Raw genomic sequence first — 40,590 nt, forward strand, 5'->3', positions numbered from 1 at the left:
CTCTTCCCCCCACACCGATGGCAGCCCTACACCCTACACCCTACACCCTACGCCCTAAACAAATTAATTAGCTTTGACGAGTAAGGCTACGGCATACGCGGAAATCCCTTCTTCCCGCCCTTCGGGGCCGAGTTTTTCGTTGGTGGTGGCTTTGACTCCTACTTGGTCAGGGTCGATCCCCAAGACTGTTGAGAGGCGATCGCGCATTTTGCTAATATGCGGTTTTAATTTAGGCCGTTCTGCCACCACCACAGAGTCAATATTGCTCACTTGCCACCCTTTCTCTTTGATTAACTGGTTAACTTGGGCTAATAACACTAAACTATCGGCACCTTTCCAGCGATCGTCCGTGGGCGGAAAGTAGTGACCAATGTCTCCTAAACTGAGGGCACCGAGCATGGCGTCCATGATCGCATGAGTTAACACATCTGCATCGCTATGACCCACTAATCCCAAGGAATGCTCAATTTTGACTCCCCCCAGAATTAGTGCGCGATCGCTTCCTAAGCGGTGGATATCATAACCATTGCCAATTCTAATTTGAACCGTCATCACCAAAAATCCTCAAAAAATCCTCATTCGTCCTACCGGGCAAATTTTATCGGAAATAGGGAACAGGAAACGGGTAACCGCCATCGTGCATAGTAGTGCAGGGGTGCCGATCCTGTAAAGTCGCGATCGCTGTGGGGAACCGCCAACCGTCAACAACTAACCAAGGACTTTCTGACCAATGATCGTAGATACTCGCTTGCGGTTTTATCGACAAGACACTATCGTCATTCTGGATCCCTAATAGGTTTTCTCGTTGGGTCTTGATTAAAAAAATGTGGTTTATGTCACACAAATTTGCAATTTAGGGTATAATAATAATAAGTGAAGGATAAGGGATAAAGATAAGCTTTGAAACAATTGTGTAAAAATGCTGATTCTACCAGAATATTCCTGATTATTAATCAATTCCTAAAATATCGAGGTGAAAACTATGATTAAAAGCGCTGAATTTATTCATCCTCATAGCCATTTCTATGGTGAATTAACTCCAGAAAATGTTGAATTTCATAACCGGATGGAAGATTTTGTTCAAGAAGCGACGTTAATTTCTAATTTAGCGGGCAATGGCAAGATGTCTTTGGAAGAAGCGTATGGCGAAATTGAAAAACTCTGGCAACAACTGGGTCAGAGTAAAGAAGAGTTAAAGATTGGGAAATCTTTGGCTGAGGTTAGATAAATATCTCATAATTTAGAGGCTAGTAAATATGCACTTACTCCCAGATTATTGACTCATCACGGATAAAAAACCCGGTTTCTCTGAAACCGGGTTTTTTATGTGAAAAAATAATTTGCTGGACAATTTGCTGGATAAGTTGTGAGAAGTTGTGGAAAAGCGATGGAGAAGTTAACTTGCGGTGACAATCCAGAAACCAGCAATTTGCTGGGAATTGCTTTGGCTGAAACATAATGGCACTCCAACAGACACTTGACTGAGTTTCATTTTCTGGGATTGTATTAGCGATCGAGTAAACCGGAAAATTTCCAAGTCATATAAACGGCAAAGGCTTTACCTAAATCGTTCATAGCTTGATCGAATTCTTGCGGGTGAAATTCAGTAGAAGTTTTGGGTTGAGGTTGAGGTTGGGTTTGGGTTTGGGTTTGGGTTTGGGCTTGGGTTTCGGTTTCTTTCGAGGTTTGGTTAATCATAAAATGTCTTTGCTTGAAATCGTTAATTACATATTCAGGCTAATTAGGCAGCTTTCAGGATAAATTCATGCCAGTTTTTAAGCTGTCACTGTTGGCGAACATCTCCAGGTAAGGTTTTTTGTACTATCTAAAATCCGAAATAATCACTGGTGGGAATGTAGTAGGGTGGCATTGGGGCAAAAAATTCCGATTCCCGTGGTAAAAGCGATTGGACAAAAGTGATACGATCGCACTGATCTAATCATTTCAGAGGGACTTTATGGCCACAAACAGCAAAACTATTACCCTGAGTCAATTTTTAAAGTTCATGGGTATTGCCGATACCGGAGGACAGGCAAAAATGATGATTCAATCGGGGGAGGTTCTGGTCAATGGTGTGGTTGATACCCGACGAGGCAGACAATTAGTGACAGGCGATCGCGTGACGGTGGGTTCACAAACTTTTGAGGTTGATGTGAATCAATAGTAAGGCGATAGATTGTTTCTTTTCTACCTGCTTAATTTATTATATCACGGCGGACTCTAACATTCGGATGGTGGCGTTATTTGCATCAATTTCCACGGGAACACCAATGGGAATGGTAAATTTATCGGGAATATGTCCGATCGCCGACCCATACCAAGCGGGAATTCCTAACGGTTTGATGATATCCGATAAAACTTGGGGTAAAGTCAGGGAGGGATCGTCGTCTTCACCAGGGGTACAGTTGCGACATTGAGCAAAAATAAACCCAGAAATTTGATCGAGGATGCCCGCGATTTTTAGCTGAGTTAACATTCGGTCGATGCGGTAGATATCTTCGCCAATTTCTTCCACAAATAAAATGGTTTGATTCCAGTCCGGTAAATAAGGAGAACCCACCATTGAAGTCAGGACGGATAAGTTACCACCCACAATCCGTCCGGTGGCTTTTCCAGGGGCGATCGCCTCCCCAGAAATTCTCACCGGATTGACCATTTTCACCGCCCCCCCATTAAATAGAATCCGTTGGAAATATTCTAAAGAAAACTGATTCCATTCAGAAGTGCCCACCGGCCCATGAAAAGTCACCATGCCACTGCGGGCATAAATCGCCAATAATAAGGAAGTAATATCGCTATATCCCATAATAATTTTGGGATTTTGGCGAATTAAATTATAGTCCAACAAGGGCAAAATTCGATGGCAACCCCAACCCCCCCGCAGGGTTAACAAGGCTTTGACGGAATCATCCGCAAACATAGCCTGAATATCCGCAGCGCGATCGCGGTCTTTCCCGGCTAAATAACCGTATTCATCTAAAATATGCGCCCCACGCTTCACCTTTAATCCCAACTTGGCTAAGGCTTTTTCCGTATATTCAACATCTTCTAAATCCACCGGACTCGCGGGATTAATTAAACCAACCGTATCCCCGACTTTTAGTTTTGGCGGTTTCAGGATATGGTCAGGCATATTGTCAGGCATAGTATCAGGCAATGACTGATCTGTGGCAGCAGCAGGCAGTTTAGTTGCCAACAAAGATAGTCCCAAAAAATGAAAAAATTGACGGCGATTATAAATTCCTTGAGACAGTTTAAACATAAAATTAATCCTGTAATTATGAGGAGAGAGAATAGAGGAGAGAGGAGAAGTGAAAAGTAAAAATTTCAATGAAATATCACCATTTCCTCTATTTTCTATGCTCTATCCTTTATGTTTTATCCTCTATCCTCCCATTTGACTATGACAATAACCCCGCAATAAAGATGGCGGAAATAATTAACTGCACTGCCATCATAGGCAAACCGTAGCGCAGAAACTTATGAAAAGAAATCTCCCGACCATGTTGTTCGGAAATACCCGCAGCAACAATATTAGAAGAAGCTCCCACCAAAGTGCCATTTCCCCCTAAAGTTGCCCCAAACATCATGGCATAAAATAAGGGTAAAACTTCGGGAGGAAAATTACCGGAAAAGTTGGGATCGAGAATTTCTGGCCCGACCATGCCAATATTGACGATATATTGTTTCAGCAGGGGAACCATTGCCACTACCAAAGGAATATTGGGAATCACACTAGATAATATCCCGACTATAAACACTAAGATTAATGACCCCAGAGCGATATTATTCCCGATCACAGCCGCTAAAATTTTAGCCAGTTGACTGGTGACTCCGGTTTTTTCTAATCCACCAATTAAGACAAAGGTGGACATGAAAAATATTAGGGTACTCCAGTCTACATCTCGGAGGATATTATGCACTGTGTCAATTTTAGTTTGATGGGCTAATAGTAGGGCTAAACTTGCGCCTAAGAGGGCAACAGATGCGGGGTCAATGGGAATGGGTAAAGATTCTCCAATTACAAAGAAAGTTAAGACGATCCCCACGATCACTCCGCCTAACATTAACACCTTGGGATGATTAATTTTCGGATGGGGTAAGTCCTCTAAGTGTTCAAATTTTGTCTGCCAGATTTTCCGAAATAGAAAAGGAGCGATCGCCAATACGGACAAAACTGCCAGCAGTCCGCCAAAACTTAGTTTAACTAAATATTGATTAAAGCTCATATTAATCGAACTGCCGACAATAAATGTCGCTGGGTCGCCCACCAATGTCAATAAACCGGCACTATTTGCGACAAAGACCATTAATATGAGTAATGGCACAAAATCTACCCCAATTTCCTGAGCCATTGGCGGAATTAAAGGCGCTAACAACATCACCGTTGTGGCATTGGGTAAAACCGCACAAATGGGGGTGGTAATGCCGATGACTGCGAGTAATAAAACCTTGCCACTGCCTTTGGCAATCATTACCATTTGAGTGGCGATATATTCAAATACTTTCGTTGGTTCAAACGCCCGAACTAAGACCATCACCCCAAAAAAAAGCGCCAAAGTTGCATAGCTTTGGGTAATGTAACTCATCGCTTCTTTCAGGGTCATTACATGGGCAAAGACCAAAATTAATGCTCCCAATAAAGCGGCCACTGTCAGATGGATTTTTTCTGAAATAATAATCCCAATGACCCCAAGAAACGTGGCTAGGGATATCACCGCTGGTAAATTCATTTCTATAAAGTTCATAAATTATGCTCCGCTGTGATGAGTGCATGATTGGCTGACTAGAAAAACCCCCAGTCTCAACCTGTTGGCGAAAACGCGAAAATTAGCCATAATTGTTTAATCATCATTTTCTAGGTATTGATTCAATTCAATGATTGGATCCACAAATATTTGTGCATTTTGTTCTAAACAATATGTTGACTTTAAGCCGGTCTGTTTAACTCTAATCTCCTGACCAGATCGCTAATCTTCAGAAATATTGCTAGGCTTTTCATTTTTTGATGTAAAAATCATAAATTGACTCCAATTCAATCCAGTTTAGGTTTACAGCGTCGTCATTATTTACTGAGTCACTGAATGAAGTCAAAACATTTTTTAAAATGCTGATTCACCAGTCCTCTCCCAATGCCGCCGGGGTTAGCTGACGGGCTAGAAATGAGAGTTTTTCTTCTCTAAATACTTGAAATATTAGAGATACGCCCCAAGGTTGGTTCCCCCGTTTCCTCTCCTTGGCGTTCAGATTTTTCAAAGCTAAGGAACTAGGCTGACTTATTCTGTTTACTTAGGGGATAAGTCTAGCATAAAAAAATTTTTTTTTCAACATAACTTCAATCCAATGGTGTTTTGGCTTTTCTTTAAATTTAGAAGCGTGGGCAAGATTTTGCCCATATAGTAAATTGATTAAGAGCAATTCTCAAGTAAGTCAGGATGAATCGCGGCTGGTTTTACTAGATAGACAAGAAAGCTTTCATCCTGGATCGATCCCCCCACGCCCGCTTAAAAAGGGGCTTTTTGGAATGAAAGCAAGAAGTCTAATATTCGACGCCGAATCCCCTCTAGCTTTCTGATTTACCCGGAAATTTGGCTTTTCCTATCAATGATTTCAAGTTTGACTGTAAAGTTGTGTAAAGACCTTGTTTCAATGTTTGAATTTGGAAGTGCATAAAAATGATGAATTTTTGGATCGTCAGCGCCAGTTGGGGTTTCGGTTCGGTTTTGTTCGCGGAACTGGTGCGAGACCTTTATCACTTTGTCAGCCATATTTTTCCCCCTCTGTATCGCTTGCACGTCTGGCATCATCGGGTTTTTCGTCCGGATCTGACGCCGGTTAGCGAGCGAATTTATCGCGACGCCCACTGGCGCAATGATGTGCCAGAAGCTTTGGTGATGCTGAGTTTTGGCCTATTTTTGTGGGTGGTGGCGCATTTTGCTGCCCCAGAACACCAATGGTTTGCCCTGGTGGGTTGTTTGTACACTTTGAGTTTTTTGGCAAGCGCGATCGCCCGGGGAATGGGGTTAGAAGGGGCCGATGAATTGACGGATTTAACCCATACTCCTGGGCCATTTCTTGCCCCACCGTCTCACTGGTTGGTCAATCGAACTTATCACTGGCGACATCATTTTGATAACCAAAATGCTTATTTTTGCGGTACTTTAACTTTGGTGGATCGAATCATGGGCACAGCACTTTCTTTGAAGGGGAAAACGATCGCCGTTACTGGGGCTTCTGGAACTTTGGGGCGATCGCTCTTATTTCAGTTACAAAAAGCGGGGGCAAAAGTCATCGCCCTGACTTCTAGCAATCAAACCCTGACTCTGAATATTAATGGGGAAGAATTGCCGATAAAAACGATTTCTTGGCAAGCGGGTCAAGAATCCGAGTTAGCCAAAGTATTAGAAAAAGTGGATATTTTGGTAATCAATCACGGCATGAATGTTCATGGGGAAAGAACCCCAGAAGCGATCGCGCAATGTTATGAAATTAACGCCTTTTCCGCTTGGCGACTCCTGGAACTATTTCTCACCACGGTGAAAACTAATGAAGATATTGCCCGCAAAGAAATTTGGGTGAATACTTCTGAAGCGGAATCAAATCCTGCGTTTAGTCCCTTATATGAACTCAGCAAACGCACCCTGGGGGACTTAGTAACCCTGCGGCGTTTAGACAGTCCTTGCGTGATTCGCAAACTAATTCTTGGCCCGTTTAAAAGTAACCTCAATCCTATTGGCATTATGTCAGCGGACTGGGTAGCCAAACAAATCGTGAAACAGGCGATCGCGGATACTCGGAATATCATTGTCACCATCAATCCTTTGACCTTTATCACCTTTCCCATCAAAGAATTTTTTGTCAGCACCTACTTTAAACTCTTCACCCGGAAAGCCGCCAAAGTGACAACTGCCGATGAAACTAACCCAGTCAAAATTACTCCGTAGAATTGTAGGTGACAGAGGAACTAAGTTTCTCTTATAGAAATAACCCAGTAGGGGTTTGGATATGCAAACCCCTACATTAGAATTATTGCAAAAGTATCGTTCATCCGGTGGCGGTTTGAAGGGGGTAGTAAAATAAAGGTCTAATCAAAAAAATTAGCCTATTAATAATTAACAAAAAGCTATAAAAAATCAAGATAACATTGTCAAAAAATAAATAATATGTTATAAAATAACAATAATAATGGTAAAAACCAAAACTGGGAACTTAACAAGGAATTAACTGATGAGTAATTTTTGGCAGTTAATAGCAAGCAACACCAACGGGTTCCCAACGATTTTTGTGGGAACTCCCTTAGCGCAAGTTTTGGCGCAAATTTTATCCGATCCCATCAAAGACCCGGTGGCGATTTTCCTGATCATCATGGCGATGATGCTGATCGCTCCCCTGGTATTTGAACGATTAAAATTACCGGGTATTGTGGGCTTAATTTTGGCGGGAATAGTTATCGGGCCTTATGGGTTAGGATTACTCGCAAGAGATAGCACCATCATTTTATTAGGCACCGTAGGATTGCTATTTCTGATGTTTTTAGCCGGTCTAGAAACTAGCTTAGACGATCTGAAATTAAATGCCGATAAAGCCATTATTTTCGGCTTGGCAACTTTCTCAATTCCGATGGTTTTGGGGACAGTGGCGATGCTGTTACTGGGATATGGTTGGTTGGCGGCAATTTTGGTGGCTTCTTGCTTTGCTTCCCATACCCTGCTGGCTTTGCCGGTGGCTAGTCGTTTGGGCATTATGCGGACTCCAGCAGTGACAGCCACTTTAGGCGGAACGCTGATTACGAACGTTTTGGCTTTGTTAGTTTTGGCGGTGATTGTTAAAGCGAAGGCGGGCAATTTAACTCTGAGTTTTTGGTTGTTTCTCATTCCCGCTTTAGCCATTTATACTGTGACAACTTTGTGGGGAGTGCCGAAAATTGGCCGCTGGTTTTTCCGCAGGTTTGGCCATGATGAAGGGGCAGAATTTACGTTTGTTATGGCTACGTTATTTATCGTGTCTTATTTGGCTCAGTTGATTGAAATTGAGGCAATTATTGGGGCTTTTTTGGCGGGAGTTGCCATTACTAAAATTATCCCTAATTTAAGTCCTTTGATGAATCGAATTCAGTTTATCGGCAATACGCTATTTGTGCCGTTTTTCCTGATTTCGGTGGGAATGTTAATTGACCCGATGATTCTGATTAAAGAACCGCGATCGCTCTTAGTGGCAGCGGTAATGATTGGGGCAGAATTGCTGGCAAAATATTTGGCTGCTTGGGGTTCAGGAAAGTTTTTTGGCTGGAAGTTTCCCGAAATAATGGTGATGTTTGGTCTTTCCGGTGCTCAAGCGGCGGCTACTTTGGCCGCAATTACGGTGGCGTATAAAATTGAATTAGTAGATCAATTAACGGTAAATGGAATTATTGGCATGATTCTATTTACTTGCGTCGGTTCTCCTTGGGTGATTGCTCGGTGGGGCAAAGAGGTTAAACCAGAGGAAAAGGTGGTCAGCGACAAACAGCAAAATTTGTCCGACCGGGTTTTAGTTCCAGTGGCTAACCCTAATACGGAAGATAATTTATTGCAGTTGGCAATTTTGCTGACGAAAAAATCTAAAGGTACGTTGCTACCTCTGCACGTTCTTTCTGATAAAAACGACAGGATTTCTCCCCAAGCTAGAATTAAGCAGAGTCAGTTATTGGCGATCGCGGAACAAGCTGCTCATGCAGCCACAGTTAAGGTTGAACCCATTGGTCGCATTGATGCGGCGATCGCTCGCGGAATTGTTCGCAGTGCCACAGAACATAATGCTAGTTTGGTGATTTGTGGGTGGAAAGGCTATTCCACTTATAAGGAAAATTTTTTTGGTAGCACGATCGATAAAATTGTCCGGCGATCGCCTGTCCCGGTTTTAATTACTCGTTGTCCCCAACCGATTAAGAATATTGCCCGAGTCTTTTTAGCGTTAACTCAGACCGAAACTGTATCCTGGGAATTCCAACAAACTTTAGAAATTGCTAAAACCATCGCCGCCGAACTCAAGGCCAAAATTCATTTGTTAATCATCGTTACTGGGGCATCCAATCCAGATTTTTCTTTGGCAACTTTAGGCTTGAGTGAGAATACGCCCATCCAAGAAATCCAGGACAATTTTGTCATGAAAGTTACGAGAATGCTGACCGCTGATGATTTATTAATCTTAACTTCCGGCACCCATCAGTATCATGCGTTTGGATTATCCAATGGATTAGTCGAACCAGAGGCGATCGTCCGCCTTAAACCAGATATTGCCACCATTGTGGTTCATTTTCCTAATCTCAATTAGAAATCAATTTTTGATCCAGGGGAAATCATGCTTTTATTGGCCAAAAAATGCTATATATATAATATTGGCCTAATTCCTGGGAATCCTATCTGGGTGACAAGCCAATTTGCCAAAAACCCAGTTTATTGGGGTATAATCTGTAACTCGCTTTACGATCAATGCAAAAATCTAGATTATCAGCGTTTTTCGGGGATTTATCGGCGCAAAAATCAGGGCATCAATTGACAAAAATTTTACCGAATCAGCCAACAGCAAATTTAGGTAATTTATTGCCTCAATTAGAGATACCTTGGGCAAAACCGGGGTGGTTTGATGCGGCAGAAAGCTGGATTCAAACAGAACTGCAACGTCAAGGGTTGAAGGCGATCGCGCCAATTGAAGTAGTTAAGAATTGGGCATTGGCGATTATTTTACGAGTGCCCACCACTGAGGGGATGATTTATTTTAAAGCTTCATCCCCCCTGTTTGCTCAAGAAGCTGAATTTACTCGTATTTTGGCGCAACGATACCGGCAAAATATTCCCGAAGTTTTGGCCACTTGCCCTGATAAATCTTGGATTTTAATGCGAGAAATAGAGGGGGAAATTCTGGAAAATATGGGCGATATTTTTCACTGGGAAGCAGCGTTACATCAGTGGGCTAAATTTCAGATTTCGGCTATAGAACATCGCTCGGATTTAATTGCCTGCGGTTGGGTAGATTTAGGAGTAGAACATATCGCTAAAACCCTGGAGGGATTATTTGACCCAAGGCTTCGCCTCCCCTGGAATTATGGCAAAAAATTGGCAAATCGAGAATTATTGCAGTTATTACCACTTGTACCGAAACTGCAAAAAGTCCTTGAACAATTCCGGGAACTGAATATCCCTGATACGTTGGTGCATGGGGATTTATCTCCCCGAAATATTTATCTGCGTGACCAAGGTTTTGTCTATTTTGATTGGTCTGATACTTGTATTTCTCATCCGTTTTTTGATTTGATTCGGTTTTTATATGAGATTTCTAAAGATTTGCCCGATGTCACCGATGCCCGATCGCGGATTCGCAATGCCTATTTAGCCCCTTGGACGATTTATGCGCCAATGGAACAATTAGTCTCTACTTTTGAGTTTGCCTCCGCAACTTTGGTGTCTCTTTATGAAGCTATTAGTGATCGCCTATTGCGGGAAAATTGGCGCAACCAGTGGGGCAACCAGTGGGGCAACCACTGGCAGGGGCAAACCGAGTCGGCGGTTTCTTTTTATCTCCAAAGATTACTGATTCAAGTGGCTACTTATTTACACTTTTTTCGCCATTGTCAGTAAATGTTGTTACTGGTTAGTTGTTACTGGTTATTGGTGATTGATTATGAAACTTAAATAACCAATCACCAGTAATCAATCACTACTCGTTAGTTGCTGTTTCTAATTTTTGCCCAATCCGAGGTTCGGTTCCGTCAAGCAGCCTTTGAATATTGCTACGATGCCGCCAAATTACATAAATTCCTCCGGCGATCGCAAATAAGATGAATGGCAAAGGTTGATGGGTCGCATACATGATTCCGGAAACCGCGATCGCCCCAGCAATGGAACTCAAAGAAACAATTCGGGAAATAGCCAAAGATAAGGCAAAAACCCCCAAGGTTGCTAACCCAACCACCCAAGACATAGCTAACAAAACCCCTAAACTGGTGGCGACGGATTTACCCCCGGCAAAACCTAACCAAATGGATCGACTATGACCGACCACCGCTAATAATCCAGCCGCTGTAATCATCCAGGGTAGCCAACTTTCGAGAATGGGCAACGGGGCAAGTTTAGAGGTGATATCCAGGTAATAAGCCCATTTCACTAAGGCGATCGCCCCCACTCCTTTTAACACATCTACCGACAAAACAAAAATTGCAGGCCCTTTGCCCAGGGTTCGCAACACATTAGTTGCCCCCGTGGAACCCGACCCTTCCTGCCGCAAATCGATTCCTTTGAAGATGCGTCCGACCAAATAGCCTGTGGGAATTGACCCCAATAAATAAGCGGCCAAAAACAAAGATAGATTGAAAATTACCCAATTCATCATAAATAAAATTGCCTTTTCTGTTTCTACTGATTAATTGATTTTACCAGGAGATTTTACCAGGATATCCTCTCGTGGCAGCTTTTGGGCTTGTAGCCACAGGTTTTAACCCGTTCCGGTGGACTATTGATTTATGGCTGCTGAAAAATTGGCATGGGGGAAAACTTTCGCCAAGTCCAGGATAGCATCGCCTAAACCGGGTAAAATAACGGTTTCATTGGGGAGAAATATTTGCTTTTGCCGATAGTCAAATTTGTTACTTTGGGATTTTTGATAGGGATGGCGGTAAACTTCTAGTTGATTTTCGATTAAGTTGAAAATCCAATAGTCATTAATTCCCGATTTCGCATAAAGACCGAGTTTAATTTCGCGATCGTATTCCAGAGAAGAATCGGCAATTTCTATGACTAATAAAATATCTTCGGGAGTAGGATGATTGGCCAAATAATTATCATCGCGGTTGCGGGCGATCGCTAAATCTGGTTCTGGTTCGCTATAGTTAGACAGCATTATTGGGTCTTGGCATCGAACTATGGCGTTATTGCCGATTAATTTTAATATTTCTCGATTTAACAGCGAACAACAAACCGCATGAGGTTTACCTTTAGCAACCATTTTGATAATTTCTCCTTCAATTAATTCAGTGCGATCGTCTGTTTGGAGCATTTCCAGGTCAATTAGGCGATGATATTCCTCAATTGTAAACCGTTTAGCAGTGGCTATAGTCATAGTTTTTACTGTTTTTACTGGAGATTTGGTGAATGTTTTTATAATAGCAAAGTTAAACAGGCAACGGCTGGTAGGGGCAATCCGATGGCGGTGGTTGCCCCGAATTTGGCAACGGATGGTTTGACGGATGGGCAGCGGATGAGCGATCGCCCCTTAATATCTGAATTACGCCACAGAAAAATCTGTTAAATGGCGACTTTTTGGGCGAATAAATCCTAAAACAATATCTGATTTAGGGACTTCTAATTCTAATAGTTCTAAAGCAATTCCTCCTTCGGTCCCATCAAACTCAATCCAAATTTTCTCTTCAATTATTCGCAAATGCAATACAACAGAGTGAACTCGTCCCGTTCGATCCCATCCTATGTCCAACAATAAGTAATTATCGGCGATGCGATCGCAAAGTAATAGAGGCTCAATTTCTCCATGACTTGGTTTATGGTGGGCGTGTTTTTGGAGAATCTGGATAATGATATTACGGTAATGTTCTAGTTTAGCCATTGGATAATCACCTCCCGATCTGGATCGAAAATGACTAGGTAGATTTCTTGATCGCTGACAATATCTTGAATGGCAGGCTTTTGAAAAAAATCTTGGTAAACCTCTTCAGAAATTGCTAAATATAATTTTCGGTCTGGGCTAATCCGACGCAATATGCTTCGATACATATTATACTGCCCAATTGCTTTTTGTAGCTCAGTTATTTGTGAAGAACTGTTGAAAACCTTAATTTATATGGCTATTTTCTGTTCTGATTTTTGTGCAGCTAATAGTTTTTCTGCTCCCAAATCTGCGTATAAACGCAGCCCTTTATATTCTAAGGTATAAGGATCATCAGTAATTGTCCAGCCATCTTTGCTTAAAGCATTTTTCACTTCGTCGTGATACAGGTCATGTTGATGCATTTTGGCATTGGGAATTTTTATTTTTTGTTTTTCAGTATATCATTGCTGTGCGATCGCCCATCTGAGGAAAGAGGAAAGAGGAAAGAGGAAAGAGAAGGCTGATGAAAATTCTCTCTTCTATCTTCTCTCTTCTCTTCCCTACACCCTACACCCTACACCCTAAACCCTACACCCTACACCCTAAACAGCGACTCGGTATGATTCGCTATGATGATGATTGTGCTAGGATAAAATCGCCGATCGCATTTACGCGATTTGCACAATACATTGCGCTTGAGAGTTAGCTATGCAGGGGATTTTTTTTAGTGACGAAAATGGGTTAAATCCAAAATTAACGGGGTTGGATTTGTTTACAACTGATTTCACCACAGAAATCAGCCCTGAAATCAGCCCTGAAATCAACGGTGGCAAGATTTCCCGAACTCCGTTAGGAATTGCCCACCAAATTGTCCCAGACACGATTACCGCGATACTGCAACCAACGAGTCAGGAATTGACCGCTATTTCCGGTTTGCCTTCCGTTGACCCGTCAATCGAACCTCTGCCGGAAAATCCGGCAACCGACGCTACAGATCCCGTGACTGGGGAAGGGTTAAACCTCCAAGCGCTACCATTAAGTTTTATTGCTAACCAGGGACAATTCGATCCCACGGTGCATTCGGTGGTCAAAGGAGCAAAACAGGCGATCGCTTTTACTCCCGATAAAATATTATTTAATTCTGCGGATCAATGGCAGTCTGAAAAGCTGCCTAACTTAGTCCAATTAACTTTTCCTGGAGCGAATAAAAATACCCAGATTGACTTTCTAGATTCCCTGCCGGGAGTCAGCAATTTTATCAAAGGCGAAAACCCGGAAAACTGGGTGACGAATGTGCCAAATTATGCCGGATTAATTTATCAAGAACTATACAACGGCATCGATTTAAAATATAGCGGATTAGACAGTGAACTCAAGAGTGACTTTATTGTGCAACCGGGGGCAGACCCCAGTCAAATTCGGCTGCAATATTCTGGCGTAGAAAATATCAGCATACGGGAAGATGGGGCACTGGTATTAATGACCCCCTTTGGGGAATTAGTGGAAAATGCCCCGATTGTTTACCAAGAAATTAATGGGGAAAAAATTTATATTCCCGCCCAATATATTTTAACCGAAAACCATACCGTTAGATTTGAGATTAGCGAATATAATCCCAACTACACCCTAGTAATTGACCCGACAATTCAATATTCTAGTTATATTGGCGGCAGTCTCCGGGATTCTGTGAGCGATATTGTGGTTAATCGAGCGGGCAATATTATCGTTACAGGTTCGACAAATTCTACGGACTTTCCCACCCAATTTAGCTTCCAAAATCGCTTTGGTGGTGGGGCTTTTGATGGGGATGCTTTTGTCACCAAACTATCTGTAGATGGTTCAGCGGTTGTCTTTTCTACTTTCCTCGGTGGCAGTGGGAATGAAACGGCAAAAAGCATTGCGGTGGATAATGCAGGAGATATTTATATTGGTGGAGTCACGACTTCAGGAAATTTCCCGGTTTTGAATGCTTTTCAAAGAAGTTCTGCGGATGGGATTGCCCCTGAGTTTGGGGGCGATGCTTTTGTCACCAAACTATCAGAAGATGGCAGTCGCTTAATTTATTCTACTTATTTAGGCGGAACCGGGGTGGAAAATGTGGGCGGAATTGCCGTGGATAATACCGGCAGTGTCTCGGTAATTGGCACAACCAGATCCGCAGATTTCCCGGGGCAAAATGCCCTTGATAATCAAAGAGATGGGGATGAAGATGCTTTTATTACCAAGTTTTCTGTGGATGGCACCCGGTTAATTTTTTCTACCTATTTAGGGGGTAGCGATCGCGAATTTGGCGAAGCCATTGTGACAGATAATGGCGGCAATATATATGTGACTGGGGCGACAGAATCCGAAAATTTGCCGGTAGTTGCTGCGGTGCAAAGTACCTTGGGCGGACAGTCTGATGCGTTTGTGGGTAAGTTTGACCCCAATGGAAATGCGATTTTTTTGACCTACTTAGGTGGGGGAGATGTGGATCAAGGATTAGCGATCGCCATTGACCAAAGTCGCAGTGTTTATGTCACCGGAAAAACGGGGTTATCAAACATTGGGCAACCCTTTGCTGCTTCCGAACCCCCCAACCCCCAAAGTGCCAGAAATTTTCCCTTGGTAAATCCATTTCAAATTACATTTTTTGGCGGATATGATGATGCGTTTGTCACTAAGTTAAGTGAAAGGGGCGATGCTTTATTATATTCCACTTATTTAGGCGGCAATGGTACGGATTTAGGGCAGGCGATCGCGGTGGATAATCAAAATAATGTTTATCTGACTGGAACGACAAATTCTAGTGATTTTCCCCGATTGAATGCCTTGCAACCCACCTTTGGGGGCAACCGGGATGCGTTTGTCTTGAAGTTAGCCCCGGACGGGAAAACTTTACGCTATTCCAGTTATATTGGTGGCGGAGATATTGACTCTGGACAGGCGATCGCGCTGGATTTAAATAACAATGTTTATCTCGCGGGATTTACCAACTCTACCGACTTCCCCACCCAGCAACCTTTTCAAGGAACTTTACGGGGAGTTGGCGACGGATTTATCGTCAAAATTCCCCCAGAAACCGGCCCAGTTCCCAATCAATTTGAAAGTTACACTCAATTTGTCCTCAAGGAAAACCTAAGTTTATTATCCTTGTTCTACGATGAAAATTATTATCTCACCAATAATCCCGATGTTGCCCAAGCCGTTGCCGCAGGAGTTTATCCCAACGGATTACAACATTATTTATTGCACGGTCAGTCAGAACGCCGCAACCCCAGTAAATTATTTAACGAAAATCTCTATTTAGCCCAAAATCCTGATGTCGCCCAAGTGGTTGCGGCGGGTGGTTTAAGAAGTGGATTTGAGCATTTTAATCGCTTTGGGTTCGCGGAAGGGCGCGATCGCCGTTTAGTGCTCTTCGATCAGGTGTTTTATTTGGCTACCAACCCAGATGTTGCTGCCGCTGTAGCCGGTGGTGCATTCAAAAGTGCTTATGAACATTACATCACTGCGGGACAATTTGAACGGCGCAATCCTAATCGTTTCTTTGATGACCGATTCTATGTGGAATCTAACCCAGATGTAGCCCAAGCTTTAGCTGCTGGTGCGATTAATAGTGGGTTTGAACATTTTGCCTTTGCTGGGGAAACACAACGACGGCAAGTTAGTCCTGGATATGACGAATCTTTCTATTTAGCGGATAACCCAGATGTGGCAGCAGTGGTGGCTGCCGGTGGTTTACGCAGTGGCTTTGAACATTATATTCGCTTTGGCTTCCAAGAAGGTCGTCCGGGAATTGGTTAAATAATTGGTTAAATCAAAAAAAGGGGCAAAGCATCATGCTTTGCCCCGGTAAATCTAGACTCTTTTCATCCTCTCATCTTAGTCTAAGAATCGGCTTCGATTAATTCTTCTTCATCGATATAGGGTTCAATGCGACGACCGGAAAGCACCAGAATCTTGCCAGAAACAAAACCCGCAATTAAGGCGATCGCCAAGGAAACAAAAATCCCGATAATTTGCGCCATCACATTCATGCCTGATACCACAAACATGGCCGACAATCCGCCAAATAAACCGGGCAAACCATGTAAATACATCACCCCACAAGTATCTTTCTTTTGCAACAATTCTTCTAATTTCGGTTGAATCACGGCAAAGCCAACTACAGATAAAATACCGGCGAAAATTCCAATCATCAAAGCAGTTTGATTTGTCGCATGATCGCACACCGAACCGATCGCCACACCGCCAGCTAAAGTAGCATTAGCAATATCAATCACGGAGATTTTATGGCGTAACAAAACGGTGGCAATATAAGTGGATAAAGTTGCCCCACAAAGGGCCATGACCACATTCAAAACCACCATTGGGATTTGTGCTTCGGGGACTAAAGCCGCACAAAAACTCGGCCAAAAAACCCATAACACCATACTGCCTAACAAAGCGAAGATTTCACTCACATTATCTTCCGGCATGGCATGATCGAATTCTTTTTTGGTGGTCATAGTAAACAACACACCCAGGCCAAAAAATGCGCCGAAAGCATGGATCACAATTGAACCGCCCGTATCCACAAAACTGCCTTGAGGAATTAGACCCAAACCCCCACCTAACACGATCCATTCATTCACCATATAGGGAGGGATAAATAGTAAGCCCAATAATAAATATTGTGGCATTTTTAACCGCCCCAACACTGCCCCAGCACAAATCAACAGACTCACCGTAGCAAATTCAGAAAAAATAAACTTATCGATTTCTAGGGTATGCGCTTCCCCAAATATGCCAAACCCATTAATAAACATATAAAGGGGAATGCCAATACTGACTAATAAATAAGTGGCGGTAGCGGCAGATCGTCCGTAGGTTTTAATGAAGTTCATTAAAAAGCCAAACCCGACCAACGCCATAATCAAAATATGCAGCGATCGATAATATTTTTGTACCTCAAGGACGGCGGATAGGTCATTGGTAGCGGCATATCCGACTTGATTAACTAAGAGGACTCCTAAGATCGACAAGAAGAATAAAACTGCCATACGTTTTATATTCTTCATTCTGGTTCTCCTTTGAATTATTTTGACTGATATTGAGTTGTTTGTTGCCGGAAAGCCGCTCAATTCCCTTGGGGGTAAAGCAAAAAACTACTAATTTCTAAGGGTTTTAACCATATAGAGATGAGCGAAACCTAATGTTTTGTCATTTCTTTTGTCATCTCTTTTGTCATCGTTATTGTCATCTCTTTTGTCATTGATTTTTTCTTCACCAAGGGCTTAACCATTACAGGGATGATCGCGATCAAATTTGCTAAGTTTTACCTTTGATTTTGTTGACAAATATTGACAATTTGACAAATTTATGACAAATTATTTAGTATTTTCTGGTGAGTAGCCATTCGGCCAATTGTTAGATTTAATTTGATTACAGTGGCAATCAAACAAATTGCTATTTTTATGCTGACCAGAACCTTATTTTGTGAGGATTTATCCCCGTCTATTTCTGGGGCAACTACTCAGGAATTCCTATGACAGACAGGGCTTATGCTATTTGGCATAAATCCTATTTGTGGGAAATCTATATTTCAGAATGCTTCAAGGCTATTTGGTTCTTCAAGAACTTTTTGATAGTCTGTAGTGTACATCACAATATTTTCTCTTGTCAAGATTTTTTTTGTAAAAAAACATTACTGAATTATTAATTAATTACAAAAACGATCGCCTGATAACATTGGCTGGGAATTCAAGTCAGTTTAAATCTGCGATCTTGGCTGACAGGGTGAGCAGATTATCAGAAAAAGTCAGGTAACTCTCACCGAGTCAACAAACAATCATATTCAATTGGGTGATACCAATTGGGTGATACCAATTGGGTGATACCAATTGGGTGATACCAATTGGGTGATAAATTTAGGTGATAAATTTAGGTGATAAATTTCGGTGATATATTCCTGTTATGGTAAAGCCCCCTTTGCTCAACCAATCAATCAAATAGTCTAATTGTTGATTAATTGATAAAATCGCTAATCGGCGAATCGTCACTTTCCCCAGACTATAAACAAATCGGCGTTGCAAAGCAAAATTAAGGGATGATCTTAGGGATGATCTTGTAGGGGGAATTCCTAAAGGCGGTGGTTACGCCAAAACCCCAAGAGGGGAAGGGCACCGCGATCGCACCCACCGGGGGGACTCACCAAGCCAAACCCACCGCCCCCTGCCGCCAAATCATCCCACTAATGTGCAACCCCCAGCATTGGCTCAATTTTGGCAAATGAAAATAACTATATCTTACCATTAAAAAGTTACCACAATTCTCATTTCTGCTTTGATTGAGATGTAGCCTATTTATTTATAACTATTCAACCGGACATGATATCATGCCTAACATCGAGCAAGTTCAACCGCCGCTAGAATTTATTGCCCCAAAGTTCAATCTGTCGGTCTTCAAAGTTGTAACACCTTTATTGCCTGGATGGCGGAAATTTCAGACCCCGATCGCGAATATCCAAGGGGAAAATCTAGAAACTTTGGCACAGCTTTATCAACAATTTCAACAAGGTAAGATTCGTTTTTTAATCGCCTTTCGGCATCCGAGTACCCATGACCCATTTGCGATCGCCGAACTACTCTGGCACCTTGTCCCCCAAGCCGCCAAACAACAAAACATCTCCTTCAATGCCCCGATTCATTCCCACTTTATCTATGACCGAGGGATTCCCTTGTGGGCTGGATCTCAAGTGGGCTGGCTGTTTTCTCAACTCGGTGGCATTCCCATTCATCGGGGCAAACTGGATCGACAGGGATTAAAAACTGCCAGAGAACTCTTTGCCAATGGAGAATTTCCCATCGCCGCCTCTCCCGAAGGAGGCACCAACGGTCACAATGAAATTATCAGTCCCCTAGAACCGGGAATTGCTCTTATGGGATTTTGGTGTGTAGAAGACTTACTCAAAGCCAACCGCAATGAACAAGTCTGGATTCTGCCCCTGGGGATTAAATATCACTACCTCCAAGACAACTGGTCAGCGGTGGCAGAACTCTTAACGGAAATGGAAGCGGATTGTGGCATTACTGATTTGACTCCGCCCTCACCGCCAACTGCCGCCACCCTATACCCTCGTCTAATTCGCGTGGGCAATCGATTACTCTCGCTAATGGAAAACTTTTACCAACGCTTCTATCATCAAGATTTACCGACCAGTGAAAATGACGAATTGCCCACACGACTGAAAGCCATTTTAGATGTGGCCTTAAATGTGGCAGAAAAATATTTTGATGTCCAGCCCAAAGGGGGCTTAATTGACCGATGCCGTCGCCTGGAACAAGCGGGGTGGGATTGCATCTATCGGGAAGACATTCCTGATGTAGAGAGTCTGTGTCCCATTGAGCGATCGCTTGCCGATCGCATCGCTGAAGAAGCGAATCTGCGGATGTGGCATATGCGCTTAGTGGAAAGTTTTGTGGCGGTGACAGGTCGCTATGTCAAAGAAAACCCTTCATTTGAGCGCTTTGCCGAAACCACTTTACTGGTTTGGGCAACCATGAATCGCATTAAAGGACAAAAAATCAACAAACGTCCCAACCTGGGCAAACAAAAAGTTCAAATGACTGTAGGGGAACCGATTTCGGTTTCCGAACGTTGGGATGTTTATCAAACCAGTCGCCGAGGGGCGGTGGCTAATCTGACCGCTGATTTACAGACGGCCTTGGAACGGATGATTTAAAGGGTTGGGGAGTGTGAACAAGACGGTACAAAAGTCGTTCCGGCCAAGACGGTTTATCCTCAGAACCAGAATTGGTTGAGGAGGCGTTGGTCATTAAATTGGTGGTATAGGAATGCTAACGGTGTCGATGAAAAGGCAACGTCATGACTCATAGGGAGGGGCAGGGGCGATCGCGGTCTTGAAGTAAAAAGTAAAAAGGCGCGACCTGAACTGGTCGTTTTGGTAAGTAGGGTCAGCCCTACCGGGGGAGTCACACCCCCCGCCCTCGCGGAAAGTACCAACAATGGTATAGCCACGCCCAAGTAGGTAACGAAACAGGCGGAGTGCAGGCACCGAAAGCAGCCTAAACTGGCAGACTAAAGTTAGTTAGAAGGAGCAAGAGGGTCAAAGGGGATGCGTCACCAGACGATCCAAACCTCAAGGAATATTCGGAAAAACGCCACCAGAAATACGGTAAGAGCTACTGGGAGAAAAACAACCCGGAACTATGAAATCGCTCAGTACCTAAACTGGAAATGTCCTATTTGTGGCGAACCCATATTCAATGTTGCAGTCGGTCGCATCGGCAGAGCACGTTACGTTTTCGATACAAATGTGATTGTGAGTTCCTTACTTTTCAAGAACGGTAATCCCTCGAAATCATTTCGCTACGCTTTGAAACTGGGGAGGTTCTGTTGTGGCTTGAGTTGTACGAATATGGGTTAGTGGTTTCAGTTTGGTTGTGACCATATTTTGCGGCGGAAAACCGACGGATAAAACCCCGTTTTACGAGTTATGGTCTCATTTTGAAATTATAGACCCCTCAAAATCCGTCAGAAAAGTCCTTGTAAATTTGAAATAGTAAGGGTTTAAGCCGCTTTGTTTCGGTTTTCGGTAGTGGTGCATAGTCAGGAAAATTGGATATAATCATTTAGTAAAATAATAACTTGATCTTCTATGAATTGTCCCCGATGCGGTTCTAAAAATGTTGTGAAAAATGGCTACACTTCCAGCGGGAAGCAAAACTTTAAATGCAAGCACTGTAGTAGGCATTTTGTGCTTGAAACTAGACACCAACCTATATCGCCATAAAAAAAGAAATGATAGATAAACTTTTCTTAGAAAAGATATCTTTGGCTGGCATAGCCCGATCCAACGGGGTGTCTCCGAGATGGTTACAATATTACGTCTAGAAAAAAATTAGCATTAGTTCCTCGATTTGTGAATGTCACATGATCAAAAATAGTTTTATTAAGAAAAAAAATGTGATAATATATGTTTTTTTGTATCAAGATATTGTAATAAATAGTTAATTTTGCTGGGCATACATAGATCCTATAATTTTTTTTTGGGATGTTTATTGGCAGCATATATGAGTTGTGATCTAAATAATCATGGGATTATTTACCCCCTGTTTACCGTCAATTTGCTGTTATTTACACAGATTTTTTGCAAGCATTATCGACCATTTTTAGACCAAAAAACACAATTATGTAGCCAAAAATAGTTATTTAACAAATTTATCTAAGATTTTAATAATACTATTAATAAAGATAATATATAAACAACCCAAAAGTTATTTTATTTTAAATAGGTATAAATTTTTTAAAAAATATATTGTACCACTTATAATAGTAACGCATTTTTTAATTATTAAAGCAACTCATAATATCCTGAGTATGCAGCACTAAACGGTTTTCTAAAGCAAAAGCAGCATTTTGACTCATTGACAATTCCCGCGATGTATTGGAAGATAAGTAGCAATGCTTTTCAGTGTTACGTTTCGGGCAAGAGGTAGGGTTTATGGATAAACAATTGAGGAAAATGAACTCTCAACAAATAGCTCTATACAAACGAATTGAGGCATTTTCGTTCGACCAACCAGATACTCAATTATCTTTCAGCAAACGGTTGGCAAGGTATAACGGCTGGTCGTTGATCTATACTCAGAGAGTGATTGAGGAATACAAAAAATTTACATTTCTAGCTGTTGTAGCAGAACATCCGGTAACGCCATCCGATCAGGTTGATCAAGCTTGGCATTTACATCTGAGTTATACGCGATCATACTGGCAAGAGTTTTGTCCAAAAGTTTTACAAACTCCATTGCATCATAATCCAACTCGCGGAGGCTTATCCGAGCAGTTGAAGTTTGATGACTGGTATAGCAGGACATTAGAAAGCTACAAGCAGTTTTTTGATCAGATCCCTCCAGCCGATATTTGGCCTGACCCCAAACACCGATTTGGGCGAGATTTACACTTTATTCGGGTGAACACCCATCAAAACTGGGTTGTTCCAAAGCTATCTTTGAGTTGCCTACCCAAAGTGCAACTTAGACAAGTCGTAATCCTATCTCTTGTATTGACTTTGGCATCCGCCGTCACTGGCTGCCAAAGAATATCTATTATTCCCAATCCATTAAACTTTACAGGTTCGGAATTTTTGACTTTCTACTTCCAGCTATCAATTGTTGCTGTATTCCTAGCATCTTGCCTCCGAGCTTATCTGCGTTTACCTGATGGCAATCTAGTAAAACGGACTGTATCTCTTGATGCTTACGAAGCTGCCTACCTTGCTAAAGGTAAAAATCATGTTGTGGATACTGCGATTGCTAGCCTCGTCCAAAAGGGGCGTGTAACTGCACAGCAAGAACGACGAATCCTGACTTTGAAGGGATCTGTAGAAGAGCTTTCTCACCCTGTAGAGCAAGCAGTTGCGAATGCTATTGCATCAGACGGACGTATTGATAGAGTTCGGAGTGGGCTTACTCAAGCAATAGCAATAGATGTAATTCGGGATCAATTGCGTCAGCTTGATCTTTTAGTGAGTCGAAACCAATCCTCCAAAGCCCAAACTTACCCAGCACTCTTAATAGCTTGTCTATTAGGATTAGGTATTACCAAGATTTTGGTGGGGATCTCTCGTGGGAAGCCAGTTGGTTACTTGTTGATGATGTGTATCGTTGTGGCTATCATTGGGTTAGGCTTTTGGCTGACTCCCGCACATCGCAGTCGTTATGGTGATCGAGTCCTACAAGATCTCCGTACCCGCGTGCGCTCAACAGTCGTTAGTCATACAGATCCTCACCTTCCCCTGGCATTTGCTCTTTTCGGTATGGCAATTTTACCAAACGATATGTTTGCTGACTTAAAGAAACTATTTATTATTGATGGTGGCGGCGGTGGTGATGGCGGTGGTGGCGGCGGTGGTGATGGCGGTGGTGGTGGCGGTTGCGGTGGTTGTGGTGGCTGTGGTGGTTGACAGCCGTCTAACAATTCTGGTGCAACGGATTGACTAAAGCCGCTTTTGGTGTGGCAAAGGTATTGCTGATGTAGAAATCAAGCCATAGCTATACACCGTCAATCAACTACCACGGGCAAATTGAAATTGCGAAATCTGGTAATGCAATCCGATCTACCTCAGTGGGTTAAAGAAACGCCTTGTCATATTACTATAGTTACAGTCGAAGCATTGTCAATCAATCTGTTTGGGAATGTTCAGCTTAAATGAATCAGCTTCATCATGTCTCAAAAGAACGAAACAGTATGTCTCAAAAGAACAAAGCAGCCATTCTGATTGTCACCTTACTGCTTACGGGAGGATTATTAGCAGTTGGGTATTTTGCCTTTACCCAGTGGCAATCACAAACAGCGGCAGACATTAGACCATCTCCCAGTTCCCCAACAGCTAGGGATGACGCTCGACTCAGGGAGATCAGTGGTGGGCAACAGTTATTGTTTTCTAGCACAACTTCCCCGGCGAAACAGGAGGGAATTGATGCGATCGCGGCGGAAAATTATCCCAGAGCGGTTTCGAAGTTGGAAGCCTCCCTACAACAAAATCGCAATGATCCAGAAGCCCTAATTTATCTCAATAATGCCCGCATTGGCGGTGGACAGTCCTATACAATAGCCGTTTCTGTTCCTATCAGTACGGCGGAAAATACAGCCCAGGAAATCCTGCGGGGAGTGGCTCAGGCTCAAAATGAAATTAACCAAGCGGGGGGTATTAACGGGGTTAACCTGCGGGTGGTGATTGCTGATGATGCTAACAACCCTAGTGTGGCTCAACAAGTGGCTCAGTCTCTAGTGGCTGATGACCAGGTTTTGGGGGTGGTGGGGCATTATTCTAGTGATGTGACTTTGGCCGCATCCCAGGTTTATGAACAGGGTCAGTTGGTGGCGATTTCTCCCACCAGTACGTCGATAGAGTTATCTAAGGCGGGGGATTTCATTTTTCGGACTGTTCCTAGCGATCGCTTTACGGCTAATGCCCTGACAAAATATATGGTAGAGTACCTGGGTCTGAAGCAGGCGGCTATTTTTTATAACAAGAATAGTAGTTATAGTCGTTCTCTCAAAGATGAGTTTACTACGGCTTTATATGGGTATGGCGGCGCTGTGGTGACGGAGATTAATCTGGCTGAGGAGAATTTTAATAGCTTTGATGCGGTAGAATCAGCTATACAACGGGGAGCAGAGGCGATCGTATTATTGGCTGATACGGAAACTGTTCCTCGGGCTTTACAGGTGGTGCGTGTTAATGAGAGAAAGTTGCCTGTGTTGGGGGGAGATAGTCTCTACGGACCTGAAGTTCTAGAGGTGGGAAGCGATAGTGAAGGGATGGTGGTGGCTATTCCCTGGCATATTCTTAGCCACACTAATTCGGAGTTTGCCGGTGCGGCGACTCAGTTATGGGGGGGTGATATTAACTGGCGCACTACTATGGCTTATGATGCCACTAAAGCCTTGATTGCTGGTATTTCTGGAGATTCTAGCCGCCGGGGAGTTCAAAGGACACTATCAGAACCGGGTTTTTCGGCTAAGGGGGGCGGCGGAGATATTCGTTTTTCGTCTAATTCTGGCGATCGCAATCACAACTTACAATTGGTTAAGGTTGAAGCAGGAAGGCGATCGAGGGGATTGGATTATTATTTTAATCCACTTCCTTGATGGTTTAACCCGGTGCGTTTTCGGCTACAATTAGCTATAGGATACTTTCGGGATAATCATCAATAGCAAGCAAGGAGATGAGGGTTGTTTGGTCGCCAACGGATTTCTTTTCTATCATTATTTATGGTTGTGGGTATCGGAGCGGTAATGGCTCTATCTTCGATGGAGTCTACTGTGGCTCAGACCAATTTATTGAGCAGTTCTCTGGGCAATGATTTGGGTAAAACTCCCCAGGATCGCCCAATCCCAGAATCAGAAGAAACTTTGCACTTAGTTCAAGTTAACGAGGCTCAACCAACTAGAGAGGATAACTTTTTGGATCCCAATCCTAACCCGTTACAGTTTCCCACGTTGCCAGCAGAAGTAGAAATTACGGAAACTTATCCGATTACTTTAGCAGAGGCGATCGCCCAAAGCCTGCGGAATAATCGCCAACTGGAAGAAACTCGTTTAACCTTAGAACGTGCCGAAGCCGAATTGCGAGAAGCCAGAGCCGCACTCTATCCTAATTTATCGGTGCGATCGAATTTAGTCAGAACTAATCAGAATGGCACCAGAGAGGTCAACAATGATGAATTTAATCAAGATGTCAACACCACCTCTTTAGATGGCACCGTCGAATTAAATTACAATCTGTTTTCCTCTGGTCGTCGCTCCGCACAAATCAAAGCCGCAGAATCTCAAATCCGCTTAAATCAGCTAGAAGTGGAACGGATCATGTCTGAGCTTAGATTAAATGTCACCGAAGCTTACTACGACCTTCAACAAGCTGATGAAGAGGTTCGCATTGCCAAGTCCTCCGTAGACAGTTCCCAAAAAAGTTTGGCAGATGCCCAAGCCTTAGAACGGGCTGGAGTTGGCACTCGCTTTGATGTCATCCGAGCCGAAGTTCAACTGGCAAATTCCCAGCAAGAATTAAACCAGGCAATTTCTCAGCAACAAATTACTCGGCGACAACTAGCACAGCTTCTCAGCTTACCCCAATCCTTAAATATTGTTGCCGGAGATCCAGTCAAACCTGTAGAAGATTGGTCTTTATCTCTGGAAGAAAGTATTGTATTAGCCTATAAAAATAGAGCCGAACTAGAACAGCAATTAGTCCAAAGAGATATTTCTGAATTCCAACGGCGTGCCGCCCTAGCAAATTTAGGCCCGCAAGTGGATTTATTTGGCAATTATCAATACAGTTGGGTGAATCAAGGTGGCGATGTTTTGTTGTCTACTTCTGGAGATTCTACCACCAGACAAGGGGCATTGGCTTTTGGGGCGAGGATGCAATGGAACCTCTATGATGGGGGGGCTTCCAGTGCCAGAGCCCGGCAACAGAAAAAAAATATGGAAATTGCCGAAACTCGGTTTGCTAACCAGCGTAACCAAGTCCGCTTTGAAGTAGAACAAGCGTTTTTTAATTTGCAATCTAATCGCAGCAATATTGAAACCGCTCAAATCGCTTTAGAGCAAGCGAAGGAAAGTTTACGATTAGCCCGATTGCGATTTCAAGCCGGGGTGGGAACTCAAACTGACGTGCTCGATGCGGATACAGAATTAACCCGTGCTGAAGCAAATTTAGTCCGGGCAATTCTCGGTTACAATCGTTCCCAGGCGGCGATGCAACGAGCGATTACTAATTTTGAGCCGGAGACGACTTTTAGTTTGTAACTTTTATTTCCCAAACCAGAAACCGGGTTTCTGCGAAAATTTTTGGCCAACAACCACAAAATTAATTCAGAAACCCGGTTTTTTGTTCTTTATCTTAATTCAACGGTAAAAGAATATTCATACCCTCGGAAATTAGATTCTAGATCGATCGCATAATCCCCACTGGTGGATATTTGACTACTCCAGCTAATCGGACCGGGAGCACCTCCTTGGTTGCTCAGTTCTCGTTGCCGATTCACATCACTGGCGGCAAAAATAAAGGGAAATGGCCCAGAATTTGCCGTCACAGTGATGGTCTGACCTTGTTGGGCGCTAATGGTGTATTCATGGCTGCCAGTACCGATGAAGCGATCGCGAATCGTCACCGAATTACTATTACTGGGTATCGTAATCCTCTGAGTCTTTTGGTTACAGCCGCTTTCCGTCACATTTTTGGACACCCAACCTTCCAGGGGTTCATTCCCCAGGGTACGCACTTTAAACCAGTTGTTTTGCTCCCCCTCTACGGACAATTGAGTGCGATTTTGCACCTGACCGATAATGTTACCGTCCCTCACCTCCGGGGTAGAACGGACATTCGTGGGCGGATTGGGATCCGAGACGATCGCCATCGTAATTTTACAAGTATCCTTGACCGCATTTGAGGCGGTGGTCGGTCTATTCATCGGCGGATTCGTCGGCACCGTCGCTGGTGCCACCTGCACGGGCGGACTTGACTCAGGAGTGGTTTCTACCGCAGTCGGTTCATTAGTCTCCGTGGCTCCATTAGTTTCCGTTACCTGATTGGCGGTCGGTGGGGGTGTCGTCGGGGCGCAGGCTAAACAGAGCATCCCGGTTAAGCAAATCATTCCGGCCTTTTGCAGCCAAGTAGATGGAAATGTAGTGGTTTGATTGTGATAATTTTTCATAACAGTATCCAAACTCTCTTTAAAGCTTTGACGCTTGATAATTTTATTCGTTGCTGAAGTATCTCAGTCTTATAGTATTTCCCTAAAAAACTATTTTTAGGGGGAAAACGCTAAATTTTTGTCTGATAATTTAGGGCTTTTTTTGAAAGAGAATATATGGCAATAATATCACCTAATTTCAACCATAAAATCATATTTAAATCCTTTAAAATTAGAATTCATATCCAAGTAGTAATCTCCACTAAAAGGCAGTTTTCCAGACCATAAGCTTCGATTGCTATCGGTGTAAGGATCGCCCGCTAAAACTTGTCCTTTGGGAGTAATAATAGTGGGAAATACACTATCGGCATTTAACTTCTCAACCACCATTGTTTGCCCAGCGGCAGCCCTGAGAATGTACTGATGACTCCCCCCACCAATAATTTCTCCTTTGACGATCGCAGAAATTCCATTTTTGGGAAACTGAATCCTTTTACTTACGTCGGAGCAACTGCTTTTTGTCCGGTTTTTAGACACCCATCCTTGCACAGGTTGATCTATCTTAAACCAGCCATTTTCTTCACCAACTACAGAAATAAAAGTACCATTTTTTAACGTAGTAACTTGATTATTATCCGTCACGCGAGGACTAGACCGAACATTCAATGGCGGATTCGGGTCAGCAACTACTGCCTGGGTAATTTTACAGCCCTGGGTGGGTGGGTTGACGACAGTCGGAGGGATGGTTTCGGCGGCTGCGGTTGGTGTAGGTCTCGCCGTAGGTGTGGGTGCTGATGTGGGTGCTGATGTGGGTGCTGATGTGGGTGCTGATGTGGGTGCTGATGTGGGTGTGGTCAAAGTACCTGAAGTCTCTGGATTGCTCTGTGAGGGGGTTTTACTGGTTGAAGACTCAGAGATTTGGGCTTGGGAAGAAGGGAAATTGTCTTCCGGCTGCGATCGCGGCGATTGCAGTGCCACCATTACCCCGCCAACGGTTCCGGCGATCGCCGTAGCCGCAAACATTAAAAATACAGTGTTGTGATGACTCATAGATTGCCCAACCTCAATAGATTGACTTCCTAAACCAGGCGATCGCTCTGACCAACCAGTCTTAATCCCGATCTTAATCCCGATCTTAATCCCGATCTTAATCCCGATCTTAATCCCGATCTTAATCCCGATCCTTATCTCGATCCTAACTCATGGATGCTTATACAATGTTGCTTTATCAGTCCGACCACTCCGGAAAAACCCTGAGAAAGTTTGGAAGGGCGATCGCTTTCGCCACAATTTTGGGTAAGCTCTGAGAAAATAATGAAGTTTAAATCCGGGATTGAAAAAATTTTAGCTGCTAGTCTTTCTACCTTGTGCTAACCAAACAGCGAGCCGCTGTACAGGTCATCGGGCTGCCGATCGCCAGCCTGCGATCAAGTCGTCCTAGGATTTTTGCCAAGGTTTCCGCTATTGTGTTAGACAAAAACTACGGAATCCTCCGGAAAGCTGATGACCAGAGGTGTCCGTGGTTTATTTTTTGATTGTCGTCTCGTGGAGATGTCAAATATGTCGTCAGGTGCATTTCCATATAGGGTTCAATGGCGCTCAGTGTTCTCCCTCGTGTTGGAACCTCCAAGTGATAGATTGGTGCGATCGCCTAGATCAATCAACTTCTCTGGGTAAAAATAACCAACCAGTCAACGGATATTAGCGGCGAGAAAGCTTTCTCGCTCCTACACCATCAATTTCCTAAGCAATGCTGATGGACAAGTAGACAAAAATCTAGAGGAATCTAGCCCGGGCTATTTTCTCAGAGGCGATCGCGCCCCCACAAGCCAATTTGGATATCATTGGCTTCAAGCTTAACCAGTTTTATCAGTTTATAGGTTCAAATCATGGAAGAGAACATAGCAATCAGCCAAGATGAACGTAAGGATTTTTCCGTCGGAGTTTCTTATAGCGCTGGCCTAGGAAAAGATACCGTAATTGGTACATTGTCCGATGATAATCTGCAAGGCAACGAAAACAACGACGAACTATACGGTAACAAAGGCAATGATGTCCTCAATGGCAATCAAGATGATGACATAGTTTACGGCGGTGAGGGAGATGACGCCATCAATGGTGGTGCCGGAAACGACACACTCTACGGCGATGGGAAAAATAACGACACAGACACAGACCCTTTAACCAGTGGGTTCGGTAACGATGTCATCTCCGGGGATCTTGGGGATGACTGGATCTATGGCAACCAAGGAGATGACCAACTCGATGGGGGTGATGGAGAAGATCGCCTCTGGGGTGGGCAAGGCAACGATTTGCTCTCCGGTGGCAATGGCAACGATGACCTCAACGGCGACCTGGGAGACGACATCATCGTCGGTGGCAATGGCAACGATACCGGCAATGGTGGCGATGGCAACGACCAAGTATTTGGTGAAGAAGGCGATGACTTTCTCATCGGTGGCAAAGGCAGCGATCTGATCGATGGGGGTGCTGGCAATGACCAGATCCTAGGGGATGACCCCAGCTTGTCCTTTGGCTTTGGCAACAATAACGACATCATCCTAGCCGGTGATGGCGATGATATTGTCCTCGCAGGTTTTGGCGACGACCAAGTATTTGGCAACGCAGGCAATGACATCATTGATGCCCAGGACGGCAATGATCTCATCTATGGTGGCCAAGGCAACGATACCGCCAGTGGTGGCGGTGGCAATGACCGGATGTTTGGGGACAAAGGCAATGATGTGCTGATCGCCGGATCTGGAGATGACGAAGTTTCTGGCGGAGAAGGAAATGATCAGATCAGCGGCAACGAAGGCAATGACATCATCAATGGTAACGATGGAGACGATACGGTCTATGGGGGGCAAGGCACCGATATTTTGCGGGGGGGTGCTGGCAGGGATTTAGTCTTTGGCGATAAAGGCAACGACACCTTAATTCTTGACCCAGGAGATACCGTCACTGGCGGGGAAGGGGATGATGTTTTCCGCCTGATTCGGGGTAACGGTGCGTTTAACCCCGCTGAAGCAGCGAACATCAGTGATTTTCGGGCTTACGGCACAGATTTGCTTCAGCTAGATGGAGCCATGAAGTTTGAAGACCTGAATATTTTTGATGGCATTGGCGAAAATGCTGGGAAGGCGATCGTTCAAGATAAACTCACCGGCCAAACCCTAGCCGTATTAAATGGCATTACTGCTGCTGACTTAACTCGCGACAAGTTCCTCCCAGTGTCCCAACCCCAAGCCCCCGCCTCCCAGGAGAATCAAGAATTGCAACCCAGCATTCCGGCCACCAGCGGACCTGGCGCAGTCACGCCGCCGCAGCCAGTTCAACAAGAACCAGCAGTGATCTCGTTTAGCTTGGGGGAATTCATCCTCAACGAGAACGGTGAACAGATAGGAGCCCCGATTACCGTGAAACGTACCGGCGGCTTGACTCAAGAAGTAAGCGTTGATGTGGCTCTCACCACCGGAACCGCCACACGAAAAAGCACGGTAGCGGAAGGCGAACAGTTTGATTTCGACGACACCGATTTCCCCTTGAAGGTTACCTTCGCAGCCGATGAAAGCGAACAAAAGGTGGTAATTCCCCTGGAGGACGATGACCTCGATGAACCCGCAGAAACCATTGAGTTAGCATTGACCAATCTTCAGGGAGAAAATGCTGAACTTGGCGACCAAACCACTGCCACGGTAAAAATTCAAGATAATGACGATCCGGGTAACTTAGAGTTTGCGGCTGCGGAATATATCGTAGAAGAAAATAAGGGATCGATTGATGTTCAGGTGAGACGCAACGGTGGCACCAAGGGGAATGTCTCGGTTAATTTGATTTTGGATGCGGCGGCTACCCCCACGCCTGGGACGCAATTGGCTACCCCTGGGACTGATTACACCAATATCTTTGGTAGTAGCGGCTTGCGTGTGGAGTTTGCCAATGGCGAAAGTGTGAAAACCATCAGCATTCCCATTTTGGACGATACTCCCCCCACCCCAGATGGGACGAAAGAGATTAAGTTAGCCTTGGCTAATCCCAATCCCTCCACGGCGCAATTTGATTCCATCAAAAATACGACAGTCAAGATATTAGATGATGATATTCCGACGCTGACCATTAGTAAAATCGACGATCTGGCCGATGAAGCCGACCCCAGTAATACAGCTACTTTTGAAATTAGCAGTAGCTTAGGTGCTCAACAACCGCCTCAACTGGTCAATCTTCAAATTGGTGGCACCGCTAAACTTGGGGCTGACGATCCCGCTAAACCACCTCAGCCCCCAAGTGATTATATTATTTCCGGAATCACAGACCCGACAAAAACTGCCGTCACCATTAGCGGAGGTACGACCCAGTTTACGGTTTCCGTACCCAAGGATCTCAATGATACCGAGACAGAAGGGCCGGAAACTATCATCATTGACCTGCTACCCGGTACGAATCCCACAGCCTACAATATCGGCGCCGATAAAAGTACCACCCTCAACCTGTTGGATGATGATAAACCTACGGTTTCCCTGGAAGCCTCTGGGCGAATTGCGGAAAATAATTTGGCTCAAGCCGTTGATTTGACATTTACCCTCAAGGGGGCAATCAAAGCACCAATTACAGTCAATTACACCGTTGGCGGATCCGCTGAGAATGGATCTGACTATACAATCAGTGCCACTAGCGTGACGTTTAATCCCTCGGATTTTAATTCAGCGACTAACACAGCAACCAAAAAAGTCAAGGTGTCTCCGTTGGACGATCTCACCCGTGAACCCAATGAAGTGATCGATGTCGTCTTACAAGAGCCACCAGGGGGCGAATATGCCCTAGATCCTGAGAAAAATCAGACGACGGTGACGGTTTTAGATAATGAAACATCGGTATTAATTTTTACTCCCAGTGACCCCCTTGCCCTGGAAGCAGGAAATGCCTCGGAAATTGGGGGAGAATTTAAGATTAGCCGTTTTGGCGGTAGCGCTAACGAGGTGGTCGTGAATTACCAGATTGATAACACGGTAAAGGATTCCGCAACTCCTGGTATTGACTATGACACCAGCAAGCTGCCTAATTTTAATGCCGCCTCACTGACCGGAAGCATTACCATTCCTGTGGGTCAAGAAGCAGTCACAATCCCAATTACACCTCTGAATGATCGGGTCGGCGGTGAGACGTTGACTGAATTTATTACCTTTAAGTTGCTTAAGGGCAACGGGTATGAAGATCCCCTCGGGGCTGAAGCCACGATTCAATTGATTAATAATGGTGGCTAATTTTTGCTTCTGGTGGTTATTGGTTATTGGTTATTTGTTATCTGGCATTTAATTCCCAGAACGAATAACCAATAACCAATAACGTTTCTGGTGATGAATCGCGCTTCACTTTTCGTTACGATGGAAAATAACTAAACTAGAAAACTAAATCTGGAAATTTAGCCCAGTTAGCCAAAAGCCAATGAGTTCTCAAATTCTGGTAGAAAAGAAAAAGTTAGATCAGCCCCCGTTAGAGATTCACTATCTGGGCGATCGCGTCTTGCGTCAAAATGCCAAGCGCATTGCCCGGGTTGATAGCGAAATTCGCGAGTTGGTGCGGGAAATGCTGCAATCCATGTATAGTGCTGATGGCATTGGGTTAGCAGCGCCCCAAGTGGCCATTCAAAAACAATTGATTGTGGTGGACTGCGAACCGGATAACCCCGCTACTCCCCCGGTGGTGTTGATTAATCCGACGATTAAGAAATATAGTCGGGAATTGTCGGTTTTCCAAGAAGGTTGCCTAAGCATTCCTGGCGTGTATTTGGAAGTGAAGCGCCCAGAGGCGATCGAGGTGGCTTATAAAGATGAGCATGGCCGACCAAAAACTTTAACCGCGAATGGTTTATTGTCTCGTTGTATTCAACATGAAATGGATCATCTCACGGGGGTTCTGTTTGTTGACCGGGTAGAAAATTCTCTCGCTTTAACCGAAGAACTGACAAAACATGGTTTTTCGCCGAAAGCTGTTCATAAATTGACTTAAGTCTAACGAAAATCTTTCTTGTTTACGGTTGACAGTGAACTGTCAACCATTTTTTAGCTTACCTAATTCTTACCTAATTCTTACCTAAATATTGTCATGCCAATCGATCCAAAAAGTTATCTCTATCTCGGTGGTGCTTGTATCGCCGGAATTGCAGCGGTCGGTTCAGTGTTTGAATTATCTTCTGGAACTCCGCAGCTTGGTACGGCGATCACAAGTGTGATTCTTACTCTAAGTGTGCCATTGGGTGGTTTTTTATTTGTTGCCGCTATTCGTAATGCTCAAGGTAATTAATCTCAGCTAAGATTAATTAGATTAATTATAAAAAAGGGAATAATTTTTCCCTTTTTTCCTTTGGTGATTATTTATGTACAGCGTTTTTATGATTAGGGCACCACAAATATAGTTATTTCAATTGTGCGATTCGTTCACGCGGAAAGTGGACGGGGAAACCCTGAAGCGTGCGCGTGGTAATGATTCCAAAAGGAGTCGTTATAACTGTGGGTTTGTTGACTTAGTGGAAGTCAATCACCCGGATTTCCTAGCACAAACTAGGGGTGGTTAGGCATCAGCCCCACCCGGAGACTCACCATCAAAGGCGTGAAGCGGGCTGAAAAGGTGGTAACTCTCAACCAGTGAGGGAATCCCATCAATCCAATTAGTGAAGGTCAACCGTGAGGTGATTGTCCGACTTGAACCCTCTCAATAACTAAGTAGCGAAAACTGGTTGATACGCTGCGTTCAAAAGGAACAAGGGGAATAGGCAGGAATTTAATTGAATTACCTGCAAAAGAAATCCCATGTATTACCCAGGGGGATAGGGCAGCATCCTAAAACTAATCATCCCAAACCCACGGAACGAAGTAACCCCATACTGGCTCTCAGCAATGAGTAGCAATAAGTGTAAGCGGATACCTATATGGGGAAGGGATGCCTCTGGAAGCCAACGGCTGGGGTAACGCCCAGCAGATGCAGACTAGAGGTGATGCGGCGAAGTTAGTGCGGTTAGTAGTTTCCTAATACGCCATGAGCCAACCTTCAAGGTTAGGTATAGGATAAGTGCAAGTCACCAAGGAGACGAAAAGGCAGTGAGACTATGCCAAAAAGGATGACGTGAGTCGCCTGATTAGGAGCAAGTTAAAAGCAAGCGCCGCCAGGAGCCGGATGCGGTGAAAGTCGCACGTCCGGTTCTGAATGGGAGGTGGGGAGAGCGATTTCCCCATCGACCCCTAACAAGATTAATACAATTATCTAGGGGCGCAAGCCGCCGCGCCCCTACGATATCTGTTGATTTGCTTCTTTGGGCGCGGCGGTTTGCGCCCCTGATGCTTTGTCTCAAGTACAATTGAAATAAATATATAGCGGTTATGATCCCGATGAAGTACAGAGGTCTTCTGGATTCCCGCGCGGGAATGACAGGGTTTTTTTATACTTCATAACTCTGCCAAGTGCTATATTGGTAAGGGCGAAGCATTCCCGGCAAAAATTCACGCTTCTAACCATCTAACTTCTGCCAGTATTGGTAAGGGCGAAGCATTCCCGGAACAAATTCACTCTTCTAACCATCTAACTTCTGCCAGTATTGGTAAGGGCGAAGCATTCCCGGCAAAAATTCACGCTTCTAACCATCTAACTTCTGCCAGTATTGGTAAGGGCGAAGCATTCCCGGCAAAAATTCACGCTTCTAACCATCTAACTTCTGCCAGTATTGGTAAGGGCGAAGCATTCCCGGCAAAAATTCACGCTTCTAACCATCTAACTTCTGCGGGAATGCTTCGCCCCTACAAGCGCCCGTTCAAATCGATGTCAACGAAAATTTGATCATAATTTTCTCCATTTTCTCCGGGATGAACCAGGGCGAAGCATTTTGACCCAAATTTGAGGATTTTTCCAGAAATTTTTGCCAAAATGCTTCGCCCCTACAATGTCCCTCTAGGTTGGGAATGGGATATAATGGATGATCTTGGATTGTCTGCCAAAATTTATTTATCATTAAAATCATTTAAAATTCCATGACCCAGAAAGATCCTGAAGAGGCTTATCTACGACAAATCTTTCATGGAACGGGAAACACAGGTCAGCCAGATATCCCCGGTCAACCACCCCAGCGTTATCCCTTGTCTTCAACGGTTGAGGTGGTGCTAGGACGAGATCCGAGTTGTCAAATTCTGGTACAGCCCCAACAATATGTGATGGTTTCTCGGCACCATGCGGTGATTAGACCTAAGCAAAATCTCCCTAATGGTCAAACCTATTGGGAAATTTGCGATTTGAATAGTTCTAATGGGACTTTTGTTAATGGGAAACGGTTGCGCGGTTCTCAAAAGTTGATGGTGGGCGATCGCATTTCTTTGAGTAAAAATGGCCCAGAATTTATTTTTGAAGATGTTAGCCCACGTCAAACAATAGTCAACAATACTCCGCCAAGCCAAGGCGGTAAACAGTCAGGAATATTACCATCTCAATCGGCAAATAATCTCACTTTTACCCAATTATTCCCGATTCTTTCTACAGGTCGGGATTTAAGGCGGAAAGCTTATTTAATTCCCGGTAGCATTACGGTGTTATTTGTAGTTTTGATGTTTGCTACTTTGGGCAATGCGAGTTTATTTAATCTGTTACTTGCGGCTTATTTGAGCATTAGTGGTTATTATTGTGTTTACCAACTTTGTGGCAAACATAAGCCCTGGTGGTGGCTTTTCGGCTGTGCGATCGCCACTATGGTGGTGCTATTAAGTCCGCTTTTATCTGTGTTTATTTTTATTTTCCGAGACATTTTGCCCGGTTCACTTCCCGATCCGACAAATGTCTCGTTTTTCCATTTACTTACTGCCATGTTTTTTGGCGCCGGTTTAATGGAAGAATTGGTAAAAATTTTGCCCGTTTTGATGGCATTGGTGATAGGCCGATCGCTGCGATCGCCCTGGAGAGAACGCTTAGGAGTTTGGGAACCCCTGGATGGGATTTTATTAGGCAGCGCCTCAGCGGTTGGATTTACCCTGTTAGAGACTTTAGGACAATATGTACCGCAGATTGTTCAAGAAGTCGGAGAACTCCAAGGATTACAGTTATTAATTCCTCGGATATTAGGATCTGTGGCCGGTCATACGGCTTACAGTGGTTATTTGGGCTATTTTGTCGGCTTGAGTGTGTTGCAACCCAAGCAACGTTGGTTGATTTTAGGGGTGGGATATCTTTGTGCCTCTGGTTTGCACGCCCTCTGGAATTCTACAGTAATTTTGGGATATCATGTCCTGGCCATTGTGGGCATTTTATCTTATGCGTTTTTAGGCGCTGCCATTTTGAAAGCGCGATCGCTCTCCCCCACGCGAGCAGAAAATTTTGCCACTCGGTTACGAGGGCAATGATGGCTGAATGAGATGGCTGAATGATTGCCTGAATTATGGGCTAGATCATTTTTTCGGAAACAATTATTGACCCAATTCTTCTATTTGGTTTAATTCGGCTAAAGCATAACGGGCGATCGCAAAACTGACGCGAGCTCTTTCAATCTCTGATAGTTCCGTCCACTGGCAAACACCGGAATTCAACCCATCTGCTCCTACCAGGGTTGATTCCGCAGAGTTGCCCCGCATGGCAAAGGCGAATGGACGCGCTAATACTTGCAAGTCTTCCTTAGCCCAGTCCGGTAACAAGTGATGAACGCATTGCACCAGTTGCTCCGCTAATGGCATCTGGTTCAGTTCTTGACAGCCGGTTTGAATGACTTCGATCGCCGAGGTGGCGATCTCCTCTAACCATGTCACCGGCACAAAATCCGCAAATTTGGCATAAATTGCTTGTTTTAGTTGGGCAATTGCGCGATGTTCTTGATGATGTTCTTGATGATGTTCTTGATGACTTTCTTGATAGTTTTCTTGATAATTTGCTCCATCGACTTCCTGCCAAACTTTTTCTAATTGAGCTACCCAGATTGGGGTTCTCGCGGCCAAAACCTCATCGGTAAGCTCTTCCAACCCACAATCTTGTTCGATCGCTTGAAAATAAACTTCTGACTCTGGGTCTGCGGGATTCCACGGATAGGCAATTTCATCTATTACCAGTGAATCCAATAATTCCAACTCTACCGGAAATGAGTCTGGGAAAAAGCTAGACTTTTTTGATTGATTAAACATTTTGATTCTGCTCCTGATCTTGGGATTGCTCCCATTCTATTCTTACCGCTACCTACAACGGTATTTTTGATAGTTCCGCATATATTATGAAGGAAAATATGAAGGAAAAATTGACTCAGGGTCATTTGTTATTTGTTATTTGTTATTTGTTGTTATTTGTTTGTTGGTTATTTTTTGTTAATTATTTGTTATTGGTTATTTGTTGTTTGTTGTTAAGCATTTGTTATTTGTGATTCGCTGAAATCATAACAAACAACCAACAACCACCAACCAAAGAATCCCTACCCAACAACCAACAACCACCTTGCCCTTCGACTTCGCTACCTTCGACTTCGCTACCTTCGGCTTCGCTACCTTCGACTTCGCTCAGGCCTCAACTTCCGCGAAGCGATGTCCTGACCCCTGACCCCTGACCCCTGACCCCTGACCCCTGACCCCTGAGCCGGTCGGGATGCGAAGGGTCGAAGGGTTGGGATGCGAATGGCCGAAGGGCAACCAACAACCAACAACCACCAACCACCAACCAACAACAAATATTACTGTCCTTCAATTACAAACTTTAAGGTTAAACCCTGGGAACTGCCAAATTTAATCTGATCCCCTGACTTGAGGGGGACTTCTTGATGGTGAATTTTTTGCCATCCTTGCGGGGCTAAAATTAACGTGCCATAACGAGAAAAGTCCCGCAAAAAATAGGCCGGTTCTTGGTTTTCTTGACCAGAAATATCCCGATAAAATATTTCTGCGTGTTGTTGCGATACCCAACGTTCTTGAATCACTAAATCATTTTCCGATCGCCTTCCTACGGTTAAGCGTCCCCCTTGAATGTGCCACACTTGTTCCGGGGAAAATTGTTGGCTGTAATCCTCCACAGGTCGCAACGATGCCACTGGTGCAGAAAAGCTTAAGGCTGTGGTTGAATTGTCCGGCAATTGAGTAATTAATGATTCCAAAGATTGAATCAGTTCCCCGTTAAAGTCTGGGTGCATATATAACACCGGCAATGACCAAGCGGGTTGATTAAATTTGTAAAGCGTTAATAACTTTTGGCGGGCGATCGCCACTGCCCGATCAATCGCCATTCGGTTGGCTAACCCCGCAGCAAAGGCTTGAATAAAGCTTAACGCTTCTTCGTCGGTAATTTCATCCCGCATGGCCAAAACTGCGGGCAATCCGTGATGAATCAGCACTTCCGCTAAACTACTGCGGGGAATCGCTTGTTGATTTTCCCGGATAAATGGTTGCGCCCCCCAGCAAGTGTTAAAAACCGCCAAAACTACGCCATTGGCAACGAGAAGTTGGGCTAATTCTGTACCGCTAAGGGTGGTATTTGGTCGCAGTAAAAGTTGACCCCCATCGGGGGCTTTTACCCCATGACCTGCATAAAAAATAATATTATATTTGCCGGTTTCTAATTGTTGGATTAGTTCAGCTTTGGTCGGTTGAATTAATGTATGCACATAAGAAGGCACCGTGGGCATTGGTAGATGGCGATCGCCTTCCTTTTGGCTGACAATCGGCTGTTGTAAAATTTTTCTTAAAGCATCCGCTTCTTTGGCCAATTGTAGAGGAATGTTAGGTTTTTCCGGTTCGGCATCACTGCCCAAAACCAGCAGGATATTTAAATGATGACTACTGGTGACATTAGATAATGGGTCTACATCACTGGTGGTGCGACTAAATCGCAATTGTGGATTGAGAGAAATCGCCGGTTTCCCTGCCTTTGGTTGGCCGATCTCCCACGGCAAGGCGATTAAATTCGGATCTCTAATATCTAATTGCACTCGTAAGGGTTGTTGCTTGCCGATCGCAATGCCTAGACTTTGGGCGAACGTGCTTTCAATTGCATCTTTAAAGATAAATTCCCAAAGATTTGTGCCCAGTTCCAGCATCAATCTCGAACTATAGCTGATGGATTCACCGATCTGATTCGGGAAAACGGCAATTTCTGAGCCAAAAGCCGGGGGGTTGGGAGAAAACATTTGCTGCCATGCTTGCCACCTTTTGTTGAGGCTGTCTGACCAAAGACAGTCGTGATGGACGTAGCCTCCAGGATAAGGTGCTTTGACGACCCAAATGGCGAAATGACTCCCAGGGTGATTTGTCCCACCCGTTCTGATGGGGATGTCCTGGGTCGGGGTCAACGACCCTTGACCCAGACTTTCTTTTAATGGCGCGATCACAATGCTCAGACACGGCATCTCAGACTGAGACATTCAACTAGGACTCTCTGTTTAAACCGATTTTCTTCCAGTTTATCTGCGATCGGTTCAGGGATTACAGTTTTTGGTGTTGCTACGTTTTGAGGGATGGTTTTCCCGAATGGGGCGATCGGCCGACAGAATGGGGGCAGGTTTCGCGGGGGCAGGCTTCAGGTCAAGTTTCCCAGCTACTTTAGGACTTACGCAAGGGATAACCTTGGCTGATATTGATGCAGAAAGAGTCAAAGCGTTTCGGGAGTGGGCGGCGAGTCACTCAAGCGATCGGGCATCTTTATCCGATAAAGCGATTAGCCGAGAAAGCATTTAAGTAGACGGGCAGAAATAAATGCACCACAGACCCCATTAGAGGAAAGAGGATGCATAGGCAAGAGGATGCATAGGAAAGAGGATGCATAGGAAAGAGGATGCATAGGAAAGAGGATGCATAGGAAAGAGGATGCATAGGAAAATTCTCTATTCTCT

27 protein-coding genes, 2 pseudogenes and 1 riboswitch are annotated in these 40,590 nt (G+C 44.2%); of the genes and pseudogenes, 16 read left to right on the forward strand and 13 right to left on the reverse strand.

All coding sequences use genetic code 11. From position 1 onward, the window contains the following. Positions 1-63: 63 nt before the first annotated feature. Positions 64-552 carry a 2-C-methyl-D-erythritol 2,4-cyclodiphosphate synthase gene (gene ispF / locus AM228_RS11540; RefSeq protein WP_054466265.1) on the reverse strand — a complete coding sequence of 163 codons (489 nt, stop codon included), beginning with the start codon at positions 550-552 and terminating at the stop codon, positions 64-66. Between the two features lie 430 nt (positions 553-982). On the opposite strand from ispF, the gene AM228_RS11545 reads away from it, so the two are divergent. After that, complete coding sequence (locus tag AM228_RS11545) at positions 983-1,228, forward strand: hypothetical protein (protein WP_054466266.1); 246 nt, start codon at positions 983-985, stop codon at positions 1,226-1,228. 278 nt (positions 1,229-1,506) lie between these two features. On the opposite strand, the gene AM228_RS11550 is transcribed toward AM228_RS11545, so the two are convergent. Continuing rightward, positions 1,507-1,698, reverse strand: a complete 192-nt coding sequence (locus AM228_RS11550; protein WP_054466267.1) for a hypothetical protein — start codon at positions 1,696-1,698, stop codon at positions 1,507-1,509. Between the two features lie 259 nt (positions 1,699-1,957). Between AM228_RS11550 and AM228_RS11555 the strand changes: the two genes are divergently transcribed. After that, positions 1,958-2,164 (forward strand): RNA-binding S4 domain-containing protein, encoded by a 207-nt coding sequence (locus tag AM228_RS11555; RefSeq protein WP_054466268.1) that lies wholly within the window; start codon positions 1,958-1,960, stop codon positions 2,162-2,164. Positions 2,165-2,203: 39 nt separating this feature from the next. On the opposite strand, the gene AM228_RS11560 is transcribed toward AM228_RS11555, so the two are convergent. Continuing rightward, positions 2,204-3,262 carry an LD-carboxypeptidase gene (locus tag AM228_RS11560; RefSeq protein WP_054466269.1) on the reverse strand — a complete coding sequence of 353 codons (1,059 nt, stop codon included), beginning with the start codon at positions 3,260-3,262 and terminating at the stop codon, positions 2,204-2,206. Positions 3,263-3,401: 139 nt separating this feature from the next. Then, positions 3,402-4,748 (reverse strand): ArsB/NhaD family transporter, encoded by a 1,347-nt coding sequence (locus tag AM228_RS11565; RefSeq protein ID WP_231636757.1) that lies wholly within the window; start codon positions 4,746-4,748, stop codon positions 3,402-3,404. A gap of 371 nt (positions 4,749-5,119) precedes the next feature. Continuing rightward, a riboswitch (cyclic di-AMP (ydaO/yuaA leader) is annotated at positions 5,120-5,252 on the reverse strand. Between the two features lie 423 nt (positions 5,253-5,675). Here AM228_RS11565 and AM228_RS11570 point away from each other — a divergent pair. From AM228_RS11570 to AM228_RS11580, 3 genes are all read left to right on the forward strand, one after another. Continuing rightward, positions 5,676-6,944, forward strand: coding sequence for a bifunctional sterol desaturase/short chain dehydrogenase (locus AM228_RS11570; RefSeq protein ID WP_054466271.1), 1,269 nt, complete (start codon positions 5,676-5,678; stop codon positions 6,942-6,944). A gap of 283 nt (positions 6,945-7,227) precedes the next feature. Continuing rightward, a complete protein-coding gene (locus AM228_RS11575) occupies positions 7,228-9,312 on the forward strand; it encodes a cation:proton antiporter (protein ID WP_054466272.1) in 2,085 nt (694 codons plus the stop codon). Between the two features lie 158 nt (positions 9,313-9,470). Continuing rightward, positions 9,471-10,616: a phosphotransferase family protein gene (locus AM228_RS11580; protein WP_054466273.1), complete on the forward strand. Its 1,146-nt coding sequence runs from the start codon at positions 9,471-9,473 to the stop codon at positions 10,614-10,616. A gap of 79 nt (positions 10,617-10,695) precedes the next feature. On the opposite strand, the gene plsY is transcribed toward AM228_RS11580, so the two are convergent. From plsY to AM228_RS11600, 4 genes and pseudogenes are all read right to left on the reverse strand, one after another. Further along, positions 10,696-11,367, reverse strand: coding sequence for a glycerol-3-phosphate 1-O-acyltransferase PlsY (gene plsY, locus AM228_RS11585; RefSeq protein WP_054466274.1), 672 nt, complete (start codon positions 11,365-11,367; stop codon positions 10,696-10,698). Between the two features lie 120 nt (positions 11,368-11,487). Then, a complete protein-coding gene (locus AM228_RS11590) occupies positions 11,488-12,093 on the reverse strand; it encodes a Uma2 family endonuclease (protein ID WP_054466275.1) in 606 nt (201 codons plus the stop codon). A 165-nt stretch (positions 12,094-12,258) separates the two neighbouring features. Then, positions 12,259-12,594 carry a XisI protein gene (locus tag AM228_RS11595; RefSeq protein ID WP_054466276.1) on the reverse strand — a complete coding sequence of 112 codons (336 nt, stop codon included), beginning with the start codon at positions 12,592-12,594 and terminating at the stop codon, positions 12,259-12,261. Next, positions 12,582-12,998: pseudogene (locus AM228_RS11600) on the reverse strand (element excision factor XisH family protein). The gene AM228_RS11595 and the pseudogene AM228_RS11600 overlap by 13 nt, the downstream one beginning before the upstream one ends. Positions 12,999-13,284: 286 nt before the next feature. On the opposite strand from AM228_RS11600, the gene AM228_RS11605 reads away from it, so the two are divergent. Then, positions 13,285-16,362, forward strand: coding sequence for an SBBP repeat-containing protein (locus AM228_RS11605; protein ID WP_054466277.1), 3,078 nt, complete (start codon positions 13,285-13,287; stop codon positions 16,360-16,362). 83 nt (positions 16,363-16,445) lie between these two features. On the opposite strand, the gene AM228_RS11610 is transcribed toward AM228_RS11605, so the two are convergent. After that, complete coding sequence (locus AM228_RS11610) at positions 16,446-17,618, reverse strand: ammonium transporter (RefSeq protein ID WP_072160738.1); 1,173 nt, start codon at positions 17,616-17,618, stop codon at positions 16,446-16,448. 1,316 nt (positions 17,619-18,934) lie between these two features. Between AM228_RS11610 and AM228_RS11615 the strand changes: the two genes are divergently transcribed. From AM228_RS11615 to AM228_RS11630, 6 genes and pseudogenes are all read left to right on the forward strand, one after another. Next, positions 18,935-20,281, forward strand: a complete 1,347-nt coding sequence (locus AM228_RS11615) for a 1-acyl-sn-glycerol-3-phosphate acyltransferase (protein WP_054466278.1) — start codon at positions 18,935-18,937, stop codon at positions 20,279-20,281. 936 nt (positions 20,282-21,217) lie between these two features. Continuing rightward, a complete protein-coding gene (locus AM228_RS36745) occupies positions 21,218-21,352 on the forward strand; it encodes an IS1 family transposase (RefSeq protein ID WP_082348846.1) in 135 nt (44 codons plus the stop codon). 711 nt (positions 21,353-22,063) lie between these two features. Further along, positions 22,064-23,524 carry a TIGR04222 domain-containing membrane protein gene (locus AM228_RS11620; protein ID WP_197285281.1) on the forward strand — a complete coding sequence of 487 codons (1,461 nt, stop codon included), beginning with the start codon at positions 22,064-22,066 and terminating at the stop codon, positions 23,522-23,524. A gap of 69 nt (positions 23,525-23,593) precedes the next feature. Further along, positions 23,594-23,713, forward strand: a pseudogene (locus AM228_RS35160) (transposase); the annotation flags it as partial. 95 nt (positions 23,714-23,808) lie between these two features. Then, positions 23,809-25,215, forward strand: coding sequence for an ABC transporter substrate-binding protein (locus tag AM228_RS11625; RefSeq protein ID WP_054466279.1), 1,407 nt, complete (start codon positions 23,809-23,811; stop codon positions 25,213-25,215). Positions 25,216-25,362: 147 nt separating this feature from the next. After that, the gene (locus AM228_RS11630; RefSeq protein ID WP_231636758.1) at positions 25,363-26,874 is read left to right on the forward strand and encodes a TolC family protein; all 1,512 of its coding nucleotides are present in this window, start codon (positions 25,363-25,365) and stop codon (positions 26,872-26,874) included. 89 nt (positions 26,875-26,963) lie between these two features. Here AM228_RS11630 and AM228_RS11635 read toward each other — a convergent pair whose 3' ends face one another. Together AM228_RS11635 and AM228_RS11640 are read right to left on the reverse strand one after the other, a co-directional pair. Then, the gene (locus AM228_RS11635; RefSeq protein WP_054466280.1) at positions 26,964-27,782 is read right to left on the reverse strand and encodes an SH3 domain-containing protein; all 819 of its coding nucleotides are present in this window, start codon (positions 27,780-27,782) and stop codon (positions 26,964-26,966) included. A gap of 168 nt (positions 27,783-27,950) precedes the next feature. Further along, positions 27,951-28,811 carry an SH3 domain-containing protein gene (locus AM228_RS11640; protein WP_072160739.1) on the reverse strand — a complete coding sequence of 287 codons (861 nt, stop codon included), beginning with the start codon at positions 28,809-28,811 and terminating at the stop codon, positions 27,951-27,953. Between the two features lie 839 nt (positions 28,812-29,650). On the opposite strand from AM228_RS11640, the gene AM228_RS35180 reads away from it, so the two are divergent. From AM228_RS35180 to AM228_RS11665, 4 genes are all read left to right on the forward strand, one after another. Beyond that, on the forward strand, positions 29,651-33,025 hold the full coding sequence (locus tag AM228_RS35180; RefSeq protein ID WP_054466281.1) for a Calx-beta domain-containing protein: 3,375 nt from the start codon (positions 29,651-29,653) through the stop codon (positions 33,023-33,025). Positions 33,026-33,206: 181 nt separating this feature from the next. Next, a complete protein-coding gene (gene def, locus AM228_RS11650; protein ID WP_054466282.1) occupies positions 33,207-33,770 on the forward strand; it encodes a peptide deformylase in 564 nt (187 codons plus the stop codon). Positions 33,771-33,866: 96 nt separating this feature from the next. Beyond that, positions 33,867-34,064, forward strand: coding sequence for a hypothetical protein (locus AM228_RS11655; RefSeq protein ID WP_054466283.1), 198 nt, complete (start codon positions 33,867-33,869; stop codon positions 34,062-34,064). Between the two features lie 1,718 nt (positions 34,065-35,782). Next, positions 35,783-37,138 carry a PrsW family glutamic-type intramembrane protease gene (locus tag AM228_RS11665; protein WP_072160740.1) on the forward strand — a complete coding sequence of 452 codons (1,356 nt, stop codon included), beginning with the start codon at positions 35,783-35,785 and terminating at the stop codon, positions 37,136-37,138. Positions 37,139-37,201: 63 nt separating this feature from the next. Here the strand turns inward: AM228_RS11665 and AM228_RS11670 are convergent, their stop codons facing one another. Together AM228_RS11670 and AM228_RS11675 are read right to left on the reverse strand one after the other, a co-directional pair. Beyond that, the gene (locus tag AM228_RS11670) at positions 37,202-37,906 is read right to left on the reverse strand and encodes a hypothetical protein (RefSeq protein ID WP_054466285.1); all 705 of its coding nucleotides are present in this window, start codon (positions 37,904-37,906) and stop codon (positions 37,202-37,204) included. Between the two features lie 536 nt (positions 37,907-38,442). Then, complete coding sequence (locus tag AM228_RS11675; RefSeq protein WP_054466286.1) at positions 38,443-40,122, reverse strand: CHAT domain-containing protein; 1,680 nt, start codon at positions 40,120-40,122, stop codon at positions 38,443-38,445. Positions 40,123-40,590 lie beyond the last annotated feature (468 nt).

It is taken from the genome of Planktothricoides sp. SR001 (assembly GCF_001276715.1).
Classification (GTDB): Bacteria; Cyanobacteriota; Cyanobacteriia; order Cyanobacteriales; family Laspinemataceae; genus Planktothricoides; species Planktothricoides raciborskii.

What these genes read in the sequence shown, in the direction of transcription:
- ispF (WP_054466265.1), bottom strand. Translation starts at nt 552, where the DNA reads ATGACGGTTCAAATTAGAATTGGCAATGGTTATGATATCCACCGCTTA.
- AM228_RS11545 (WP_054466266.1), top strand. Translation starts at nt 983, where the DNA reads ATGATTAAAAGCGCTGAATTTATTCATCCTCATAGCCATTTCTATGGT.
- AM228_RS11550 (WP_054466267.1), bottom strand. Translation starts at nt 1,698, where the DNA reads ATGATTAACCAAACCTCGAAAGAAACCGAAACCCAAGCCCAAACCCAA.
- AM228_RS11555 (WP_054466268.1), top strand. Translation starts at nt 1,958, where the DNA reads ATGGCCACAAACAGCAAAACTATTACCCTGAGTCAATTTTTAAAGTTC.
- AM228_RS11560 (WP_054466269.1), bottom strand. Translation starts at nt 3,262, where the DNA reads ATGTTTAAACTGTCTCAAGGAATTTATAATCGCCGTCAATTTTTTCAT.
- AM228_RS11565 (WP_231636757.1), bottom strand. Translation starts at nt 4,748, where the DNA reads ATGAACTTTATAGAAATGAATTTACCAGCGGTGATATCCCTAGCCACG.
- AM228_RS11570 (WP_054466271.1), top strand. Translation starts at nt 5,676, where the DNA reads ATGATGAATTTTTGGATCGTCAGCGCCAGTTGGGGTTTCGGTTCGGTT.
- AM228_RS11575 (WP_054466272.1), top strand. Translation starts at nt 7,228, where the DNA reads ATGAGTAATTTTTGGCAGTTAATAGCAAGCAACACCAACGGGTTCCCA.
- AM228_RS11580 (WP_054466273.1), top strand. Translation starts at nt 9,471, where the DNA reads ATGCAAAAATCTAGATTATCAGCGTTTTTCGGGGATTTATCGGCGCAA.
- plsY (WP_054466274.1), bottom strand. Translation starts at nt 11,367, where the DNA reads ATGATGAATTGGGTAATTTTCAATCTATCTTTGTTTTTGGCCGCTTAT.
- AM228_RS11590 (WP_054466275.1), bottom strand. Translation starts at nt 12,093, where the DNA reads ATGACTATAGCCACTGCTAAACGGTTTACAATTGAGGAATATCATCGC.
- AM228_RS11595 (WP_054466276.1), bottom strand. Translation starts at nt 12,594, where the DNA reads ATGGCTAAACTAGAACATTACCGTAATATCATTATCCAGATTCTCCAA.
- AM228_RS11605 (WP_054466277.1), top strand. Translation starts at nt 13,285, where the DNA reads ATGCAGGGGATTTTTTTTAGTGACGAAAATGGGTTAAATCCAAAATTA.
- AM228_RS11610 (WP_072160738.1), bottom strand. Translation starts at nt 17,618, where the DNA reads ATGAAGAATATAAAACGTATGGCAGTTTTATTCTTCTTGTCGATCTTA.
- AM228_RS11615 (WP_054466278.1), top strand. Translation starts at nt 18,935, where the DNA reads ATGCCTAACATCGAGCAAGTTCAACCGCCGCTAGAATTTATTGCCCCA.
- AM228_RS36745 (WP_082348846.1), top strand. Translation starts at nt 21,218, where the DNA reads ATGAATTGTCCCCGATGCGGTTCTAAAAATGTTGTGAAAAATGGCTAC.
- AM228_RS11620 (WP_197285281.1), top strand. Translation starts at nt 22,064, where the DNA reads ATGGATAAACAATTGAGGAAAATGAACTCTCAACAAATAGCTCTATAC.
- AM228_RS11625 (WP_054466279.1), top strand. Translation starts at nt 23,809, where the DNA reads ATGTCTCAAAAGAACAAAGCAGCCATTCTGATTGTCACCTTACTGCTT.
- AM228_RS11630 (WP_231636758.1), top strand. Translation starts at nt 25,363, where the DNA reads ATGGCTCTATCTTCGATGGAGTCTACTGTGGCTCAGACCAATTTATTG.
- AM228_RS11635 (WP_054466280.1), bottom strand. Translation starts at nt 27,782, where the DNA reads ATGAAAAATTATCACAATCAAACCACTACATTTCCATCTACTTGGCTG.
- AM228_RS11640 (WP_072160739.1), bottom strand. Translation starts at nt 28,811, where the DNA reads ATGAGTCATCACAACACTGTATTTTTAATGTTTGCGGCTACGGCGATC.
- AM228_RS35180 (WP_054466281.1), top strand. Translation starts at nt 29,651, where the DNA reads ATGGAAGAGAACATAGCAATCAGCCAAGATGAACGTAAGGATTTTTCC.
- def (WP_054466282.1), top strand. Translation starts at nt 33,207, where the DNA reads ATGAGTTCTCAAATTCTGGTAGAAAAGAAAAAGTTAGATCAGCCCCCG.
- AM228_RS11655 (WP_054466283.1), top strand. Translation starts at nt 33,867, where the DNA reads ATGCCAATCGATCCAAAAAGTTATCTCTATCTCGGTGGTGCTTGTATC.
- AM228_RS11665 (WP_072160740.1), top strand. Translation starts at nt 35,783, where the DNA reads ATGACCCAGAAAGATCCTGAAGAGGCTTATCTACGACAAATCTTTCAT.
- AM228_RS11670 (WP_054466285.1), bottom strand. Translation starts at nt 37,906, where the DNA reads ATGTTTAATCAATCAAAAAAGTCTAGCTTTTTCCCAGACTCATTTCCG.
- AM228_RS11675 (WP_054466286.1), bottom strand. Translation starts at nt 40,122, where the DNA reads ATGTCTCAGTCTGAGATGCCGTGTCTGAGCATTGTGATCGCGCCATTA.